Annotated in this window: 57 protein-coding genes (2 of these 57 running past the window's edge); 29 read left to right on the top strand and 28 right to left on the bottom strand. The window is 43.8% G+C overall.

From position 1 onward, the window contains the following. The 3 genes in view from prmC to PBT90_RS17315 are tightly spaced (at most 7 nt apart) and all read left to right on the top strand, a layout consistent with a single transcriptional unit that may run on beyond the window. On the top strand, positions 1-262 hold the 3' portion of the coding sequence (prmC, locus tag PBT90_RS17325; RefSeq protein ID WP_264807760.1) for a peptide chain release factor N(5)-glutamine methyltransferase. The gene continues 578 nt to the left of window position 1, outside the view; 262 of the gene's 840 nt are visible here — the last part of the coding sequence; its start codon lies beyond the left edge, outside the window; its stop codon occupies positions 260-262. A 7-nt stretch (positions 263-269) separates the two neighbouring features. Continuing rightward, positions 270-554, top strand: coding sequence for a hypothetical protein (locus PBT90_RS17320; protein WP_264807759.1), 285 nt, complete (start codon positions 270-272; stop codon positions 552-554). After that, positions 551-937: a magnesium citrate secondary transporter gene (locus PBT90_RS17315; RefSeq protein WP_270130357.1), complete on the top strand. Its 387-nt coding sequence runs from the start codon at positions 551-553 to the stop codon at positions 935-937. The genes PBT90_RS17320 and PBT90_RS17315 overlap by 4 nt, the downstream gene beginning before the upstream one ends. On the opposite strand, the gene PBT90_RS17310 is transcribed toward PBT90_RS17315, so the two are convergent. Both PBT90_RS17310 and PBT90_RS17305 read right to left on the bottom strand, forming a co-directional pair. Beyond that, complete coding sequence (locus PBT90_RS17310; protein ID WP_264807757.1) at positions 891-1505, bottom strand: thiamine pyrophosphokinase; 615 nt, start codon at positions 1503-1505, stop codon at positions 891-893. The genes PBT90_RS17315 and PBT90_RS17310 overlap by 47 nt on opposite strands. Further along, entirely contained in the window at positions 1505-2494 is a 990-nt protein-coding gene (locus PBT90_RS17305) for a dipeptidase (RefSeq protein WP_270130355.1), read from the bottom strand. Before PBT90_RS17305 ends, PBT90_RS17310 begins: the two co-directional genes overlap by 1 nt. A gap of 122 nt (positions 2495-2616) precedes the next feature. On the opposite strand from PBT90_RS17305, the gene PBT90_RS17300 reads away from it, so the two are divergent. From PBT90_RS17300 to PBT90_RS17290, 3 genes are all read left to right on the top strand, one after another. Further along, positions 2617-3129 (top strand): 3-hydroxyanthranilate 3,4-dioxygenase, encoded by a 513-nt coding sequence (locus PBT90_RS17300; RefSeq protein WP_270130353.1) that lies wholly within the window; start codon positions 2617-2619, stop codon positions 3127-3129. Positions 3130-3202: 73 nt separating this feature from the next. Further along, positions 3203-4480: a kynureninase gene (gene kynU / locus PBT90_RS17295; RefSeq protein WP_270130350.1), complete on the top strand. Its 1278-nt coding sequence runs from the start codon at positions 3203-3205 to the stop codon at positions 4478-4480. 25 nt (positions 4481-4505) lie between these two features. After that, the gene (locus tag PBT90_RS17290; RefSeq protein ID WP_270130348.1) at positions 4506-5858 is read left to right on the top strand and encodes an FAD-dependent oxidoreductase; all 1353 of its coding nucleotides are present in this window, start codon (positions 4506-4508) and stop codon (positions 5856-5858) included. A gap of 340 nt (positions 5859-6198) precedes the next feature. Here PBT90_RS17290 and PBT90_RS17285 read toward each other — a convergent pair whose 3' ends face one another. Then, positions 6199-7230 (bottom strand): phenylalanine--tRNA ligase subunit alpha, encoded by a 1032-nt coding sequence (locus PBT90_RS17285; RefSeq protein ID WP_270133192.1) that lies wholly within the window; start codon positions 7228-7230, stop codon positions 6199-6201. A 208-nt stretch (positions 7231-7438) separates the two neighbouring features. Here PBT90_RS17285 and PBT90_RS17280 point away from each other — a divergent pair, with 208 nt between their 5' ends. Then, on the top strand, positions 7439-8005 hold the full coding sequence (locus tag PBT90_RS17280; RefSeq protein ID WP_270130345.1) for a fasciclin domain-containing protein: 567 nt from the start codon (positions 7439-7441) through the stop codon (positions 8003-8005). A 51-nt stretch (positions 8006-8056) separates the two neighbouring features. On the opposite strand, the gene PBT90_RS17275 is transcribed toward PBT90_RS17280, so the two are convergent. The 3 genes from PBT90_RS17275 to ytxJ all read right to left on the bottom strand — a co-directional run bounded on the left by PBT90_RS17275 (position 8057) and on the right by ytxJ (position 12551). Continuing rightward, entirely contained in the window at positions 8057-9130 is a 1074-nt protein-coding gene (locus tag PBT90_RS17275; RefSeq protein WP_270130343.1) for a BF3164 family lipoprotein, read from the bottom strand. 117 nt (positions 9131-9247) lie between these two features. Continuing rightward, on the bottom strand, positions 9248-12091 hold the full coding sequence (locus PBT90_RS17270; RefSeq protein WP_270130341.1) for a TonB-dependent receptor: 2844 nt from the start codon (positions 12089-12091) through the stop codon (positions 9248-9250). 124 nt (positions 12092-12215) lie between these two features. After that, positions 12216-12551: a bacillithiol system redox-active protein YtxJ gene (gene ytxJ / locus PBT90_RS17265; RefSeq protein ID WP_264807749.1), complete on the bottom strand. Its 336-nt coding sequence runs from the start codon at positions 12549-12551 to the stop codon at positions 12216-12218. A 72-nt stretch (positions 12552-12623) separates the two neighbouring features. On the opposite strand from ytxJ, the gene PBT90_RS17260 reads away from it, so the two are divergent. Next, complete coding sequence (locus PBT90_RS17260) at positions 12624-14027, top strand: DUF4403 family protein (protein WP_270130338.1); 1404 nt, start codon at positions 12624-12626, stop codon at positions 14025-14027. Positions 14028-14260: 233 nt separating this feature from the next. Here the strand turns inward: PBT90_RS17260 and PBT90_RS17255 are convergent, their stop codons facing one another. Continuing rightward, positions 14261-14932: a 3'-5' exonuclease gene (locus PBT90_RS17255; RefSeq protein ID WP_270130336.1), complete on the bottom strand. Its 672-nt coding sequence runs from the start codon at positions 14930-14932 to the stop codon at positions 14261-14263. After that, a complete protein-coding gene (locus PBT90_RS17250; RefSeq protein WP_270130334.1) occupies positions 14929-16875 on the bottom strand; it encodes a DUF294 nucleotidyltransferase-like domain-containing protein in 1947 nt (648 codons plus the stop codon). Before PBT90_RS17250 ends, PBT90_RS17255 begins: the two co-directional genes overlap by 4 nt. Before the next feature lie 123 nt (positions 16876-16998). Between PBT90_RS17250 and PBT90_RS17245 the strand changes: the two genes are divergently transcribed. After that, positions 16999-17172 carry a hypothetical protein gene (locus PBT90_RS17245; RefSeq protein ID WP_270130332.1) on the top strand — a complete coding sequence of 58 codons (174 nt, stop codon included), beginning with the start codon at positions 16999-17001 and terminating at the stop codon, positions 17170-17172. Between the two features lie 45 nt (positions 17173-17217). On the opposite strand, the gene acs is transcribed toward PBT90_RS17245, so the two are convergent. The 5 genes from acs to PBT90_RS17220 all read right to left on the bottom strand — a co-directional run bounded on the left by acs (position 17218) and on the right by PBT90_RS17220 (position 23218). Continuing rightward, positions 17218-19110 carry an acetate--CoA ligase gene (gene acs, locus PBT90_RS17240; RefSeq protein WP_270130330.1) on the bottom strand — a complete coding sequence of 631 codons (1893 nt, stop codon included), beginning with the start codon at positions 19108-19110 and terminating at the stop codon, positions 17218-17220. A 48-nt stretch (positions 19111-19158) separates the two neighbouring features. Further along, positions 19159-20844 carry a sodium:solute symporter family protein gene (locus PBT90_RS17235; protein WP_270130327.1) on the bottom strand — a complete coding sequence of 562 codons (1686 nt, stop codon included), beginning with the start codon at positions 20842-20844 and terminating at the stop codon, positions 19159-19161. Positions 20845-20863: 19 nt separating this feature from the next. Then, entirely contained in the window at positions 20864-21127 is a 264-nt protein-coding gene (locus tag PBT90_RS17230; RefSeq protein WP_264807742.1) for a DUF4212 domain-containing protein, read from the bottom strand. 176 nt (positions 21128-21303) lie between these two features. After that, a complete protein-coding gene (locus tag PBT90_RS17225) occupies positions 21304-22059 on the bottom strand; it encodes a ZIP family metal transporter (RefSeq protein WP_264807741.1) in 756 nt (251 codons plus the stop codon). 91 nt (positions 22060-22150) lie between these two features. Beyond that, the gene (locus PBT90_RS17220; protein WP_270130324.1) at positions 22151-23218 is read right to left on the bottom strand and encodes an FAD:protein FMN transferase; all 1068 of its coding nucleotides are present in this window, start codon (positions 23216-23218) and stop codon (positions 22151-22153) included. Between the two features lie 122 nt (positions 23219-23340). Here PBT90_RS17220 and ruvB point away from each other — a divergent pair, with 122 nt between their 5' ends. Further along, on the top strand, positions 23341-24375 hold the full coding sequence (gene ruvB, locus PBT90_RS17215) for a Holliday junction branch migration DNA helicase RuvB (protein ID WP_270130322.1): 1035 nt from the start codon (positions 23341-23343) through the stop codon (positions 24373-24375). Positions 24376-24441: 66 nt separating this feature from the next. Here ruvB and pgl read toward each other — a convergent pair whose 3' ends face one another. Further along, positions 24442-25155 (bottom strand): 6-phosphogluconolactonase, encoded by a 714-nt coding sequence (gene pgl, locus PBT90_RS17210; RefSeq protein ID WP_270130320.1) that lies wholly within the window; start codon positions 25153-25155, stop codon positions 24442-24444. Between the two features lie 24 nt (positions 25156-25179). Continuing rightward, a complete protein-coding gene (zwf, locus tag PBT90_RS17205) occupies positions 25180-26706 on the bottom strand; it encodes a glucose-6-phosphate dehydrogenase (RefSeq protein ID WP_270130318.1) in 1527 nt (508 codons plus the stop codon). Positions 26707-26900: 194 nt separating this feature from the next. Between zwf and gndA the strand changes: the two genes are divergently transcribed. Further along, entirely contained in the window at positions 26901-28319 is a 1419-nt protein-coding gene (gene gndA, locus PBT90_RS17200; RefSeq protein ID WP_264807736.1) for an NADP-dependent phosphogluconate dehydrogenase, read from the top strand. Between the two features lie 97 nt (positions 28320-28416). On the opposite strand, the gene PBT90_RS17195 is transcribed toward gndA, so the two are convergent. Beyond that, on the bottom strand, positions 28417-28920 hold the full coding sequence (locus PBT90_RS17195) for a hypothetical protein (protein ID WP_264807735.1): 504 nt from the start codon (positions 28918-28920) through the stop codon (positions 28417-28419). Between the two features lie 135 nt (positions 28921-29055). Beyond that, the gene (locus PBT90_RS17190; RefSeq protein WP_270130315.1) at positions 29056-29619 is read right to left on the bottom strand and encodes an LOG family protein; all 564 of its coding nucleotides are present in this window, start codon (positions 29617-29619) and stop codon (positions 29056-29058) included. A gap of 345 nt (positions 29620-29964) precedes the next feature. Between PBT90_RS17190 and PBT90_RS17185 the strand changes: the two genes are divergently transcribed. From PBT90_RS17185 to secDF, 4 genes are all read left to right on the top strand, one after another. Beyond that, the gene (locus tag PBT90_RS17185) at positions 29965-30540 is read left to right on the top strand and encodes a non-canonical purine NTP diphosphatase (protein ID WP_264807733.1); all 576 of its coding nucleotides are present in this window, start codon (positions 29965-29967) and stop codon (positions 30538-30540) included. A 37-nt stretch (positions 30541-30577) separates the two neighbouring features. After that, positions 30578-31198 carry a uridine kinase gene (gene udk / locus PBT90_RS17180; RefSeq protein ID WP_264807732.1) on the top strand — a complete coding sequence of 207 codons (621 nt, stop codon included), beginning with the start codon at positions 30578-30580 and terminating at the stop codon, positions 31196-31198. Positions 31199-31319: 121 nt separating this feature from the next. Further along, positions 31320-31682, top strand: a complete 363-nt coding sequence (locus tag PBT90_RS17175; protein WP_264807731.1) for a hypothetical protein — start codon at positions 31320-31322, stop codon at positions 31680-31682. Between the two features lie 94 nt (positions 31683-31776). After that, positions 31777-34755 carry a protein translocase subunit SecDF gene (gene secDF, locus PBT90_RS17170; RefSeq protein WP_264807730.1) on the top strand — a complete coding sequence of 993 codons (2979 nt, stop codon included), beginning with the start codon at positions 31777-31779 and terminating at the stop codon, positions 34753-34755. A gap of 127 nt (positions 34756-34882) precedes the next feature. On the opposite strand, the gene PBT90_RS17165 is transcribed toward secDF, so the two are convergent. After that, the gene (locus tag PBT90_RS17165) at positions 34883-35014 is read right to left on the bottom strand and encodes a hypothetical protein (RefSeq protein WP_264807729.1); all 132 of its coding nucleotides are present in this window, start codon (positions 35012-35014) and stop codon (positions 34883-34885) included. 96 nt (positions 35015-35110) lie between these two features. Here PBT90_RS17165 and PBT90_RS17160 point away from each other — a divergent pair, with 96 nt between their 5' ends. The 6 genes from PBT90_RS17160 (at position 35111) to PBT90_RS17135 (ending at position 39250) form a co-directional block, all read left to right on the top strand. Then, complete coding sequence (locus tag PBT90_RS17160) at positions 35111-35515, top strand: molecular chaperone DnaK (protein ID WP_264807728.1); 405 nt, start codon at positions 35111-35113, stop codon at positions 35513-35515. Between the two features lie 2 nt (positions 35516-35517). Further along, positions 35518-36276, top strand: a complete 759-nt coding sequence (locus PBT90_RS17155; protein WP_264807727.1) for a histidine kinase — start codon at positions 35518-35520, stop codon at positions 36274-36276. Further along, a complete protein-coding gene (locus PBT90_RS17150) occupies positions 36263-37018 on the top strand; it encodes a sensor histidine kinase (protein WP_264807726.1) in 756 nt (251 codons plus the stop codon). Before PBT90_RS17155 ends, PBT90_RS17150 begins: the two co-directional genes overlap by 14 nt. A gap of 65 nt (positions 37019-37083) precedes the next feature. Further along, complete coding sequence (locus PBT90_RS17145; protein ID WP_264807725.1) at positions 37084-37710, top strand: response regulator transcription factor; 627 nt, start codon at positions 37084-37086, stop codon at positions 37708-37710. 3 nt (positions 37711-37713) lie between these two features. Further along, positions 37714-38757 (top strand): Gfo/Idh/MocA family oxidoreductase, encoded by a 1044-nt coding sequence (locus PBT90_RS17140; protein ID WP_264807724.1) that lies wholly within the window; start codon positions 37714-37716, stop codon positions 38755-38757. Positions 38758-38815: 58 nt separating this feature from the next. Next, a complete protein-coding gene (locus PBT90_RS17135; RefSeq protein WP_270130309.1) occupies positions 38816-39250 on the top strand; it encodes an outer membrane insertion C- signal in 435 nt (144 codons plus the stop codon). Positions 39251-39325: 75 nt separating this feature from the next. Here PBT90_RS17135 and PBT90_RS17130 read toward each other — a convergent pair whose 3' ends face one another. After that, positions 39326-40027 (bottom strand): outer membrane beta-barrel protein, encoded by a 702-nt coding sequence (locus PBT90_RS17130; RefSeq protein WP_264807722.1) that lies wholly within the window; start codon positions 40025-40027, stop codon positions 39326-39328. Between the two features lie 130 nt (positions 40028-40157). Between PBT90_RS17130 and PBT90_RS17125 the strand changes: the two genes are divergently transcribed. Then, positions 40158-41624 (top strand): glycine--tRNA ligase, encoded by a 1467-nt coding sequence (locus PBT90_RS17125; RefSeq protein ID WP_264807721.1) that lies wholly within the window; start codon positions 40158-40160, stop codon positions 41622-41624. A 49-nt stretch (positions 41625-41673) separates the two neighbouring features. On the opposite strand, the gene PBT90_RS17120 is transcribed toward PBT90_RS17125, so the two are convergent. Beyond that, positions 41674-42024, bottom strand: coding sequence for a hypothetical protein (locus PBT90_RS17120; protein ID WP_264807720.1), 351 nt, complete (start codon positions 42022-42024; stop codon positions 41674-41676). 104 nt (positions 42025-42128) lie between these two features. Here PBT90_RS17120 and crtD point away from each other — a divergent pair, with 104 nt between their 5' ends. Next, positions 42129-43589, top strand: coding sequence for a 1-hydroxycarotenoid 3,4-desaturase CrtD (gene crtD, locus PBT90_RS17115; protein ID WP_264807719.1), 1461 nt, complete (start codon positions 42129-42131; stop codon positions 43587-43589). Positions 43590-43673: 84 nt separating this feature from the next. Here the strand turns inward: crtD and PBT90_RS17110 are convergent, their stop codons facing one another. Then, a complete protein-coding gene (locus tag PBT90_RS17110) occupies positions 43674-44189 on the bottom strand; it encodes a regulatory protein RecX (protein ID WP_264807718.1) in 516 nt (171 codons plus the stop codon). A 72-nt stretch (positions 44190-44261) separates the two neighbouring features. Here PBT90_RS17110 and tpiA point away from each other — a divergent pair, with 72 nt between their 5' ends. The 6 genes from tpiA to PBT90_RS17080 all read left to right on the top strand — a co-directional run bounded on the left by tpiA (position 44262) and on the right by PBT90_RS17080 (position 50197). Beyond that, the gene (gene tpiA, locus PBT90_RS17105; protein WP_264807717.1) at positions 44262-45023 is read left to right on the top strand and encodes a triose-phosphate isomerase; all 762 of its coding nucleotides are present in this window, start codon (positions 44262-44264) and stop codon (positions 45021-45023) included. Between the two features lie 8 nt (positions 45024-45031). Continuing rightward, positions 45032-45862 carry a 50S ribosomal protein L11 methyltransferase gene (gene prmA / locus PBT90_RS17100; protein ID WP_270130304.1) on the top strand — a complete coding sequence of 277 codons (831 nt, stop codon included), beginning with the start codon at positions 45032-45034 and terminating at the stop codon, positions 45860-45862. Positions 45863-45908: 46 nt separating this feature from the next. Then, the gene (locus tag PBT90_RS17095; protein WP_270130302.1) at positions 45909-46097 is read left to right on the top strand and encodes a hypothetical protein; all 189 of its coding nucleotides are present in this window, start codon (positions 45909-45911) and stop codon (positions 46095-46097) included. Between the two features lie 104 nt (positions 46098-46201). Next, on the top strand, positions 46202-47926 hold the full coding sequence (gene recJ, locus PBT90_RS17090) for a single-stranded-DNA-specific exonuclease RecJ (RefSeq protein WP_270130299.1): 1725 nt from the start codon (positions 46202-46204) through the stop codon (positions 47924-47926). Position 47927: 1 nt separating this feature from the next. After that, positions 47928-48665: an LPS export ABC transporter ATP-binding protein gene (gene lptB, locus PBT90_RS17085; RefSeq protein WP_264807713.1), complete on the top strand. Its 738-nt coding sequence runs from the start codon at positions 47928-47930 to the stop codon at positions 48663-48665. After that, complete coding sequence (locus tag PBT90_RS17080) at positions 48665-50197, top strand: GH3 auxin-responsive promoter family protein (protein WP_270130296.1); 1533 nt, start codon at positions 48665-48667, stop codon at positions 50195-50197. Before lptB ends, PBT90_RS17080 begins: the two co-directional genes overlap by 1 nt. Positions 50198-50255: 58 nt before the next feature. Here PBT90_RS17080 and ccsA read toward each other — a convergent pair whose 3' ends face one another. The 7 genes from ccsA to PBT90_RS17045 form a co-directional block, all read right to left on the bottom strand. Beyond that, complete coding sequence (gene ccsA, locus PBT90_RS17075) at positions 50256-52778, bottom strand: cytochrome c biogenesis protein CcsA (RefSeq protein ID WP_270130294.1); 2523 nt, start codon at positions 52776-52778, stop codon at positions 50256-50258. Between the two features lie 26 nt (positions 52779-52804). Continuing rightward, a complete protein-coding gene (locus PBT90_RS17070; protein ID WP_264807710.1) occupies positions 52805-53221 on the bottom strand; it encodes a cytochrome c maturation protein CcmE in 417 nt (138 codons plus the stop codon). A gap of 12 nt (positions 53222-53233) precedes the next feature. Further along, entirely contained in the window at positions 53234-53476 is a 243-nt protein-coding gene (locus PBT90_RS17065) for a CcmD family protein (RefSeq protein ID WP_264807709.1), read from the bottom strand. A gap of 3 nt (positions 53477-53479) precedes the next feature. Beyond that, positions 53480-54154 carry a cytochrome c biogenesis protein gene (locus tag PBT90_RS17060; protein ID WP_264807708.1) on the bottom strand — a complete coding sequence of 225 codons (675 nt, stop codon included), beginning with the start codon at positions 54152-54154 and terminating at the stop codon, positions 53480-53482. Between the two features lie 207 nt (positions 54155-54361). Further along, positions 54362-56293, bottom strand: coding sequence for an OmpA family protein (locus PBT90_RS17055; RefSeq protein ID WP_264807707.1), 1932 nt, complete (start codon positions 56291-56293; stop codon positions 54362-54364). 45 nt (positions 56294-56338) lie between these two features. Beyond that, positions 56339-56827, bottom strand: a complete 489-nt coding sequence (locus PBT90_RS17050) for a hypothetical protein (RefSeq protein ID WP_264807706.1) — start codon at positions 56825-56827, stop codon at positions 56339-56341. Positions 56828-56904: 77 nt separating this feature from the next. After that, a protein-coding gene (locus tag PBT90_RS17045; protein ID WP_264807705.1) for a (Fe-S)-binding protein crosses the window boundary here: on the bottom strand, positions 56905-57671 show its 3' portion. Its footprint extends 25 nt past the window's final position; 767 of the gene's 792 nt are visible here — the last part of the coding sequence; its start codon lies beyond the right edge, outside the window; the stop codon is at positions 56905-56907.

Below are 57671 nucleotides of genomic sequence, written 5' to 3'. Positions count from 1 at the left end.
GGAGATGCATAAAAATGTGCTTGATTATGAACCGGAGCTAGCGCTTTTTGTAAGCGATGAAGATCCATTGGTTTTCTACCGGGAGATTGCTGTCAAAGGCAGGCGATTGCTAAAAAGTGGTGGGTGTTTGTATTTTGAAATCAATGAAAAATATGGAGCCGAGGTAGCGGAATTAATGAGGAAATTGGGATATTCCGAAGTGAGCGTGCTTAAGGATCTGAACGGAAAAGATCGAATAGCTCTAGGGAAGACTTTGAACTAAACGAATTATGAGCCAAAAAAAATGCCCTCAATGTGGGGAATGGTCAGTTTGGACTAATGACTACAGAGATCGCTGTGAGCACTGCGGGGAGTTTTTGTCTCCTGATGAAATGAAAAGAGAGGAGCGAAAGGCGCAGGATCAAGAGCGATACGAAAAGGAGTGGATGTTTTATGTCAATCCTGAGGACAGCGCAATCGTACGTTTTTTTAAGAAATCAGGGAATCTATTTTACACCGTTTTTATGGCCATCATGACCTTTATCATGTGGCTGATAGCTGCTCTGCCGGGATGATGGAATTATTCAAAAATCCCATATTTATTGTTGCTTCCATAGCTTTCTGGGTAAATCAATACCTGGAAAAATCAATGGGGATCTTTATCCCTATCTATCATGCCTATGGAGACGATTTAATGGCGATGCCTGTGGTTTTTGGCATTTGCCTTCAAGTGATGCGATGGTATCATCCATTGGGTAGTCAATTGATTTTTACCCCCAAACAGGTTGTCATCGCATTGGTTTATTTTTCAGTAGTTTTTGAAATCCTCTTGCCTCTGCGCTCAAACACTTATACTGCGGATCCAATTGATGTGCTTTGCTATGCTTTTGGAACTTGGGTCTTTCTGAAATTTATGAATAAACCTGCTCTCCAATCCAAAAGATCCCGGGCGCTTTGATCCTGGTATTTCCCTCAGGGACTTCCAATATCGTTGCATAAGTGATTGGTAGGATCAACTCTCCGTTTTCATTTTGAATTTGAATGGGCATGCCTTCTTTACCATGAATATGGATATTGCATTCTGCAAACCACTTTTTGAATACCCCTGATTTGACAGGGTAATACTTCCAGTCTCCATCCAAAATGGTAAGATTCATCAGATCAAGTTTATCTTGTAGCTCTAGTGCTTTCAGGTGTGAAATTCCCACCAAATGCGCAGCTTTGTGATCAGTAGATCTTAGGTAATCAAGCCCATTTGTCAAGAAATTATTCTCCTCAGTATTTATAAATTTCACGGGATATTGCTCTTCCAGTAAATGTTGATTTTCAGCTTGAAATTCCTCTGTTGCTAATATCACATCGATTTTTATCCCCCAACTCATTACCTGATCTAGGGCAGCTTCAGAAACCAAAACCGTGGGCACCCACTCCAGCAGGGGAGAGATAGTATGGAATGATAGGTTATCCGCGTCCAGAATAAAAACCGCGGGTTCTTGTTGGTCCTTTACAAAGTGATGAGATGACATTAGCTCCAGAGTTTTTTATAGAAGTTAAGCGCGTTTCCATGGGCAAGCTTTTTAAGTTGGGAATCGCCGAGCTCAGACTCTAAATGATCCAGGATGGACGGGTACTTGCTGGCATTTTCTACCAGAGGAAAGTAAAAGGGGATTCGGCTAGGATCGCCAAAATCCTTGGTATAGAAATAATCTGCACCAAAGCAGATGTTGTTTTCTGCTCCTACATGAAACCCATGTAAAATATGATCAAAAATCCGCTCTGGAACTTCTGTGTCCAGAAAAGCGCGGAGGAAATTAACCCCGATAATACCTTCTCTATGGATGATTTCCTTGGCAAATTCATCGGTAAGATTTCTTCTGTGATTCCAAACCGCCCGGAAATTGGAATGGCTGGCGATCACGGGTACATCCAGCCCGGCCTGAGAAATATGGGATAAAATACCTTCGGCCAATAGGTCTGAAGTATGGGAGAGGTCTATTGGGATTTTCTTGCCGGACATGTAGTCAAGTAGCCTTTTCCCGTCGTCTTTTAGCCCTATGCCATCGGTGTAATTGCCCCCGCCAAATCTATTTTCTGTATGATGAGTTAGGCCGATGTAGGCGATTCGTTTTACTTTGGCAAGCAAACTGTCGAACTGATCTGTGACTTCTTTCCAGGTGGCAGATTCAGAGCCTATTCCGGCTGCATTTTCCACAGCAGCTAGGATCCCGATTCGATTTTGCTTATCCCAATCTGTAAAAAATGCTGTGTTTGCTGCTGCAAGTTCACGCTCTTTGTGGGCCAGTAAGGACTCGAAAATATCCGCTTGCCTACTCGCCAGCGCCATACTTTCGGGTTTCACATCGGTGTAAATAGCCAGGACCTGGGTTCGAACTCCGCCTGCTATCAGCCAGGGGATAGCGCAGGCAATATCATCTTTGGAAAAAGCGTCAGCATCTGGGACTTTGGCTAAATAAGAAAGTAAGTCGCAGTGCATATCGAAAATGGGGATACGCATGGTATTTGGGTTTGAAGCAAAGTAAATCAAAAAAGCGTATGATTTTTAATACTTTTAGGATGGAATCCGGTATTCCTACAAGGATGGACTAAATTTGCATTTTCAACAGAAAAAAACTCGCCATGGCTATAGCATCACCTTTCAATTTTCAAAAATGGATAGACGAAAACAGACATTTACTCAAACCTCCTGTAGGTAATAAACAGGTCTATCTGGAGAATGAAGACTTTATCATCATGGTAGTAGGCGGTCCCAATTCCCGAAAGGATTACCATTACAACGAAGGAGAGGAGTTTTTCTACCAGATAGAAGGAGATATCGTGCTGAAAATCATCGAAGAAGGCAAACCAAAAGATGTGCATATCCGTGAAGGAGAGATTTTTCTATTGCCCCCAAAGGTTCCGCATTCTCCACGAAGACCCGCCAATACCATCGGGCTGGTAATCGAGCGCTACAGACAGGAAGGTGAGCAGGACGGTTTTATTTGGCACTGTGAGCAGTGTGGGGAAAAGCTCTACGAGGAGTATGCGGTAGTGACTGATATTGTAAATCAACTACCTCCGATCATGGAGAGATTCTGGAGCAATCCAGCCAACACTACCTGCAAAAACTGCGGAACTGTGATGACAAAATAATGGCTAGAGCAGTTAGCCTAGCTAAGTCGTACGACAGCTTGCAATAATTAGTTAAACCCAGATATTTTACTCCATGAACTATCAATATTCCGCCCAGTTCGCAGCAGAAATGGACGCAAAGGATCCATTAGCCAGATTTCGAGATCAATTTCTTTTTCCCAAAGTCCAGGGCAAGCAGGCTATTTACTTTTGCGGAAATTCCCTGGGCCTACAGCCGAAATCAGTGAAAAACTACCTGACTCAGGAGTTGGACAATTGGGCGAATCTGGGAGTGGACGGGCATTTTCATGGGGAAGATGCCTGGTATTATGCCCGGAAAAAATCCAAGCCTGCCTTGGCTGAAATAGTTGGCGCCCAGGAGCACGAAGTGGTAGCCATGAACAATCTTTCAGTAAACTTACATTTGCTGATGGTTTCCTTCTACCAGCCTACTGCCGAGCGTTATAAGATTATAGTCGAAGCGGGTGCCTTCCCTTCGGATCAGTATATGCTGGAAACCCAAGTGAAATTTCACGGCTTTGATCCAGAAAAAGCCATCATAGAATTAACGCCACGGGAGGGTGAACATACCCTGCGCACGGAGGATATTTTGGCAGAAATCAAAGAACAGGGTGATGCACTGGCGCTGGTCAATATGGCTGGTCTGCAGTATTATTCCGGGCAGGTTTTTGACATGAAAGCCATTACATCGGCAGCCCATGCAGTAGGCGCTTATGCTGGTTTTGATCTGGCTCATGCAGTGGGAAATGCTGTTTTGGATCTTCACGATTGGGGAGTGGACTTTGCCACCTGGTGTAGCTACAAGTACCTAAATTCCGGACCGGGAAACGTTTCGGGGATATTTGTGCACGAGCGATTTGCGGAGCGTCCGGACCTGCCCAGGTTTGCTGGATGGTGGGGACATGACGAGGGGCAGCGTTTTTTGATGGAAAAGGGTTTTGCGCCTATGTATGGTGCGGACGGTTGGCAATTGTCAAACTCAGATGTGCTGGGATTGGCGGCGCACCAGGCATCTTTGGATATTTTCCAAGAGGCCGGGATGAAAAATTTGCGGCAAAAGAGTGAAGTACTTACCGGGTATCTTGAGTTTCTGATTGAGGAAATCAGCGGAGAATCAGGAGTTTTGGAAATTATTACCCCAAAAGACCCTGCGCAAAGAGGCTGTCAGTTATCTTTGCACATTCATCGTGGAGGCAAGGACGTCTTTGATGAATGGTATAATCATGGAGTAGTAGGGGACTGGCGCAACCCAAATGTGATTCGTCTGGCACCCACTCCACTTTACAATAGCTTCATGGATGTGTTCCGCTTTGCAGAGATTTTGGAACATTCCCTAAAGAAATTCGCTTAATGGAAGCGTGGATAAAACAATCCAAATGAAAAAGAATGAAATCACCATCCTAGGGGCCGGGTTGATCGGTACTTTGATGGCTATATATCTCAAGCGCCAGGGGCTGGATGTCAATGTGTATGATAAGCGTCCGGATAAGCGTAAAACTCCTTATGATGAAGGAGGGCGTTCGATTAACATGGCTCTGAGCTATAGAGGCTGGAAAAGTCTGGAGGAAGTGGGCTTGAAAGATAAAGTGATGCCACTGGCGATTCCCATGTACGGGCGCAAGATCCATGACGAACATGGGGGTACTACCTTTATATCCTATGGTAAAGAGGAGCAGGCGATTTATTCTCTTTCCCGCGGCAAATTCAATCAGTTGCTAGCTGAGGAGGGAGAAAGTCTAGGAGCCAATTATTTCTTTGAACATAAGTGTGAGGAAGTAGATTTCAGAAATCAGGAGATCACCTTTCAGACTCCTTCAGGGGTTAAAAAGATGGAGGCTCCTGTGATCCTAGGTGCAGATGGGGCTTATTCCTCTCTGAGGATGGCGATGCAAAAACAAATCCGATTTAACTACAAGCAGGAATACATCACCCATGAGTATAAGGAACTGACGATTCCAGCGACTCCAGAAGGGGAGTTTGCCATGGATCCTAATGCATTGCATATTTGGCCCAGAGGCAAGTTCATGCTGATTGCCTTGCCTAATCCGGACAAATCTTTCACCTGTACACTGTTTTTGCCCAATACCGGAACTAAGGTTTGTTTTGATAAAATCAATGATGAGCATGACTTAGAGATTGTGTTCAAAAGCTATTTTGACGACGCTTATCAGATGATGCCGAACCTAAAGAAGGAGTTTTTCAGTAACCCTACTTCGGCTCTGATCAATGTGGAATGCTTTCCATGGGTACAAGGCAATAGCTTGCTGATCGGAGATGCCAGCCATGCCATGGTGCCCTTCTATGGGCAGGGTATGAACTGTGGGTTTGAAGATTGCTCTATTTTAAATGCACTGATCGATAAGTATGGTCATAATTCATGGGATTTGGTATTTGCCAAGTTCCAGAAAAAGCGCAAAATAGATACGGATGCCATTTGTCAGCTGGCGATGGAAAACTTCGTGGAAATGCGGGACTCGGTATCCGATCCCAAGTTTAATATCCGAAAAAAGATCGAAGCCAAATTATACGAGCTGTATCCTAATGACTGGATTCCTTTATACTCCATGGTGACATTTACTGATATGAGATACTCAGAAGCCTATGCTCAGGGCAAACTTCAGGAAGGGATAATGGATAGAGTGATGGCGGATCCACTGATCACTGAAAACTGGGATAAGCTCGATTATGAGGATATTATTTACAAAATGGAAACAGCAAAAGCGGTCTAATCAGATCGCTTTTTTTGTATTTAACCACGGAGCGCACAGAGGTTTCGCAGAGGTCACTGTTTTCCTATTTTAAATTCTGGGAGGAATTGCGCTAGGAAGGCACTGAAATAATTTAGTAGATGAACCTAGATTGCTGCGGTATCCTGACTGCTTATTACTCAGCATGGTCTTGCTATGAGAGGGGTTACTATACTGTTTAACCTCGTCGATTGAATAAAAACAACCTGATTCTGGAGAAGCAGTACAACAAAAAACTCTACTTGCGTCCTCCGCGGAACCTCCGTGCTCTCAGTGGTTTAACAAATGACATAAGAAGGCGCTGATTACTCAAGGTCTTTGATTATTGTAAAAGAGGCTTAAACTGCCTCAGGAACCTCACATCATTCTCTGTGAACAATCGAAGATCTTTGATCTGGTATTTCAACATGGCGATTCGCTCAATGCCCATTCCAAAGGCAAAGCCAGTATATTTCTTGGAATCAATCCCACAGTTGTCCAGCACATTCGGGTCTACCATACCGGATCCTCCGATCTCTACCCAGCCGCTGCCTTTGCAGACATTACATCCCTTGCCACCACAGATCAAGCAAGTGATATCAATCTCTGCGCTTGGCTCTGTAAAAGGGAAATAGGAAGGTCTGAATCGGACCTTGGTTTCCTTGCCAAACATCTCTTTTGCAAAGTGATAGAGTGTGTTTTTCAAATCAGCGAAACCTACATTCTCATCCACATAAAGCCCCTCCACTTGGTGGAAAATACAATGTGCACGGGTCGAGATGGCCTCATTTCTATACACTCTTCCTGGTGAAAGCGTTCGGATCGGCGGTTTCTGGTTTTCCATCACACGTACCTGTACCGAAGAAGTGTGTGTTCTCAGTGCGATATCCGGATTTTTCTCAATGAAAAATGTGTCCTGCATCTCGCGGGCAGGGTGATTTTCAGGGAAATTCAGGGCGGTGAAGTTATGCCAGTCATCTTCTATCTCAGGCCCTTCCGAAAGGTTGAACCCTATGCGTTCGAAAATATCAATAATTCGCTGACGGGTGGCTGTCAGGGGATGGATGCCTCCCAGGCTATGATTGGAAGGTGGCAAAGTCAAGTCCATATCCGCAGATTTGGATTTCTTATTGGCCTGGCTTACTTTTTCTATCAGCTCCTGAAATTTCTCTTCAGCCAGTTGCTTGACTGCATTTACAAGCTGCCCAAAAGATTTTTTCTCCTCGTTTGGAATATTACGCATATCTGCGAAAAGTGCTCCGACCACAGATTTTTTGGAAATGTATTCCATTCTGTAGGCTTCGAGTTCTTCCTGAGTATTGGCGTCTGCTGCGGCAATGGCAGCTTTGATAGCTTCGATTTTCTCCTGATACATCACTTCGGGGTTATTCAAGCCACAAAGCTAATGGTTTTGAAGTTTTTTGGGTAGAAAAGACATATGGAATACACTAATCAGGATTTATCGGGTAGCATGTTCGGCTTGGGATTGAACCTTTTTTCTCAGGGAGTCAATCCATCTGAGCTAGGCTGCTCGTAATTCACATCAAATAAGCAACCTAAAAAATCATCAAACTAACAAGATTATGAAAATTGAAAACTTCTTCAAATTAGCTCTTGCAGCCTTTATTTTTCTTTCTGCAAACACGGTGAATGCACAAATGGAAAAAACAAAACTGGTAGGTGGAGCAGAAATGTATCCTTCTAAAAATATCGTGGCAAATGCAGTGAATTCTGCTGATCACACCACGTTGGTAGCAGCAGTAAAAGCAGCCGGTTTGGTAGAGACTCTTCAAGGAGCTGGCCCATTCACCGTATTTGCTCCTGATAATATGGCTTTCGAAAAACTTCCAAAAGGTACTGTAGAGACGCTTTTGAAGCCAGGAAACAAAGGGCAATTGCAAGCGGTGCTTACTTACCACGTGGTAGCCGGTAAAATGGGTTCCAAAGAAATCGCTGCTGCGATCAAAAAAGGAGATGGTAAAGCTGTGCTCACTACAGTTCAAGGCGGAAAATTAACTGCCTGGATGAAAGGTAAAGACCTTTATATCACTGACGAAAACGGTGGAGAATCCAAAGTAACGATTGCGGATGTATGGCAATCCAATGGGGTGATTCACTCTGTAGATACCGTGGTTCTACCTAAAATGTAATCGTTGCTTGTCACCCAATCGTGAAGTCGGCTCCTTAGGGAGTCGGCTTTTTTAGTTTAATGCCTCATCTGGAATCTGGAAAACAGCTATTCCAGGATCTTTATCGGTAGTGAGTCCGTAGATTTCGTTTGATTTTTCGTTGACACCTAGGCCTGATATTGATCTATCCAATATCAATCTCCATTTAGGATTGCCTTTTAGATCAAATACCCGAATTTCTTTTGCCACAGATCCGGTATTGGAATAGTCTAGTTGAGAAAACCCTGAGTACAGAACAAAAATATAATTATTGGTTACTGTCACTGCCTGATATTTAAAATGAACATCAGGTTCAAAGCTAAGCATTCCACCAAATTCAGATTGATGGTATTCAAATTCAGGCAAGTTCAAATCAGGGCCTGCAACAGAAATAAATTTTTTCGTTTTATAGTCGAAAATCTCCAATAGATCCCTGTAAATGCTAGCTCTGACATAAATTCCATTTTTAGGGTTGCCGTGGAATCGGCCATTGCTTAGAAGACTGATCTGAAGCTTTGTTAGTTCTGGCCGTTCTTCTAATTTTTCAAATTCACCATATTCAGCGATGAGGCTTCCCTCAAGATCGAACTCTAAAAGTTTGTTTTCATTCTCCCTGGCAACACCTAAATAATTTCTGTTGGGAGTTAATGCTAGTCTCATGGGGCCGAAATTTGGGTTCGTGATTTTCCGGTCACTAGTTGCCAAAAGTGAAGTGTCATTAATTGAAAAAGTTGAAATTTTTCGGTTATTGTAATCATAGACCAAAAATCTTTCAGTGTCCCGAGAAACTATGAATTCGGGTATAAAAGTCTCTAACGGGCCTTTCCCATACCTTCCTTTGGGTTTGTCATAAGTCCAATCACTGGTATTTATGATATGAATTCGAGGTGACTTATCGGGGATGTTATGATATTCACTTATAAGGATCTTGTCACCTTGAAGCGCAAAACTTGAGGCATTGATAACTTCTTGGAAATAGTGTTTTTCTGAGTTAAGTGAAATCTCTTTAAAATCTTCCAGCGAAATGATTCGATGATTTTCTTCTTCATTTTTCGTTGCGCAAGAAAAAAGAAAAATAAATAGCAAAAATGGGTTTAGGATCTTCATTTAGAAACAATATAGTTTTTTTACTAAAATTTAGTAGGTGAAAATAAGAAAAAAACCGACTGAAAATATCCAGTCGGTTATCACGTAAAACTTAGACCAAGTTCCGTAAATCATTATTTACCAGGTTCTTCCTCCGCCTCTCCATGGCCTTGAGTCATTAGTGTTGCTGGTGTTTTCCTTAAAGTTTCCTATGATGTAAGTAAAGGTCAATAAGCCATAACGGGTCAGTACATTGGTGTACACATCTGTCACTGCCACATCAGATATGGTTCGCTGTATGCTGTTATTTTGATTGAGTAGATCAAAGACTACCACTTTTAACTCAGCCTTGTTGTTTTTTGCAAAGCGGTAACCTGCTTCAATATTCCATAGCCATACAGACTGATCAAATCCTTCAGAAAGTCCACTGTACAGTGAGTTATTGATGTTATTGCCCACAAAGAGTTTTCCATCATTTGGGGAATAATAAAGCCGAATATTAGACTCCTGGATGTAGTAGTTTTGATCCAGATTTGCCTGAAGGCTGGAGTTGACTATGGTATAGGTACCTGTAGTACTTAAGGTGAAATCAAAATCCTTGCTGATATTACTGGTCAGAGTGATGCCCTGGCTCAGATCGATATTGTCATTTAGATTTCGCTCCCCATTGATCATACCTGGATTTCTAGTGAATCCTAGTCGGGTGTTGAAGTTGACTTTGGATTTGATTTTCTGAATAGGAGCTCCATAAGACATGAACAAGCGGGAGTTGAAGTTGCCATCCAGGTTTACCGGCATTCTGATTTGCCCACCTTTTCTCAAAAGTACTTCCCCATTGATCAAGGTGTCCTGTGCCGCTACAAAGGTGCTGCTGCCTATGTAATTATTGGTACTGGAGAAATTAAGGAACATAAAGAAAGAGCGATTCTTCTCCATGTCGAATTTTCCGATATTGGCGAAGATGCTATGTCCATAGCTTTGCTTCAGGGTAGGATTACCTACACTCAGGCTAAGTGGGTTTTGATTGTTTACCACGTTTTGGAGCTGGCTTACTGAGGGCTCGTCTGTATTGGTGCGGTATCTTACTCGGAAATTCAGGCCGGTTTCTCGGTTTCGGAAGCTTACGTGCGCGCTAGGGAGGAGATTGTTAAAGTCTCTGTTGAATACGCCTTCATTAGGGAATAAAGCTTCATTATCCAGTTTGGCGTTTTGATAATCCAAGTTGAAGTTATAGTTCCAGCCTTCATTGTTATAGGCAAATCCGGTTCGTACCCGCTGGGTGATAAACTTGTTGACAAAGACATTGCTCAATGCCGTGTCAAGCACGGGCTGCATTTCATCGTCTAAGACTCGGGTACGCTGGTCAGAATCGGTTTTGTTGTTGCCGACTTGATAGCCTAATGTGGCTCTGGATTTTTCGCCTAGAGGCTCTGTCCAGGTCATGTTTACCCGGTAGTTGAATCCTTTGGATAGAACATCAGTCTCTTGCAAAGTGGTGTCCAGCTCATTTCTGTCGTAGTCTACGCTGGCAGCCAAAAGCTCCGAATACCGATCATTATTATTCCAATTGGTAAAGATGTCTGTGGAAAGAGTTCTCCCTGGCTTATCAAACTTATATCTATAGGTAAGATTATTGGAAATGTTATAAGACTGGTTTTCAGCATCTGTAATGGATCTCAAAGCTGATAGTGAGTCTCCCAGACTATTCATAGTTAGAGCATCTCGATCGCTGTATGTTTTGCTCGTTTGAAAAGAAATGTTTGGTGTGATAATCAGGGAATTTTTCTCATTCAGGTCCGCTTCGATTCTGGCATTTGCCCTATGGTTGAAATTCTCCACGGTGTTGATCAGGTTTTCCTGATAATACTGCGAAAGGTCCTCATTGATCACCGTTTCCCGGTTGGTGATCTGTCTCAAGGTATTGTTGGTGTTATTAAAGAAATAGCTACCTGTCAAATTCACTTTTGAACCAAGCTTATCACTATAGTTCAGCCCCAAAGCATTGGTAGTAATGGTACCGATGTCATTTCCTCCATAGAAGCTGCCGCCACCGCCGCCCCAGCCGCCGCGTCCACGTCCACCGGATGAGTTGGCATTGACACCTGCCAAATCCTGACTGGAGAAATTTTGCTGATTGATATTATTGAAAAGCCCAAGAATGGAAACTCTCCGATCTCCTGAAAAGAGATTGACACTACCTCCAGCTGTGTATCTATCGTCTGTACCATAGCCTCCATATACTCGTCCAAACTGGCCGGCTTTCCGATCTTCTCTGAGTATGATATTGATGGTCTTGGTGTACGTACCGTCATCAAATCCAGTCAACCTGGTCTGATCCGACTTTTGATCCAGTACTTCCACGCGATCGATGGCATCTGCAGGCAGGTTTCTTAAAGCAATATTTGGATCGGAACCAAAGAACTCTCTACCATCCACCAGGATTTTTTGTACCGCTTCACCTTGCGCCTGTACTTCTCCATTGGCGATGGTCACACCCGGTAATTTTCTGACCAGATCCTCAGCCATTCCATTTTCTTTGGTTTTGAAAGCTGCGGCATTGAAGGAGGTTGTGTCTCCACGCATTTCGCCTACTGCTGTCTGCCCCTCAATGATCACTTCACCCAGTGTTTGGGCATCTTCTTTCAAAATCAACTGGCCCAGTTCTACGGACTCTCTTCTCTCATGAACCTTAGTGATCGTTTCATAACCTATGAAGGTGACCATGAATTTTACCGTAGGAATATTAGGTCTGGCGATTTCAAATTTACCTTGGCCGTCGGTCACTGCCCCCACCAAAAGGGAGTCAGTTACAGTTTTCACTAGTACGTTTGCTCCAGCCATTGGAGTCTGGGTGCTTCCGTCTATGACGGTGCCGGTAAATTTCCGCGTAGGTCGTTCCTGGCTAGTAGGACGCTGAGCGAATACTGATGTTCCGATTAACAGACTAAAAATCAGTAAGATAAAAGTGTAATTGTTTTTCATATAGATGCGAATTTCTACTTCTTTGACCTAGTTAAAGGGCAATGGTTTATTTCGCATCTGCACAAAAACAAGAATGGATGTGAGACAGGATAAATGGCGAAAATTTAGTTTGAAAATCAGCTAGCTAAACTTTCTCCATCAATTCGCCATAAGATATGCCGAAATGGCTATTGGAATAGATGGCTTCAGCGTTCTGAATCAAGATTACCTGTGGAGATTCATGCGGGATTTTAAATTCCGTAGCTACCTGGTCAGATAACTGCCTATAGGCAATCAGATCTAAAAAATAAGGAGTGACTTTCTCCAGATCCTGATCTTTCCACTTGCGAAGCAGGCGATCCAGTGACATACTGCTGATGGAGCATCTGGTACTATGTTTGAAAATCAACACAGGTTTTTCCTTGCTCAAAGCCTTTATCTCATCGATTTGCGCTGCTTCTGTCAGTTTATTCCAATTCATTTTTTCGAATCCTAATTTTTGGGGCAATAGTTGTAGGTAGTTTTTAGCCACACAGCAAATTAAACTTCATTTATGAAAATTCAGTTCCGCTGGCAATTTATCCTCTGCCAACTGTCAATAGTACTCGCAATCTTCATTTTATTTTCCTGCAAAAGTCTGGACCCTACTGCCAATCCTGGCCCAGGTACTCCTCCTCCGCCATCTAGCTCCTCGGTCAATGTACCTTTGAAACTTCCTAAGGAAACCCTGAGTAAGCTTCTAAACGGACAGATTCCCACTACTCTTCTGCAAGAACAAGGAATGGATCTAGGCGGTGGGGTCACTGGAGATTTGCAATTGAGTAGAAACGGACAGATCACTTGGACGGCTTTGGATAGTCAGAGAATCCAACTGACTGTGCCCATTAATGTATCAGGTAGAGTGGGGCTGAAACCCAAAGGGCTGGGGAGTCTCTTCCAGTCCAAGTTGCCGCTGGATGAGGATTTTGCTCCGGTGTTTATAGTAGATCCTGTGATTCATCCGGATTGGAGTATTGGTGCTGAGCAGTTTGAGTTGATGGAGCTGGGGGGAAGCCTAGGAGTAGATGTGCTGGGAATGCAGGTTGACCTGAGTGGACTTTTGGCGAAGGAGATCAGCAAGTGGGGCAATGAATACCTGGGTGAAGGGAAACAGATTGCCAGCTTAAAAACCATGGTTGATTTGGCTTGGGCTCAGGTAGGGAGACCTTTTTCTGTGAATTGGGTTGGTGGTGAGCGAGCATTTTCAATCCAGCCGCAGGCGGTGAAGTTAAAAGAGTTTTTTGACGAGGAGCAGAATTACAATTTATGGCTGGGAATGAATGGGAAGATAAACAGTCACCCCGCGGGTGCAGCTCCATCCCGGGCATTTCCATTACCTGATCTGAGTGGGAATGAGAATGAGAAGAATGAATTTGAAATGCTGATTCCATTCTCCTTAGATTATGCGTTTTTGGATGGGTTTCTTCAAGAGAATGTAGCAGGAAAAACCTTTAGAATTGATAAGAAAACAAGCATGACTCCTTCTAATATCCGAACCCAAGCTTTTGGAGATTTGCTGGCGATTAATATGGATTTCTTTGCGGAGCAAACCAATGGAAAAAGGCTGGAAGGGACGCTTTTTGTAGTAGGGCAGCCGGAATACGATTCGGAAAATGAGCGGTTGGTTTTTGATCAGGTGAATTTTAAAATGGAGAGCGGCAGTTTTGGCGCGCAAACAGGAGTAGGCTTGAAAAAGCGCAAAATCATCCGTCGGATTGAAAATAGGGCTGTTTTTCCGATAGGAAGCTTGTTAGAAGAAAGTTTGTCCAATATCAGCGAACGATTGCAATTGAGCACTCCGATTACCGATTTGAAGATTCAGGAGCTGCATGTGGAGCCAGCCGGATTTTATCCTATGCATAAAGAATTGGTGATCCAGATGAAAGCTGAAGGCAGAATAAATGTGGATTGGAAATAAGAAAGGCCATCTCTGCGATGACCTTTCTCTTTGCTGGTTTAGCTTGATGCATCAGACCGCTCATTCAGCTAGCTATGCTCACATGAAAAAATGTGTAGAAACCATTAATAAAAAGTCTGAATGGAGATCAAAGCAATGCTTAAAGGTAATGTTAAGTGGCTGGTAAATAAGTTTTTATATCAGGAATAATTGGCGCAAAATACTAAATCAGAAACCTAGTCTTGCAAGAAATACTAGCGGAGGAGTTGAGCGTAGGACACAATGCCTTTGGCTGCTGCTATTTTCAGTAATTTTAATAGTAATAAGGCGGTAAGGTGAGCATCTCCCGCAGCAGTATGCCGATCATCCAAGGGGATTTGGTGACGTTCACACAGGGCGTCTAAACTGTAATTTTTGACCTGTACATGATTGAGATTTACTGTGGGGCCATGGTCCAGCCTCACCGCAAGACTCATGGTGTCGAGCGTGGGGTTTTTGAATTGATCCAGCCCAAACGGTGCGCTGAGCTTTTGTAGCATAGCCAGATCAAAACCAAGATGATGTCCCACCAGAATGTCGCCGGAGAAGTATTCGAGTAGCCTTTTGACAAATGTGGACGTGGAGATCTGATTACTACGCTCCACCATTCCGTGGATCAAGGGAGATTGATTTAGTGCCTGAAACATTTCCGGATACCATTCTACGGCCGAATTAATCAGGATGCGCTTCTGTGCAATTTTCACTGCCCCAAAGGAAAGCACGGAGTCTTTTTTGGTGTCCAGTCCCGTAGTTTCAGTATCTAAAACGATAAAGCTTAGCTGATCTAAGGTCCGAATACCCGGTATTTGAGCCTTATTTCGCTCTAGGTATTTTTTGACAAAATCCTGAGGATCGGGTTTGGGTTTTGAAAATGGCCACCAAGTCATTTCCCAAAGTGGTCTAGCTGAAAACGTACTTTCACGATGTCTTGGAGTTCAGCGATCGGCACAAAGGTGTTTTTTAGAAGCTGGCGCTGAAGTTTGCCTAGGCTTTCCGGGTGGATAAACCTCCCGTCATTTCCATTTTTCATGCCTTCGATTGCCCGCATACGGATCAGAATTTCAAATGCCTTCGCTGCCTGTCCAAAAAGCTCTTTGTAGCTGGGCTCCAGCTCTGCCAGCCGCTCAAATCTCTTGAATGTATTATTGACACCTATCACTCCGTGGCTTAAGGTGAGCAATCGACCCAAATCCACCAAAGGGCGGATTGCACGCGCTTTGATGTCAAATTGATCTCTGTGCTCTCCGGATTTTTCCACCACAAAATTCTTGAAAAAGCCCAAAGGGGGAGGGGTCGCCAAGGTGTTTTGCGCCAAGAAATTCAGGAAAATTGGTTTTTTCTTAACCGACTCATAAATAAACAGACTCAGTTCTTCTGCCAGTCCGCTGCTGCCGCCGATGTGCCGGAAATCAAAAAAAATGGAGGCAGAAAGCAGTGCGTTTTGGGTAGGAGTCAAAATCCAATTGGAAAAGTAATTTTCCCAGTTGGAAACCGGCTGGACCCATTTGGGATTGCTTGCCATGATTTCTCCAGGGCAAGATTCAAACCCACAGGCGAGCAGGGTTTCTACCACTGAGGTGCCTAGTTTGAGGAAGTATTCTGCAGCTACTGGTTTTAGACTTTCGTCCACATCCTCATATACCAGCGCATTGTCCTGATCTGTCCGCAGTAATTGTTCCTCTCGGCCTTCACTCCCCAACGCCAAAAAACAATACCTAACGCTAGACACTTCAGGGTAATGCGCTGCCCAGGTATTTTCAGCGATTTTTAGGGCTTGTTGGATGATCAGGTCATTAATCTCGGTCATGACCGATGCCACAAAATCCATGGATACTTCATTCTCCAAGTAGTAAGCCAGCATCTGACCGGCGCGGTCACGAATGGATCGCATTTCCTTTACATCCAGGGTATTGAGCAGTCCATGAATCAAAACTGCCGGACTATTTCCCATAGACAGCAGTACATCGTGATCTGAAATGATCCCACAAATCGCAGATTGGTCTGATCCATCCTCAGTAAGCACTAAGTGATGAAGTCGGTTTTTGATCATGGTGAGATAAAGGTCTGAGAAACCACTATCCTTTTTGCTAGTGATTACGGGAGAAGTCATCACTTTGGCCACTGGTGTATTTCCGGGCAATGCACATGCGATCACTTTGGTACGTAGGTCCTTGTCTGTGATGATTCCTTTAGGTTTGTAGGCTTGGTCCACTATGATTATACTACTCACATCTGCATCTACCATGAGTTGAGCGGCTTCTTGGACTGTTTTTGATTCATTGCAGGTGAGTACCTTTTCCGAATATCTGATTTCCGACTGATCAGAAAAAATAAGCAAGGAGTTATCCCGGGATTTGCTTTTCAATATGCCGCGGGCTTTTTGTCCTTGGGACAAATCCTGCCTTACCACTACCTGTCCCGATGCAAACCCTGCTGCAAAATATAGCGCAACTCGTGTATTGCTTTGTAATATTTCTTCGAAAACCTGGACAGGAATCGCATAGATCAGACTGTTTTGTGAAATCTTAGCATTGAGCACATATGGTCTTTTTCCCAGTAGTGCCAGGACCCCAAACACGTCGCCTTCATCTAAATATTCCTTTATTTCTTCCCCTGTAGTTTGATTTTCGCTGAGGTGAATTTCGCCCTCTTTCAAGATAAAAAAATGAGGGCTGGGAGGGTCACCTTGTTCAAAGAGAGTCTCGCCCTTTTCCAGGTAATTGATCTCAACAGAGGAGGCGATTTTCTCTAATTCTTCATTTGACAAAAACGAGAATGGAGGATAACGCTTTAGAAACTCTGCTACTCTATTGACAATTACATTGGGCATATCTGGGAAGTAGTGTCAGGTGAATAGTGAGTCCATGTGGTCCATAGTGTAAGTTACTGACAATCTGTCTAAATATCGGAGTAGGTATGGGAATTGATAGCTATGGTGTAACTTAATATCATAATGAAAATAGCTTCTCAATTATATCGGTATTGCAGGCGGATACTATGGGCGTTGATTGTAGCTTTTATGGTGGGCGTTCATAATTTTTATAAGCAGGAAATGGATTCGGCGGACACCATAGTTTCTTCTATACAGATGGATGAAGAAGAGGAGGACTCTACTCCAAAGGATTAGAAAAGAGCCAAGATCCCGATTCAATCCTGGATCTTGGCTGATTAGTTATTTTTTGCCTTCGATGATCTTGGTCACCACATCTGGGTCAAGCAGGGTGCTGGTATCACCCATGTTGTCCAGAGATCCTTCTGCTACTTTTCTGAGTATTCTACGCATGATTTTTCCTGATCTGGTTTTTGGCAGTCCCGGCACAAACTGGATTTTGTCTGGTTTGGCGATTGGACCAATGATTTTGGAAATCATTTCTTTGATCTCATTCATCAAGTTATCCTCAGTTCTATTGGTAAGATCGGCGATTACATAGGCGTAAATTCCCTGACCTTTGACCTCGTGAGGATATCCGACTACTGCGGATTCTATTACTTTCGGGTGTTCATTGATCGCATTTTCGACTTCGGCAGTTCCCATTCTGTGGCCAGAGACGTTGATGACATCATCCACACGACCCAGAATTCTGTAATATCCATCATGATCACGCTTCACTCCATCGCCTGTAAAGTACATCCCCTTATAGGTAGAGAAGTAGGTTTGTTTGCAGCGCTCATGGTCTCCGTAGGTGGTACGGATCATACCTGGCCAAGGGAACTTGATGCAGAGGTTTCCTTCTACCGAATTTCCGGTGAGTTCATTTCCTTCTGGGTCTACGATGCACAGCTGCACTCCGGGGAGGGGTAAAGTCGCAAATGCAGGCTTGGTGGGAGTGATACCGGCAATAGGCGAAACCATAATTCCACCCGTCTCGGTCTGCCACCAGGTATCCACGATGGGGCACTTACCCTTGCCAATATGAGTATGGTACCAGTGCCATGCTTCTTCGTTGATGGGTTCTCCTACAGAGCCCAATACTTTCAAAGAACTTAGATCATATTTCTGTATAGGCTCAGTGCCATAAGCTTGCAGTGCCCGGATTGCCGTAGGTGCGGTGTAGAAGACGTTCACCTGGTGCTTTTCTACCACTTGCCAGAAGCGTCCTGCGTCAGGGAAAGTAGGCACACCTTCGAACATCAGGGTAGTAGCTCCAGCCAACAGTGGTCCGTAAACGATATAAGAGTGACCGGTGATCCAGCCCACGTCCGCAGTACACCAGTACACATCACCTTCAGAATATTGGAACACATTGTCAAAGGAGTACTGGGAATAGACCATGTATCCTCCGGTGGTATGGACCACACCTTTTGGTTTGCCGGTGGAGCCTGAGGTGTAAAGAATGAAAAGCATATCCTCGCTGTCCATTTCTTCGGGAGCACATTCCTGTGATTCTTCAGCTATTACCTCATGCCACCAGAAATCCCGGCCTTCTTTCATGCTCACTTCCTGCTGGGTGCGTTCATAGACGATGACAGTTTCCACTTCGCTTTTTTCCAAAGCCTCATCTACCACTGCTTTCACTGCTATTTTTTTGCTTCCACGGAAATTTCCGTCAGCTGTCAAAATCGCTTTGGCCCCGCAGTCATTGACCCTATCGGCAAGGGCAGAGCTGGAAAAACCTGCGAAAACTACAGAGTGGATCGCACCGATTCTAGCGCAGGCAAGCATGGCAATCGCCGCTTCAGGCACCATGGGCATGTAGATAATAACTTTATCTCCTTTGCCTATTCCTTTGCTTTTGAGCGCATTTGCGAAGCGGTTTACTTCATGAAAAAGCTCTTTGTATGTCAAGGTTCTTCCTGCTTCATTGGGATCATTGGCTTCCCAGATAATAGCTGGCCTGTCACCTATGGTGAATAGATGACGCTCAAAAATATTTTCGGTAATGTTCAGTTTAGCATCTACAAACCATTTTACATCCGGCTCCTCGAAATTCCATTTCAAAACCTTGGACCAGCGCTTTCTCCAGTGAAATGAATCTGCAATTCTAGCCCAAAACTCTTCTGGCTGAGTTACACTTTTTTGGTATTCGTAAAGGTACCCGCTGAGGGTATGTATTCTATCACTCATGGTAATCTTGGTTTATTGTATTCAATTTTGGGTAAATGAAGCTCTAATTTAATGATCCTGAGCTTTACCAGCACCACGCGGTATTCTTATTTCCTGTACCATGTCCTGCACATCCTGTGGAGGTGCTGGGGTGAATCTGGAAACTAGCACACAAACGATGAAATTTAATATCATTCCTATGGAGCCGATTCCCTCTGGTGATACTCCAAACCACCAATTATCCGCTGTGTTTGTTTCAGGACTGATAAATTTGAAAAAGATGATGTAGCCAATCGTAAATACCAAGCCGGTAATCATCCCCGAAATGGCGCCTTCTTTATTGATTCTAGATGAGAAAATCCCCATGATAATGACCGGGAAAAAGGAAGCCGCTGCCAGACCAAAAGCAAATGCAACCACCTGCGCCACAAAGCCGGGAGGATTTACTCCGAAATATCCTGCCAGCAAAACTGCTCCGGCTGCTGCCAGGCGAGCTATTCTCAGTTCCTTTTTCTCCGAAATTTCCGGTTTAAATGTTTTGAAAAGATCTCGGGATACTGAAGTGGAAATTACTAATAGCAAACCTGCTGCGGTAGAAAGTGCGGCTGCCATCGCTCCAGCTGCCACTAGTCCTACCACCCAATTGGGCAACTCTGCAATTTCCGGGCTTGCCAAAACCATAATGTCCCGATCTATGCTCAATTCATTGGCTGTCTGATCGGCCACATATTGGATCTTACCATCCCCATTTTTATCATCCACTTTGATCAGATCGGTTTTTTGCCAGGTACTGATCCATTCGGGCAGCTGGGAAATGCTTTTCTCAGAAGTGCTGTCAATGGTGTTATAGATCCCGAATGCGGCGATTGCCGGAGCTGTAGTATATAAAATAGCAATAAATACCAGCGCATAGCCAGCGGAGATTCTTGCGTCTTTTACCCTTGGAACTGTAAAAAAACGAACAATCACATGTGGAAGTCCTGCCGTGCCGACCATCAAGGCCAGGGTGATCATAAACATGTCGGTGATGCTTTTTCTTCCCGAGGTATATGCTGCAAAACCAAGTTCCGTCAGAACTCCATCCAGCTTATCCAACAGAGGGGTGCCATCTGCTACTGATCCTCCCAGACCCAATTGAGGTATTGGGTTTCCGGTTAACTGCATGGAAATGAAAATAGCCGGAACCATGTATGCAAAAATCAACACGCAATATTGGGCTACCTGGGTGTAAGTGATGCCTTTCATTCCACCTAAAACGGCGTAGAAAAACACGATACACATTCCGATCACCACGCCCCACTCTATGGGTACTTCCAGGTATCTTGAAAAGACTATTCCTACACCCCGCATTTGCCCGGCTACATAAGTAAAGGAGATAAACAAGGCGCAGATCACCGCCACGACTTTGGCAGTTTTGGAATAGTACCGATCGCCTACGAAGTCAGGAACCGTGAATTTTCCGAATTTTCTCAAGTATGGAGCCAAAAGCAGTGCGAGCAATACATATCCTCCGGTCCAGCCCATGAGATACACAGACCCGTCATAGCCTGCAAATGAAATAATACCGGCCATGGAGATAAAAGAGGCAGCAGACATCCAGTCAGCGGCTGTAGCCATGCCATTGGCTAGAGGAGAAACTCCGCCTCCGGCTACGTAAAATTCCTTGGTAGATCCGGCGCGTGACCAGATGGCAATTCCGATATAGATGGCGAAAGTAATCCCTACCAGCAGGTAGGTCCAGGTTAAGATTTCCATAGTTTTTTAGCTTAAAAAGTTATTCTTCGTCCACATCAAATTCCCTGTCCAAGCTGTTCATCCTTGCCACATAGACAAAAATCAAGACTACAAATGCGTAAATCGAGCCTTGCTGCGCAAACCAAAATCCCAGTTTGAATCCGCCTAATCGGATCTCATTCAGCTGATCCACCAGAAGTATCCCAAAACCGAAGGAGACCACAAACCATACTAGCAGTAGGACGAAGAGTGTTTGGAGATTTTTGCGCCAATAGGCTTTCATTTTTTCATTTTGAGCAGGCATATTTTGGGGTTTAGGCTGAGAAATTAAATTCAGCCCATAAGCTAGCGAATGCTTCCATAGGAATGCAAGCTGATTGCTGTGAAAAAACTGAAAATTTAACGTAAGGTCAATGAATTGCCTGAGATTCTATGGAAAATGGGCCTAATCGCCTAAGTTTCCGTATTGGCTGGCTTCGCTTAATGAATGAAAAACTCAGAGAGGATTGCCAGACCCGCGGCAAGGAAACTCACCAGAAGTTTGTTCAGCTGGAATTTGTGATGTGGACTGCTTTCAAAAAAGATGGTAGTAGAAATATGTAAGAATCCGCCTGCCACTAAACCATACAGCATGCCTATTCCTTGCTTGCTCAGAATCTGGCTTTCATATAAAAATGAGCTGGACATCATACCCAGAGGTGATGCCAGTGCAAAAAGAGTCAAGAGTATAAGCGTGGATTTCTTACTCAAAGTACTGGACAGTACTGCGGCAAGCGCAAAAGCCGCCGGCCCCTTGTGTAAGATGATTCCCAGCAAAACGGTCTTACTGTTATGGACATGACCGAGCACATGCTCGCCTTCATCCATGAGGTCTCCGTGCGAAAGCAGGGTTCCTTCCAGAAAGGCATGAATAAACAGGCCTACCATGACCGTTAACATGGCCTTGCTACCATGGTGCTCGTGCGTATGAATATGCCCATGCTCTATTCCGCTGGACCAGAATTCGAGCAATTGCTGCAGGAGAAAGCCGATAAGAATGTACAAGCCCATTCTTTTGCTGTCAAACCCGCTGTCAAACAATTCCGGGAGTATGTGAAGTATAGTAATGGAGAAAAGGTATGACCCCGCAAAGACCAGAACCAATCGAAAATATTTTTCCCTGAAATTAGGTGCAAAATAAACCATGGATCCCGCGATCATGGCTGTGAGAAAAAGAAGCAAAAATTTTATTTCCATCGGTCTGCGTTACATTTCTTTCCTCCGAATGATGAGGAGAAAGCTATAACTCCGGCAAAGGTAATAAAATTCAATAATGTTGCATTTGAATTTAATTTTCCTGAGGAAAAGAAAGGAATGGCTTAAGGCCTTCACTTGCAAAGGTTTTAAAACCACCATTGCCGTCATCAAAAATTAAAAACACATCGATCTCACTAACTGCAGAATCAAGAGCCAAGGCTTTTTCCTTTCCCATGACCATCATAGCAGTGGCATAAGCATCAGCACTCATGCAGTTTTCCGCCAGTACGGTGGCTGATAGCAGTGTGTGATTGACCGGGTAGCCGGTGGCAGGATTGATGGTATGGGAGATTTTTACCGAATCGCGTACATAGAAGTTTCGGTAGTTTCCAGAAGTAGCCATCCCGCGATCTTGTAGGGCAATGATACTGATCAGGTCTGCGGCATTTGCAGATTCCTCTGGCCGATTGACGCCAACTTTCCACAGTTCCCCTTTTTCGTTTACCCCATGGGCTACCAGTTCTCCTCCTATTTCCACCAGGTAATTGGAGATACCCTTACTTTTCAGAAACTCAGCCACTACATCTGATCCATAGCCTTTGGCGATGGCAGAAAAATCGAGGTAGATGCCTGGTACTTTTTTGCGAAGCTGATTTTGATCAAACTCCACCTTGTCAAAACCCACGGTGTTCAGCAGAAGTTTGATGTCCACACTGTCTTTGAGCTCTGGTCCTGTGGGACCAAAACCCCAAATATTCACCAAGGGCCCTACAGTAGGATCAAATGCCCCGTCTGTTTTTTCATAGACTGTTTTGGAGGTCTCCAAGACTGGTAACAAATAAGGAAGATTAAAGTCTAGCGTATCTCCTTGGTTGAATTTGCTCAGCTCAGAATCCGGGATGTAGGTAGAAAGACTTTGGTTGAAAACCACCAAAAGAGAATCAATAGATGGCTGCAAGTCCCGACTGTCTGCGTCCAGGTAGGTAATGTGATAGGTGGTGCCCATAGTGGGACCGGAAAGTGAGATTTTACCCGCTACTACATCAGTTTCCGTGAGGGTAATCTCTGTTTGATCTCTATTTCTCCAAAGATAAACTACCATGATGGCAGTGAGCAGGACTATGGAGTATATGATGTTTTTCCGGGCATTTCGGCGCATGATCTGTAGAATTTGGGGGCGAATTTAAGGCTTATTTTTCAGTTTCGAAGGGATGTCAGGGATTCAAAAATGCGGAAGAAGGCATTCGTATTTTTCTATATTTGTGAGCGTACGGATTAATTATGAGAGAAGATTATTTAAACGGAGAGGATGAAAGCCTAAGTCCTCAGGATAGAGATTTCGAAAGGGCTTTGCGCCCTTTGAGTTTTGAAGACTTTACCGGGCAGTATAAAATCGTAGAGAATCTACGGGTTTTTGTGCTGGCCGCAAAGCGTAGAAATGAGCCTTTGGACCATGTACTGCTACATGGGCCTCCGGGACTGGGCAAGACCACACTCAGTCATATCATTGCCAATGAACTGCAAGCTGGGATCAAAATTACCTCTGGTCCTGTGCTGGATAAGCCCTCTGATTTGGCGGGTTTGCTTACCAATCTGGAGGAGGGAGACGTATTGTTTATTGATGAGATTCATCGCCTCAATCCCATCGTGGAGGAATACCTTTACTCTGCCATGGAGGATTTTCGGATTGACATCATGCTGGATTCGGGGCCCAATGCCCGGTCGGTACAAATCTCCCTGAGCCCTTTTACACTCATCGGTGCCACCACCAGATCTGGGTTGCTGACATCTCCGCTACGGGCTAGATTTGGCATCAATTCTCGATTAGAATATTACGATGCGAAGTTGCTCACAGATATCGTGAGTAGATCTGCGGGGATTTTGCAGACTCCGATCGATGAATTCGCAGCCTATGAAATCGCCAGAAGGAGCAGAGGTACTCCACGAATTGCGAATATGCTACTTCGTAGAACCCGGGATTTTGCAGAGGTCAAAGGAAATGGGAAGATCACGCTTGAGATTTCCAAGATTGCTTTGGATGCGCTGGATGTAGATGTAAATGGGCTGGATGAAATGGATAATAGGATCCTGTTGACCATTATTGAAAAGTTCAAAGGTGGCCCCGTAGGATTGAGTACTATTGCTACTGCTTGCGGAGAAGAGGCAGAGACAATTGAGGAAGTGTATGAACCATTCTTGATCCAAGAAGGCTATCTGAAAAGAACTGCTCGCGGAAGAATGGCTACTGAGCTGGCCTACAATCACCTAAAGATCAAGCCTAATCTTGGGATGGGGGGATTGTTTGAAGGGATTTAACTCAACTGAAATTAAAAAGCGACTGAAATCAGATCTCAGTCGCTTTTTTACATTAAACTTGACTTTTCAGCTGATGCCTTTAGCCGCGTCCTTATCCATAAACCAGGTCAGTTCCCCATCTGTGGGATGAACCAGACTAGCTGGATACAGCTCAAAGTTCTTTTGCTTCTTGAGAATTTCCTGTACTTTTTCTGCCTTGCCAGCGCCTGTCACCAAGAAGGCAACTGACTTGGCATTGTTCACGATTTTTCCAGTTAGCGTCACTCGTTTTTGACCTGAGTCCGGATGGGTGGCTACTACGCAGTTTTCGCTTGCGTCCCAAAGCGCAATGGAATCAGGAAAAATCGATACGGTATGTCCGTCATCGCCCATTCCCAGCATCACCAGATCAAACTGAGGCATGCTGTTTTCCTTTGGAAGTTCTGTGTCCAAAACCTGACTGTAGCGTTCTGCTTCTCCTTCAGGCTCGTTTTCGCCCAAAACCCTGAATACATTAAAAGATGGAATGTCAATTTTTGACAACAGATGGTCAACTGTCATTTTGTAGTTGCTATCCGGGTCTGTAGGAGGGACACATCGCTCATCTCCCCAGTAAAACTTGATTTTCGACCAGTCGATTTCATTCCCAAATGTACTGGCCAGGTAGTCGAACACGATTTTTGGCGTACTTCCTCCGGAAAGCGCCACATGGGTAGTGTCATCTCCAGAGACTAGGTCTTTGAAGTATTCCGAAAACTCTTTGGCTACTTGCTCTTTGCTATCTGCTATTTTTAGTTTCATAGGTTGTTTGTCAAAAGGGAGGAATTAAAGAATACAGAATCCAGTTTCGTCAGTCAGGCGATTTCCGGGATTTCTCCAGCCAAAGTGTCCTTCAAACATATCGTCTGAATTTCTAGGCCCCCAGGTGCCCGCAGCATAGCCGTAGGTAGGGACATCTTCATTTTCCCAGTATTTCAAAATCGGATCCACAAATTTCCATGCGGCTTCCACCTCATCTGCTCTGGCATACAGGGTGGCATCACCCTGCATAGCATCCAAAAGTAACCTTTCGTAGGCATCCATGATCTCTGCCGAATCTAGGTCTGAGTAGTAAAAATCCAAATTGGCCTGCTCTACATGGAACCCTAGCCCAGGAACTTTCACACCGAATTTCATCAAAATTCCTTCGTCCGGCTGGATTCTGATGATCAGTTTGTTGTCTTTGCGGTAGACGTCCTGACTTTTAAATACCTCATGTGCAGGAGACTTAAAGTGGATTACCACTTCGGTCACTTTGGTAGGCATGTATTTGGCTGTTCTGACATAGAATGGAACATCTTTCCATCTCCAGTTGTCTACAAAAAACTTCACAGCCGCATAGGTTTCTGTCTTTGAGTCAGGATCAACTCCATCTTCTTCTCTATATCCTTTCACCTTCTTTCCGTTGATGGTGGAGGCTACATATTGACCTTTCATAGTGTGTGTGGCCAGCTCCTCATCGCTGCTCATGATTCTGAGAGACTTCAGTGCTTTCACCTTTTCGTCGCGGATTTCCTCCGCGCTGCTATTGATCGGTGGCTCCATCACGATCAGGGAAACTACCTGGAGCAAGTGACTTTGGAACATGTCACGAAGTGCGCCCGACTTGTCATAGTAGCCGCCTCGTTTCTCCACGCCTACAGTTTCCGCATTGGTGATTTCCACATGATGGATGTATCGGCGATTCCAGGTAGGTTCAAATATTGAATTGGAAAAACGTGTCACGAGTAGGTTCTGGACCGTTTCTTTGCCGAGGTAATGATCAATTCTGTAAACCTGTGGCTCGTTAAAATATTTGTGCAAACCTTCGTTCAGTTCTTTGGCGGTAGCCAAGCTGTAGCCGAAAGGCTTCTCCACAATGATACGTTTCCATCCGTTATCCTCCTTGGTCAGTCCTGCTTCAAAAAGGTTTTTGGCAATGACTTCGTAAAGACTGGGCGGAGTGGAGAGGTAGAATATGAAATTTTCATCACATCCCCTTTCTTGATTCAACGCCTGGATTCTTTTGGCGAGGCCAGTATAGTTACTGTCGTAATTGTCACCTAGGTCTTCGTAAAATAGCTTATCAGCAAATGTTTCAATGAAGGACTTCTCTTCTTTACTGATTTTTTCAGCTAAAAATTTACTTTCCTGAACCACTCTTTGGCGGAATTCGGCATCGGTCAAGTTGCTTCGGCTGGCACCCAAAACCACAAAATTTTCCGGTAGATGCTTTCCTTTGTACAGATTATATAGGGCAGGGACTAGTTTCCTTGCTGTCAAATCACCTGATGCACCAAAAATTATCAGCATCTGGTTTTGTGTTTTTTTCATCAGTTAGGGCGTATTTTTATATTTTTTATAGCAAAACCCTAGATCGGGCAGGCACAAATTTATCAATCTTACTAGAAAGCCAACATTCAATCCATTAATTTCGGGCTTCATGCTGGTAAAAATAACGCATATTTATTTCTAACCCTTTGTAGAAATGGGCTAGATGCAAATCAGATAAACAACAATATTTAAAGATGGACAACAGGAATTATGATTTTGGATTAGTCGGCCTCGGTGTAATGGGGCGAAATTTTATTTTGAATGTTGCGGATAACAATTTCAAGGCTTTTGGCTATGATCTGGATCCTGAAAAGGTGGAAGCGCTGAAAACTGAAGGAGGGGATTTGGATAAAGTGAGTGCATCCACAGAGATCCGGACTTTTGTGGATTCCCTTACTTTGCCCCGCAAAATCATGCTGCTGGTACCGGCAGGCAAAATTGTAGATCAGGCCATAGAAAGCCTTTTGCCATACCTGGACAAAGAGGATATTATCATAGATGGTGGAAATTCATTCTTTACCGATACCGACCGACGAGAAGCATATCTTAAGGAGAAAGGGATACACTTTTTCGGATCCGGAGTTTCCGGAGGAGCAGAAGGAGCCAGAAAAGGACCGAGTATCATGCCAGGTGGAGACAAAGCTGCCTATGAGCACGTAAGACCGATTTTTGAGGCGGTTTCTGCCAAATATAAAGGGGAGCCTTGTGTGGCATATTTAGGCCCTAAATCAGCCGGAAACTACGTGAAGATGGTGCACAATGGCATTGAGTACGCCATGATGCAATTGACTTCGGAGATTTATGACCTGCTGAAAAAATCTTGCGACCTATCCAATGAAGCCCTTCATCAGGTCTATTCCAAGTGGAATGAAGGGAGGCTTCAGTCATTTTTAGTAGAAATTACTGCAGAAATTTTCACGCAGAAAGATGAGTTGACGGCTGCTGATTTGGTAGATATGATTTTGGATAAAGCCAAGCAAAAAGGAACGGGTAAATGGACTTCTCAAAATGCCATGGATTTGGGGATTCCTGTGCCTACGATTGACATGGCAGTGAGTATGCGGGAGATTTCTGCACTCAAAGATGAGCGGGTCCAGGCTGACAAGCTTTATTCCAGACCTGAGGTGACTGATAAACCGAAAGAGGAACTGATCGCTCAGGCAGAACAAGCATTATATTTCTCCTTTATCATAGCTTATGCCCAAGGATTGCACCAGCTCATGTATGCGTCCAAGGATTACGGATATGACTTGGATATGGCTACCATTGCCAAAATCTGGAGAGCAGGGTGTATTATCCGTGCAGGACTTTTAGCGGACATCGCCGAGGCTTATACTGCAGATAACTCCATCCCTAATCTGTTGCTTTCTCCATCATTTGTACCAAAAGTACAGGGGACCTTGCCCGCAGTGCGTGAGGTAGTAGCTTATGCTGCACAAAACGGGATTCCTGTTCCGGGGCTTTCCAGTGCTTTAAGCTATTTCGACGCCTATACATCTACTAAGCTTCCGCTTAATCTGATCCAGGCTCAGCGGGACCACTTCGGGTCACATACTTATGAGCGAACAGATAGAGAGGGGATTTTCCATACCGAATGGGGCGGAAAACAGTAGGCAACAATCAGTCTCAGAGATCTGAGCGTAGGAATACAAAAGCTCGTTGAGAAATCAACGAGCTTTTGTATTCCTAGGTAAAGGTGGTATTTCCGGTTTATCCGACTTTTAGTCTGAGTTCCCCATGTCTTTTTACCACTTTGCATTCGAAATGTTGATTGATAAATGCTTTGCAGTGATTTTCGGCCCATTCGGCTCTGGATTCTGTATCGTGAAGCAAGGTCATTCGTAGCATGCTTTTTACATATTGCTCATAAATGCCCAATTCCTGAACATAGGAAATAAAGGCAGCAGACCAGTCTTCTTTAAACTTGTCCAAATGCGTTCTGCCATCAAAAAGCATCTCCAGCTGATTGTCGCCGTGCTTGTACCGGTAAATCCCACAAAGTTGACGGTAGATTAAGCGAACTCGCTCACGGGGAAATTCATACGTGTCCAAAATCTGCGCAAAAGTCTGATCCATCAGGCGCAGGGGATTGTAAAGTAAGGTATACGATCTCTTCAACTCGAATATCATTCGATCAATCATTTTCTCTTCCAGCTCAGATTGAGCTTGACGGAGAATATAATTTTTATCAAGTGGAAATAACTTTTGGATCATTTTGGACTCGTTCTGCCGCAAAAATAAGGAATTATCTTTTTAGGATAATTTTAAATAGTGATAATTCTTGGGTGTACGAAGTCGATGCTAGTTGCACAGGACTAAAGACCTGCCTCATCCAGGATAGTTTTGATCTTACCAGTCTGCTGGCCTCTTGGCTTGATATTTTGCCATTTGGTCCAGCAGATCAGAAGGATCGTCAGAGACGATGAGTAGCTCCTCCTGCTCAGGATACATAAATCCCTGCTCCATGGCATGGTTCAAAAACGCTATCAGTTTATCGTAATAGCCATCAATATTATAAAGTCCCAAGGGCTTTTGGATGTAATGGAGCTGGTTCAAAGTCATGATTTCAAAAAGCTCCTCTAGGGTCCCAATGCCACCGGGCATGGCTATAAACCCATCGCCCCGCTCTGCCATCAGCCACTTGCGGTCACGCATGGTCTCCACTACGATCAGTTCTGTACAGCCGGTGTGAGCCACTTCCCGATCGACTAGTTTCTGAGGGATGATCCCCAATACTTCCTGGCCTGCTTGCAGCATTTCATCAGCGATTACCCCCATGAGCCCGACTCTTCCAGCACCATATACCAAAGAGTGATCTCGCTTCACCATTTCCTGGGCCAATGCCCGAGCTCCTGATTCATAGACCGTACTATCTCCTTTTCTGGAACCGCAATAAATGGTGATTTTCTTCATGACTTGGAATCAAACGTGGAATTCGAAATTACAGGTTTCTATTTTTAATGCACAGGCATAAGGAAGGTTTTACAAAAGCTTAATGGTTCTGGAAGAAATGGGGTTTGGGATAGGAATGGAAGTTATAAGTTCTCCAAAGTAGCGTTTATCAACTCTGCTTCGGTCAAGGGAATAAAATTTAACGGCATGATGGAAGGTATTCAGTAATCGCTATATTTTTGAACTATGAAATCGAGCATGTCGAAGATCGTCTCACACTGGGATGATTATAATGTATGCGAGATTCAATCCCGTTTCCTTCGTCACGGGACAGGTTATGGCCATTGAAATACAAATTACAAACACATGAAAATCTGCTTTGCTACCAATAATCCCAAGAAAATCGAAGAAGTGAAAGCTGCACTCGGTTCGAATTTTGAAATTGTTTCGCTTCAGGATATAGGCTGTCACGAAGAGTTACCCGAAACTGGCGATACGCTGGAGTATAATGCCTTCCAGAAGGCCCGGTATGTTAAAGAGAATTTTGGAGTGGATTGTTTTGCGGATGATACTGGACTGGAGGTGGATGCATTGGCAGGTGAACCGGGGGTGTATTCTGGTCGCTATGCAGGTGAGCCTAGGAGCGATGAGCGAAACATTGATTTGCTATTGAAAAAAATGGAGGGGACGGAGTTGCGATCGGCCAGATTCAAAACGGTTATAGCCTTGTTACTGGATGGGCAGGAGTATAAGTTTGAAGGTATTGCAGAAGGAGAGATTTTGCCGGAGAGAACTGGTCAGGGAGGTTTTGGCTATGATCCGGTCTTTCAGCCTAAGGGATATTCCCAGTCCTTTGCAGAGATTTCTATGGCAGCCAAGAACAGTATTTCCCACAGGGGAAAAGCCGTACAGCAACTTATTACATTTTTGAACCATAGGTAATTCTGTGAAAAGGCAGTAAATAATTTATCTTTGCCCCATGCAAAAACCATTCATTGTTGGCATCACAGGCGGTTCTGCTTCGGGCAAGACCTTGTTTTTGGAGCGATTGCTCAATTCTTTCGAAGCAGGACAGGTTTGCTTGATTTCGCAGGATAATTACTACAAACCTCGTGAAATGCAGCCTATAGATGAGCATGGAGTGCATAATTTTGACCGACCGGAAAGTATAGATTTTGAAGGGTATGCGACCGATATCCGTAAGATCAGAAATGGCGAAACAGTGCAGCGGGAAGAGTATACCTTTAATAATGCTGCCAAAAAACCAAAAATGCTGACTTTCAAATCTGCTCCTGTGATCGTGGTGGAGGGGATTTTTGTGTTGTACTATCCTGAGTTGGCGGAACTTTTGGATCTGAAAATTTTTATAGATGCCAAAGATCACATTAAGCTTAAGCGGAGGATTATCCGTGACAAGGTGGAACGCGGCTATGACCTGGACGATGTGCTCTATCGCTACGAGCAGCATGTGATGCCAACCTACGAAAAGTATATCAAGCCTTTTATGAATGATGCCGATATCATCGTCCCGAATAATCAGCATTTCGATAAAGCACTTGATGTGATTCGTACATTTCTTCGGGCTAGAATCTCAGTTTGATCAAAATTATATTTTCCGTAATCTGCTGATGACGAGTTAATTGATTGGTTTTCAGCAGTGAGTTGCAGAAAATTGAGTGTCAAAATATTTCTATCTAAACATTTTACTATATTTGCGGCGAATGAAAAGAAATCACACAAATAGCAATCTATTCCAGCAGCGCCTCACGGTGATGCTTGCGATGCTGTTGTGTTTGTTTATTTCCAGCATAGAATATATCCCTGATACCACGGATGCGGAAGTCGTGAAGGTCGAGCACCAGGACCAGAACCCTCCTGCAGATCAAGATCAGACTTTTGTGGGAGTAGCGGTAGATGCGGTAGTTCCATTTGTAGTCAACGTTTCCCATCACACCTTATATTTAATCTATGAAATTGTAAGGTATGAAGGATCTACCTTCGTCACCGAGACAGCTTCAGTTTTTCAGCCTAATCAGCTCGTAGAAATACTTTTTGAGCGGATAATATCCACTAAAGGGCCCTGATTCCTTTTTCTCTTACTATGTATCCCCTTAGCTTCCTGATCTTCAGGTAAGCCTCATTTCTGTATTTACAATCAATTAATAATTATAATTTCTCATGCAAAACAAAGGTGTCATTGTGTTTTTGACAGTGATTATTACGGCGCTATGTCTGTATTATCTGTCATTCACATTTGTATCAAATAACATCCAGGAAAAAGCCCAGGTGTACGCGACTGACGCGTCTGGAAATGTGGATTTCTCCCAAAGACAGAGCTATCTGGACTCCATTTGGAGAGAGCCTGTTTACAATTTCCTTGGAGCAGATTTCACTTACCAGGAAGTAAAAGAGACTGAGCTTGGCCTTGGTCTAGACTTACAGGGTGGTATGCATGTGACTTTGGAGGTTTCCCCGGTGGAAATTGTAAAAGGTCTGGCAGGAAACCCTAAAGATGCGGCTTTCAATACCTCAGTAGACGAAGCGCGCGAAGAGGCTAAAACTTCAACTGAAAAGTATGTCGACCTTTTCTATGCGGCCTGGCAAAGAAACAACCCGGACAAAAACCTGAGCAGCATATTTGCGACAGCAGCAAATAGAGGCAGGATTTCTCTTGAATCTTCTGATTCTGAGATTTTGGAAATCATAGACAATGAAGTAGAAAATGCAATCGAGCGTTCTTTCAATATCCTAAGAACACGTATCGATAGATTCGGAACTTCTCAGCCAAACATCCAGAGAATTCAAGGTTCTGGTCGTATCCAGATCGAATTGCCAGGTGTTGATAACCAGGAAAGAGTCCGTAACCTACTTCAGGGTGTGGCCAAGCTTCAGTTTTGGGAAGTGGTAGAAGTAAATGAAATCGGTGGATCTCTAGAAACTATCAATTCCGCTTGGGTAGCTGCAAATAAAGCTACCACATCCACAGAAACTGCTACTGACTCAGTAGCTACTGAACCGCTTTCTGAAGAAGATTCATTGAAAAGTGCGCTTGAGGAGCAGTTGGCTGAGATAGACCCAGCTAATCCAAACAGTAATTCCACTTCTCCGCTTTTCAGCCTGTTGAAACCAAACTATGGTTTGGCGTATGATCTACGTGATACCATGGAGATCAATAAGATCATCAAGAATGAAGACTATGTATCTATGCTTCCTCGTGACATTAAGTTACTATGGGGAGTCAAGCCGTTTGTGGCTGAAGATGGATCTGAGACTTTGGAGCTTTATGCGATCAAAGCTGAAAGAGGTACAGACGAAGCTCCTCTGGAGGGAGATGTGGTGACTGATGCCCGTCAGACGCTAGACCAGACTTCCAGACCAGCGGTATCCATGCAGATGAATGCAGAAGGTGCCAGAAAATGGAGAAAATTAACTTCTGAAAATATCGGAAGAAGAATCGCTGTAGTATTGGATGACTATGTGTACACTGCTCCGGTAGTAAACGGAGAAATCCCGACCGGTCAGTCTGAGATTTCCGGCAACTTTACTTTGCAGGAAGCGCAGGATTTGGCAAATATCCTTAAGTCTGGTTCTCTCCCTGCTCCTACGCAAATCGTAGAAGAAAGCATCATCGGACCGACTTTGGGTAAAGAGGCCTTGAATCAAGGTTTACTTTCTATGGTGGCAGGCCTTACTATCGTAGTATTGTTCATGGTGGCATACTATGCTAAAGGTGGATTCATCGCGATTGCCGCTTTGGTGTTCAACGTGTTCTTTATCTTGGGCATCCTGGCTCAGCTAGGGGCAGCATTGACCTTGCCAGGTATTGCCGGTATCGTGTTGACCATTGGTATGTCCATTGATGCGAACGTATTGATCTTTGAAAGGATCAAGGAAGAACTTAGAAACGGTTCCGGTCTCATGGTAGCGATCAATGCAGGTTACAATAAAGCATTCTCGGCAATTCTCGATTCCAATGTAACCACATTCCTTACCGGTGCGATTCTTTACGCATTGGGACAAGGCCCGGTAAAAGGATTTGCTATTGTATTGATGATCGGTATTGCCTCCTCATTCTTCTCTGCGGTATTTATTACCCGAGTAATAGTGTCCTGGATGAGTAAGAAAGGGGATAACAGTTCTATCAGCTTTGCCACTCCATTTGCTAAAAATGCTTTGAGTGCCCTGAACTTTGACTTCCTGAGCAAGCGTAAAGTTGCCTACTTGATTTCCACAGGAATTATTGTGCTAGGTCTTGGTATAGCCGCTGTGAACGGGCTGAAATTCGGTGTAGACTTCACCGGAGGACGTTCTTATATTGTGGAGTTTACAGAAGCTATTCCAGCTGCTGAATTGAAGACTGGCCTGGACTCTGAGTTTGGAGGATCCGTAGAAGTGAAAACCTATGGTTCTAATAATGTATTGAAAGTAACTACTTCCTACTTGGTGAATGAAGACGATGCTGAATCCAATGCTGAGGTAGAATCCAAAGTGAAAGAGGGTATCGCTTCGGTGACAGGCTTGTCATTTACAGAAGATGCGACTACGCTTGCAGATGGTCAATTTGCCATCACCGGATCATCCAAAGTGGGCGCTACGGTAGCAGATGATATCAAAGCTTCCTCCGCTGAGGCTATGATTGTAGCCTTGGTAGTAATCTTCCTTTACATCCTATTGAGATTCCGCAAGTGGCAGTTCTCTTTGGCTTCCATCATTGCCTTGGTTCACGATACCTTGTTTGTGATTGCCGCATTTGCGATTGCGAGTGCATTTGGAGCTACATTCGAGATCGATCAGGTATTTATCGCGGCGGTATTGACAGTGATTGGTTACTCTATCAATGATACAGTGATCGTATTTGACCGTATCCGTGAGAACATCGAGACCCGTGGTACCAATAAGCTGGTGAAAGTATTCAATGATGCGATCAACCTGACTTTGGGTCGTACCTTGATCACTTCCTTTACCACCTTGATCGTAGTGATCGTGCTGCTGGTATTTGGTGGTGAGGTATTGCGAGGATTCTCATTCGCTTTGTTTATCGGTGTTTTGGTGGGTACTTATTCATCGATTTACATCGCTACACCTATTGTAGTGGATTTGATGAAGAGAGAGCTAGACCATGAAAAAGCAGAGAAAGACACCAAAAAAGTGGCTTAATCACCTCAGATAATTATTATCCAAAGTAAAAGGAGCGAATCACCATTCGCTCCTTTTTTTGTTTGGTAAATCCGCTTTTCTGTCGGTAAGGAGGGCCAAGTAATAGAGGAAAGGTTCAATTTTAGAATTAAGGCCGCTTCGGCCTGACTGACGGCAAAGGCAGGTCTCCGGTCACTTGTGCTGAGCGAAGTCGTAGTACCGGTCTGCTGACCAGGTGAGCAAAGAGATATTGGGTACTGGCTTCATTCCGTATATCCATGTTTTTATTGCTAAGACGCTGATAAATTCCTTATCTTTTGGGAAAATATTTCCACATCATTTAATCATTTACAAATTTTTACAAAATCATTTTTCTATGAAAATCGACAAGAAGGACTTCGAAAGCATGAAAGACAAGTATGACAAAGAAGTCAAGAAGGGCAAGCCTGCGAAGGGAGTGAAGGGCAAAGACAAAGACAACCAGACTGACTGGATTTTTGTAACCAGAAAGACGCTAGAGGGACTTCTCGCTAAAGCTGACGAAGATCCTTCAGTAGGAGGGATCCAATTTTACATGACAGAATATACTGAAGAAACCGCTGAAAAGTCTCATCCGGGGCAAGGTGTAGCCTATACCGGCCAATTGGCATTAGTGATGCGTGCGGCTAATTTACAGGAAGGACAGTTGGTATCTGTTGGTCTGGGTGATCCAGAAGATGAATATGAGGAAGGTGATGTGGTCTGCCCTTACCATTGCGAGCCTCCACCCACAAATTCCTAAGAATGAATAGTAGATTTGTACAGATTTTCTTCAGCGAGTACATGATTTTTATCGATGTGCTGACGTTATTGGGTGTATATTTCTTTATTAGATTGTCGCAGGATCAAAGAGGGCAGCTTTATTTTTGGCTTCCCTTTTTGATTTTGATTTTCACTTTTTTGTATGAAAATGCGAGCGCTTACACCTTATACGATTTTGAGTTCAATAAAGCAGTCAATGCCTATTTCGGAAATACAGAATTTCCCATGTTCAATCTATGGTTAAATAATGTCGCACACCTTCAAATAATCACTATTCTATATTTTTTTTTAATAAAATCCTGGCTAGCGCCTTCTAAAAAGAAATACATGAATTGGATGCTTATTGGATTCGTGGTCAGCAGCCAATTCATACAGTTTTCCGGCATTGAGCCTATTCAGTGGTTTCAGCCGATTATATTCAGCATAGGTGCCAATATGATTCTGGTGGGCAGCGGGCTTTATTTTATTGGATTTATGGCTAATGACCTTTACCTGAATTCAAATCCACTGAAACTGGTTTCCTTTTGGCAGATGACATTTATCTTATTTACTTATTCTTTGACGTATATCCATTATGTTGCCATGCCATTCTTGGTAACTTACAATTATGAGCTTGGCAGGTCGATTTCTGAGATTAACCATGTCATGAATGTTTTGAATCTAGCAATACTGGTGTTGACTATCGCTGCACCTATGCTTCCAAGATTATTTGAACGAGAGCCTGCTTATGGATACTGTTGAGAGTTCAGTTTACATCATTATCTTTTCTACTTTATTTCTTGGGGGGATTATGTCCACTTTCGTCATTTCTATGGTTTTTATCCATAGACAACGCCAGGTTCAAAACCGTCAAAAACTAGATCAGATAAAGCTAGAGCACGAAAAAACTTTGCTGAATATAGAGAATGAGATCCAGCAGGAAACCTTGGGACATGTGGGACGGGAGCTGCATGACAATATTGGACAGTTACTCTCCCTGGCCAAGCTGAACTTTGGCTCCATTAAACCTGAAAAACATGCGGCAGGAAGAGAGATTCTCACACAGGCCATTCAGGAGGTTCGCGGCTTATCTAAGGAGCTGAATCTGGACTGGGTAGAGGAAATAAGCATCAATGAATTTATAGCGCAGCAGCTTCAGAAAATCCAGGATACTGGCCACTGTCAGACTTCGCTCGCCGCAGATTATGAACTTCTGGATCTTCCAAAAGACCACAAACTGGTGTTGATCAGAGTTATCCAGGAATCCCTGAACAATGCCCTCAAACATGCCTCTCCGGATAAGATTGAAATCAGTATCACGGCAAATGGGAATAGCAGACAGTTAAGGATCAAGGATGACGGACGAGGATTTGATAGTAGCATGGCCTCTACCGGCAGTGGAATGTTCAATCTGAAAAAGCGAATGGAAACCATCGGGGGGAGCTTTGAACTGACATCTATGGTCGGAAAAGGAACTGAAATCATATTGACCTTGCCAAATTAGAAATTACGCCATAATTTGGGGTTTAATCCCCTGAATAAGTATTTCTTCTTAATTACCCCAAGCTCATGATCAGGATTGCCCTGGCTGACGACCATAAATTATTTGCCAAAGGAATCGAAAGTATCCTCGAAGAAGAGGATGATCTCCAGATAGTCGGAATCTTCCCAAACGGCAGTGAACTCTGCGAATACCTACTAGAAAATGAAGTTGATGTAGTATTGACAGATTTGAATATGCCGATCATGGATGGTTTTGGCGTATTGGAGTTTTGCAGGGAGAATAAGATTCCGGTGAAGATTGTGATTCTTTCCATGTATGATGATGAGAAGATCTACAAGAAGTGCATAGACAAAAAGGCGGATGCTTTTGTGCTCAAGGATGCAGATCCTGATGAGCTCGTTTTCACCGTACATGAGGTGTTTGAGGGCAGGCACGTGCTCAACTTTGAGCGGGTAAAAAAGCAAGCCATCCAAGGGGCATTTTTTGATGCGTTCAGAATGCGATACAGGCTTTCCCGAAGGGAAACCGAAATCATCCAGCTGATCAAAGAAGGTAATCAGAACAAGGAAATTGCGGAAATACTGAACCTCAGCCAGCAAACCGTAGAAACCCACCGAAAAAATATCCACGCCAAACTACAGGTCAGTTCCAGAATAGAACTGGTAAACAAGGCTCACGAAATGAATCTTTAAAATATGAGTAATCCTATCAAAACAGCCATAGTAGGCTTTGGCTCTGTGGCCGAAAAAATGCACGCTCCCTTGATCACGGTATGTCCTGATCTGGATTTGGTGGCTTCGGTAGAGCGTCGCACCAATCGCTGTGAAGAGCTTTATGGAACCCAAACCTTTAGAAGCTTAGAGGACTTGCTCCAGGCCGATGCTGCCGACTTGATAGTGATTACTACACCCAATGAATACCACTTCCCAATGGCCAAGCAGTGTCTGGAAGCAGGGAAGCATGTGGTGGTGGATAAACCTGTGACCATATATGCCCATGAAGCTGAGGAGCTCCATAGACTGGCAGAGGAAAGGGGACTTGTTTTGTCTGTATTTCACAACCGTCGCTTTGACGGAGATTTCATGACCTTGCAGAAATTGGTTCGGGAGGGAGATCTGGGCGATTTGGTTTACCTAGAGTCACATTTTGATAGGTTTCGGCCGGAGGTGACGGAAAACTGGCGGGAGAAGGAAGTGCCTGGAAATGGGATCACATTCGATTTGGGCTCTCATCTGATCGATCAGGTCGTATTGCTTTTTGGTCTGCCCAAGTGGATACAAGCAGATATCAGAAAGCAAAGAACTGGCGCAGTAGCAGATGATTATTTTGATATAATTCTCGATTATGGTTCGCTGAAAGCTAGAGTTACTGCTGGCGCCCTAGTGAATGTGCCTACACCGAAGTTTTTGCTTTTAGGTAAAAAGGGCTCCTATCAAAAGTTTGGGCTGGATGTGCAGGAAGCTGCATTCAAAGCAGGAGAAAAGCCGGAAGGACCATCTTGGGGTGTGGAAAGTGAGGAAAAGTGGGGGAAAGTTTTCCTCAGTGATGAGAGCAGACCTTACGAGACCCTTCCTGGAGATTATAGAATTCTTTATCAAAATGTGGCTGATGTCATTATCAAAAATGCAGATTTGAAGATCAGCATTCCTCAGACCATCAGTGTATTGAAGCTAATAGAGGCGGCTTTTCGCAGCGCAAAGGAAGGAAAGAGAATCAGCCAAGAAGTAGGAGCCTGGTAAGAAAACAGGTTTTTTGGCTGGGGTTTTGGAAAGATTGATTCAGTAAACAAACTGAATCATGAAAAAACTAGTACTATTATCTTTTGCCTTGTTCGCATTCATTTCTCTAGCGAAAGCCCAAGTCAGTGCAGGTGTAAACCTGCAGAGCTCAGAGACCTTTGTCACTATAGGGACAGATCCTTCCAAGCAGATTTTTGGAGAAGCTAGAATCGGAACCGGGGGAGATGTGGGCGTAGAGCTGATGGGGGCTTACAATATCATCAGAAAAGAGGATGTTAATTTCTATGCAGGACTGGGATTAGGTCTAGATGACGATAGAAATCACAATCACGATGATGAGGATGATATTTACATAGCCATATCCATAGGGCTGCTGGTAACACCTTTCAACAGTAAGAATTTAGGTTTGGTGCTCGAAGCCGCTCCAATCCTAGCCGATGATCACGGAGATTACTTCCGAGCCGGATTTGGATTTAAATACACCTTCAGATAAAACCATAAAACCACCAACAACCCAAAAGGTCAGCTCAGCGATGAGCTGACCTTTTTTGGTTTCTGGTTAAAATGCCTACTTATTATTTAGAAAAAAAGATACACCAACGTTGATGGCTGATGCATTCAGACCGATGTTAAATCCATTGGCATTGACTTCAGATTTTTGGTTTTCTGTTTCTTTGTTTTCTCCTTGATGAGAAAAATATAAAAGGTTGGAAGATAGCTCGATTGCCATCCATTTTTTCGGGAAAAAGGAAAGCCCGATGTTAAAGTTACTTTCGAATTTATTGAAATTTTGTTCTATCTCCTCCTGAGTTCCATTAGTGTCTTCTGAAGACTGTAGCTCGTTGATTTTTCCAGTACCAGCATTTATTTCGGCAAATGCTGAAAAACTTTCACTAAATGCAATATATTTCCGGGCAAAAACCCCTATGATTAAGGAATTATTTTTATTCAAATATTCAAAACCTGTAGTGGATCCGTCTGAAAGTTGGATTCTATCTGAAGTTGCTTTATATGAATTAATTCCCAGGTAGGTACCAATGACTAAATTATTGTTCAAAGTGTATCCTAGCTGAGGATTGAAAGTAAATTGGTTACTTTGGACGTTATTGGCAGTGACTACCGAAGGATTGATAATCCTGGATTCTGAATCGTTATTATTATGAGCGTAATTTACTCTGCCTCCAACAAAAATACTACCCTTCTCGATTTGGGCGTTGGTGGAGAAATTAAATAGTTGAAATACCAGTAATCCAAGTAATAATTTTTTCATTTTCGGAGTTGTTTAGCTTAGCTTTCAAGCTTAGACGATTCTAGTGACAAATTAGTTGTATGATGTTTTCTAATTTTGAAGACTTTCATTTTTCTACGTGTATTCATTCATTTTCCCTATTTTTGCGCCTATGGCAAAAACAGCAACTCCTGCGGAAAACGCGCAATTGAAAGATATTATTTCCCATGCCAAAGAGTATGGATTTGTTTACCCTAGTTCTGAGATCTACGATGGCCTGCAGGCTGTGTATGATTATGGGGCTTATGGAGTAGAACTGAAAAACAACCTGAAGCGGCTTTGGTGGGAAACCATGACGAAGGTTCAGGATAATATAGTTGGGATAGATGCAGCTATTTTTATGCACCCTACCACTTGGAAGGCTTCTGGCCACGTGGACTCCTTCAATGATCCTATGATCGATAACAAGGACTCTAAGAAGCGATACCGCGCAGATGTGCTCGTGGAAGAGCATGCGGCGGTATTCGAAAGAGCCGGAGATGTAGAAAAAGCAAATGAACTTACCGGAACTTTAGCGAGATTGCTCGAAGCGGAGGATTTGACAGGGGTGAGGGATTTGATCGTCAATGAAGGCATTAAATGTCCGATCAGCGGCACCAGTAATTGGACGGAAGTCCGTCAGTTCAACCTGATGTTTTCTACTCAGGTAGGCTCAGTAGCAGAGGATGCTTCTACCATTTACCTGCGTCCGGAGACAGCACAGGGGATTTTTGTGAACTTTCTGAATGTGCAGAAAACGGCGAGGATGAAGGTTCCTTTCGGTATAGCGCAGATCGGAAAAGCCTTCAGAAATGAAATCGTAGCCCGTCAGTTTATCTTCAGAATGCGTGAGTTTGAGCAAATGGAGATGCAATTTTTCGTGCGTCCTGGCACGGAGCTGGAATGGTATCAGAAATGGGCGGATATGCGTATGAAATGGCATTTGGCACTGGGAACTCCTGCGGAAAAGCTAAGAAAGCATGATCATGAGAAGCTGGCTCACTACGCCAATGCGGCCATGGATATTGAGTTTGATTTCCCATTTGGATTCAAAGAAGTGGAAGGAATTCACTCTAGAACTGATTTTGATCTGAAGTCCCACCAGGAATACTCCAAGAAGAAGCAGCAATACTTCGACCCTGAGGTAAACCAGAATTACATCCCGTATGTGATCGAGACTTCTATCGGGGCAGATCGTTTGTTTTTGTTGACACTTTGCAATGCCTATACGGAAGAGAAAACGGAAGAGAAAAGCAGAACTTACTTAAAACTTCATCCAGCAATCGCACCTGTAAAAGCAGCAATTCTTCCCATCACGAAGAAAGACGGCTTGCCGGAAAAAGGAAAGGAAATCGTAGAGTTGCTCAAATATGATTTCAATATCACTTATGAAGATGCAGCATCAATCGGTAAGCGCTATGCCCGCCAGGATCTGATCGGAACGCCATTCTGTATCGCAGTAGATCATCAGACTTTGGAAGATAATACGGTCACGATCCGTCATCGTGATACTACCGAACAAGAGCGAGTTTCTATCTCTGAGCTTCATGGAAGAATCGCTGAGGCTACAAGTTTTAGAAGAGTATTTGAGAAGTTGTAAGAAAAGAAAAGCCGTAAAAAATCTCCTGAGATCACACTCAGGAGTTTTTTTAATCAAATTCTATAGGGAACCATATAGATTTATCACTTTCCTCTCTTAGCGTACCATCATCCAATTTTTTGAATGTTAATTCAACCCCAAATTGGTCATTATTTTCAATTTTTATTTTATCTCCCTTGAGTTTGTAGGTGGTGCGGGAGATGATATCTCCGCCATATAATACGTCAGCCACTCCTCCAGCAGAAAGCGTAATAAAACGTCCACAACTAAATTCAGGATTATCCCCAGGGATACAATCTTCAGGTGTATGAGCGTAGCTGCCTAAAATATCCGGCTCCTCAAGTTTATCGCAGGAGATAAAAAGAATGGAGCAGCTAAGTAGAAATAGTAAGTTTTTCATAAAAAGGAAGTTAGGTTCGCTGTCCTTACGTCCTCCTAGCCAAAGTCGCTACATTGAATCTAACTATTTCAAAAATTGCTAGTTTAGAATTTGGAATTCGACGCATGACTAAAAAAGCCATAATCATAGGTTCGGGAATTGCCGGCATAGCTTCCTCCATTCGCTTAGCTTTAAAAGGCTTTCAAGTGGAACTTTTCGAGGCAAATTCCTATCCAGGGGGAAAGCTGTCTGAAATAGAAATTGAAGGGTATAGATTTGATGCCGGGCCATCGCTTTTCACGCTGCCCGAGCAGGTGGATGAGTTATTCCGGTTGGCCGGGAAAAACCCCAAAGACTACTTTGAATATGAAAAACTCGATGTGGCTTGCCAGTATTTCTGGGAAGATGGCACTAGGTTGAAAGCTTACTCCGATCTGAATCTTTTTGCAGAAGAAGTGCAAACCAAGCTGGGCGAACCTGCACAAAACATCCGGGAAGCACTCAGGAAATCAGCATTTATCTACGATAGCCTTGCGCCACTTTTTATGAATCGCTCGCTCCATCAATTGGACACCTGGACGAATCCCCAGGCATTAAAATCTTACTTGAGAATAGGGAAGTTGGGAATCTTCTCCACTATGAATGAGGCGAATCGACAGCAGTTTTCCCACCCAAAGTTGGTACAGCTATTCAATCGCTATGCAACTTATAACGGTTCAAACCCTTATGAGACTCCCGCTACGCTGAATATCATTCCCCATCTGGAATTTAATATAGGTGCGTTTTTCCCGAAAAAAGGAATGCATGACATCACGATGAGTTTATATAAACTCTCTACAGAACTTGGCGTGAATTATCATTTTGGACAGAAAGTAGAAAAGGTTCTAGTGGAAAATGGAGAGGCAAAAGGTATTAGAGTAAAGGGGAAAGATCAGTTCGCTGATCTGCTGGTGAACAATATGGATATGGTCAACGCGTACAAGACCATCCTGAAAGAGGAGAAGCAACCTAAACTTTTGCTCAAGCAACCCAAGTCTAGTTCTGCACTGATTTTTTACTGGGGAATCAAGCGTGATTTTCCTGAGCTTGATCTTCATAATATTTTCTTCTCCGATAACTATGCGCTGGAATTCGAGCATATTTTCAAAAAGGGGACGATCTACGATGACCCTACGATCTATGTAAATATCACTTCCACGCACAAATCAGACGACGCTCCAGAAGGATGCATGAATTGGTTTACCATGATCAACGTCCCGAATAATCAAGAACAGGATTGGGATAAAATGATCGCTGAAGCAAAAAGAAATATACTGCACAAGCTTAACCGAATCCTGAAAACTGATATAGAATCACTGATCGAAGTGGAGGAAATTCTTGATCCCCGTACTATAGAGTCTAAGACTTCCTCGGCCCAAGGCGCCCTTTACGGAAATAGCTCCAATAATAAGTTTGCAGCCTTTCTCCGCCACGCGAATTATTCATCGGCTATAAAAAATCTCTATTTCTGTGGAGGTTCTGTGCATCCTGGTGGTGGCATTCCGCTTTGCTTGCTTTCTGCGAAGATTATGAGTGAGATGATATAGTGTCAACAGACCACCGTCGACGGTCAACAGCTGTCCTGAAACATTAATGATAGATTTTTGAAATTTGGTGGCGGTGGACTGTGGTCAGTCGTCAGTCGACGTATTCAAACTCTCAATCGCTTCCTTCACCAGATCCATTTCAAATCCCCTGTTCATTAAATACTGGATGACCTTGTATTTTTTCTTATAGGCATCTGGTTCTTTTGTGGTATCCCATTTCTTTTCGGTCAGGGTCAAAAGCGTTTCGTAATATTCTTCTGGATCGATTTCTGCTAGTCCTTTTCGTATCAGATCTTCTGGGATTTCCCGCATTTTGAGTTCCATGCGGATGCGGTTTTTACCCCATTTTTTCAGCCTGAATTTGCCTCTGGCAAAAGACCGGGCGAAACGGCTCTCGTTTACAAATTCCTCTTGGACCAATTCTGCGATCAATCGCTCAGCGGGTTCGTCTTTGATTCCTTTTTCGTAGAGTTTGCGCCTGATTTCCCAGGGGCAGCGATCCTGATAGGCACAAAAAGTAGTGAGTTTCTCGAATGCTTCTTCCTGTGACCAGGACTTTTTTCCTGACTCATTTGCCTTATATTTTCCCCAACTGGACATTTTCCGTAATTTTAAATCAAATTATTCATTGAATCTTTTTTTTCAAACCTTAATAAAATTTTCAAACCCATTATGCGCAAGAAAATCGTAGCCGGCAACTGGAAAATGAACATGACTTTCGAAGAAGGTCAGACCCTTACTTCCGAGATCATCAATATGTTGAAAGACGAGCATTCCGGTGATGCTATCGCAATTTTAAATCCTCCTTTTCCTCATATTTTCCCGGTTAAAAAGCTGATTGGTGACGCCAAGGGTGTATTTATGGGTTCTCAAAATTGCTCGGACAAGGAATCCGGAGCATATACCGGTGAGACTTCCGCTAAAATTCTGGCTTCTTTCGGCGTGCAATATGTGATTATAGGACATAGTGAACGTAGGGAATATTTTCAGGAAAGTAATGAGATGCTGGCCGCTAAGGTGAAGTTAGCTTTGGCCAACGGCCTAACCCCGATCTTCTGCTGTGGAGAATCTCTGGAAATCCGTACTGCCGGTACTCATGAGCCAAATGTGAAATATCAGTTGACTGAAAGTCTTTTTGACCTGAGTCCTGAAGATTTCTCCAAAATCGTGATTGCCTATGAGCCGATCTGGGCGATCGGAACTGGGAAAACAGCCAGTTCAGACGAAGCGCAGGAAATGCATGCAGCTTTGAGAAGACACATCGCTTCCAAATACGGCAAAGATATCGCTGACAATACTTCTATCCTGTATGGAGGAAGCTGTAATCCGAAAAATGCCCAAGAGTTGTTTTCCAAGCCAGATGTGGATGGCGGGTTGATTGGCGGAGCTTCATTGAAGTCCCGTGATTTTGTAGACATCATCAAATCATTCTAACTACCCCGATGGATTACCTGGAGTTTAAAATCAAATGCCTGGATGAATTCCGGGAAATCCTGATCGCCGAACTATCCATGATAGGCTTTGATTCCTTCCTCGAAACTGAGGAGGGAATCGATGCTTATGCGCTAAGGTCAGATTTTGATCAAGCGGAATTCGACGAGGTGATCGCAAAGTATAAAGATGAAGCCCAGGTGACTTTGGAGGAGGGGATTCTCCCCAAGGTCAATTGGAATGCAGAGTGGGAGAAAAATTACGATCCCATAGCGGTGGATGATCTGGTCTATGTCAGGGCTTCTTTTCACACTCCACAGCCGCAATACAAGCACGAGATCATCATCAACCCCAAAATGTCCTTTGGTACTGGCCACCACGCCACGACCTTTCAGATGCTCAGGCATCAGGGACAGATTGACCATCAGGGAAAGAGAGTCCTAGACGTAGGGTCCGGCACGGGGATTTTGGCTGTCATGGCGCACCTGCTTGGAGCCAGTTCGGTGGAGGCTTTTGATATCGACGACTGGTGTGTAGAAAACGGCAATGAGAATTTTGACCTCAATGTGCTAGAGACCCGGATGAAGCTTGGAACCATACGAGAAGTCAATCCATCCGGCGAATTTGATATCATTTTGGCCAATATCAACAAGAATGTCTTGCTAGACGAGATGGAGATATACGTCCAGCTGCTGAAAGAGAACGGAGATCTGCTGCTCAGTGGATTTTATACCGAAGATATTGAAGACCTGCAGGCATGTGCCAAGCAGCTGGGGCTGGACTTGGTGTCTAGTCAGAGTAAGGATAATTGGGCAGCTTTGATACTGAAGAAGACTTCCTGAGAAACTCAATAATAATTTCAATATTAGCTTAGTGCTAAACGCAATCATGACCGAACTGATTACATACGCAATAGTATTTGCACTACTGATAGGGCACTGTCTTTTGGCTGGTAAAATGTACCGGACTGTTCATGAGGACCAAGGCTTAAGTCTACAGGAGAAGAATGACTGGAAGTTGAAAGCATTGATTTTCCCAGCCTATTTTTTTGGGAAATACAAGCGCCAAAAAGGATAGCTTTTTTAGGTTTTTGCTAAACCTTTGACCCGAAAAAGGCGAATATAGAGACAAGCCTTTTTAGAAATTATATCTTAAAATCCCACCATTACTAATATAGCTGAATGGAGTACGTCTGGAAACAAAAGCCTAAAGGCGATCAACTTATTATAGACCAGTTGAGTAAGGCAATCAACGTCAACCCCATCTTGTCCAATATGCTGATCAATCGAGGTGTGGAGAGTTTTAGTGAAGCCAAGAATTACTTCCGCCCGTCTTTGACTCAGCTTCACGATCCTTTTCTGATGAAGGATATGGCTGAAGCGGTGAACCGAATCCAACAAGCCATCGCAAATGAGCAGAAGATCCTAGTCTATGGGGATTATGATGTGGATGGGACTACGGCAGTGGCCTTAATGTTTGGATTTTTAAGGACCTTTTATCCCTTGGTGGATTTTTATATTCCAGACCGCTATAAGGAAGGGTATGGGATTTCTGAAAATGGAGTTCGATTCGCTGCAGACCAAGATTTCAAATTGGTAATAGCGCTGGATTGTGGGATCAAGGCCATAGAAAAGGTGGATTTGGCCAAGCGCCTTGGAGTTGATTTTATTATTTGTGATCATCATACGCCCGGAGAGCAATTGCCAGATGCTGTGGCGGTTTTGGATGCCAAGCGAAAAGATTGTGACTATCCATACAAGGAGCTCAGTGGTGCTGGAGTGGGGTTTAAATTGATCCAGGCTTTGGCCAGTAAAAGGGGAATGGATAACGCTATTCTGGATGCGTATCTGGATTTGGTAGCAGTGAGTATTGCTGCTGATATAGTTCCGATTACAGGCGAAAATAGGATTTTGGCCTATTATGGCCTGGATAGAATCAATAATACACCGTGTCCGGGACTGAAGGCTCTCATGCTCAGTAGCAAGCTGGAAAAAGACATAGGCATATCAGATGTAGTTTTCAAAATCGGCCCGAGAATCAATGCATCTGGGCGATTGGAACATGCCAAGGCTTCTGTGGAATTATTGATATCCACTGATCTGGAAGCTGCCATGGAGCGTGCGAAGGTAGTTGACGAAGTCAATGCCACCAGGAGAAATTTTGATGAGAATATCACTAAGGAAGCTTTTGAGATGATAGCAGCTCAGGAAGAAAGCCTAGACTGGAACTCCACAGTGCTTTTCAAGGATGATTGGCACAAAGGAGTAATCGGAATAGTGGCAAGTCGCTGTATTGAAAAATATTACCGACCTACCATTATTTTGACGGAGTCTAATGGCAAAGCTACCGGTAGTGCCCGATCAGTCGTGGATTTTAATATCTATGAAGCTATAGAGGAATGTGCGGAACTTTTGGACCAATTTGGAGGCCATATGTATGCCGCCGGGCTGACCTTATCGGTGGAAAATGTTCCTGCATTTCAAGAGAAATTTGAGGCCGTGGTGAAGCGAAGGATCAAGGCTATGCACCTGCGTCCGGTGATCGAAGTGGATGATGAATTGCTGCTAGATCAGATTAATTACAAATTTTACAATATATTGAGGCAGATGGCGCCATTCGGGCCTGGAAATCCTGAGCCGGTTTTCCGGATTTCAAATGTTTATGCTGAGGATGTAATTGTGTTAAAGGATAAGCATCTGCGATTTAAAATCGTCCAGGATGGGCAGGTAACTACCCCTGTTTGCTTGGGATTTGGTATGGCAGATCGAGCAAAAGATCCTGATCTGACTACCGTAAATATGCTTCAGGGCAAAATGAGGTTTGATATAGTGGCAGAAATGCGGGAAAACGTCTTTCGTGACAAAAGTAGTCTCCAGCTATATGTGAAGGATATAAAATTTGATTGATATGATGCTTCGTGCGGAACATTTAGTGAAAATATACAAGGGACGCCGTGTGGTAAACGATATCTCCGTAGAGGTGAGCCAAGGCGAAATTGTTGGGCTTTTGGGACCAAATGGTGCAGGGAAAACCACGTCCTTTTATATGATCGTAGGTTTAATTCAGCCCAATGAAGGCCAGATATTTTTGGAGGATGATAATATTACCAGTTTGCCCATGTATAAGAGAGCGCAGGCGGGGATAGGGTATCTGGCCCAAGAAGCATCTGTTTTTCGAAAGCTTTCCGTGGAAGAAAATATCATGGCAGTGCTGGAAATGACCAAAATGCCTAAGCAGCAAAGAAGAGAAAAGGTGGACAGCTTATTAGAAGAGTTTAGTCTTACACATGTCCGTAAAAATCTGGGGATGGTACTTTCCGGAGGAGAAAGAAGAAGAACAGAGATCGCCCGGGCACTAGCGGTAGACCCCAAATTTGTGTTGTTGGATGAGCCATTTGCAGGAGTAGATCCTATTGCGGTGGAGGAAATACAAACCATTGTAGCTAAATTAAAGACAAAGAATATCGGGATTCTGATTACAGATCACAATGTCAATGAAACGCTTTCGATTACTGATAGAGCTTACTTGATGTTTGAGGGGAAACTGCTAAAAGCTGGTACTGCTGAGGAGCTGGCGGCTGATGAGCAAGTCCGCAAAGTCTACCTGGGCAGTAATTTCGAGTTGAAACGCAAAGTTTTTAATTAATGGCAGTGCTTAACTCTTTTATGTCCTGGCTTTTCAAAACCAGAAAGGCGCAGATTGATCACTTTAAAAACAACCCCATAGAAGTTCAAAATTCGATTTTCAAGGATTTGATCGAAGCTGGACTGCGAACTGAGTTTGGCAGAGCGTTTAATTTCAAGAATATCAAATCCTATGCAGACTTTGCTTCTAATGTCCCCGTCCACGACTATGAGTCACTCAAACCATACATCGAGAAGACCATGCGGGGTCAGCAAAATGTGCTTTGGAATACGGATATAGAGTGGTTTTCCAAGTCATCCGGCACTACTTCAAGCCGAAGTAAGTACATACCAGTCACTGAGGAAAGCCTGGAAGAATGTCATTACAAGGGAGGTAAGGACCTGCTTTCCCTTTACCTGATCAATAATCCTGATTCGAATCTCTTTTCCGGCAAAAGTCTTACTATAGGAGGTACATTAGAAAAGAACCCCCTAAATCCAACTGGGAAAACCAGAGCAGGAGACATTTCAGCGGTAATCATGCATAACCTGCCTATCTGGGCACAGCTAGTCCGTACGCCATCTTTGGAGACGGCGCTGATGTCAGAGTGGGAGGAGAAGATCGAAAAAATGGCCCGGGAGACCATGAACGAAAATGTGACCTGTATTGCTGGTGTACCTACTTGGACTATTGTATTGATTCAGAAAATACTTGAAATCAAAAAAGCCAAGAACATTCTGGAAGTTTGGCCAAACTTGGAGGTTTTCTTTCACGGAGCAGTGGCATTTGGTCCTTACCGTAGTTTATTTCAGGAATTGATACCTTCGGATAAAATGCGCTACATGGAGACGTATAATGCCTCCGAAGGATTTTTTGGTATCCAAGATCAGGCAGATTCTGATGAGCTATTGTTGCTGCTGGACTATGGGATTTTTTATGAATTTATCCCCATGGAAGAGTGGGATAGAGCCAGTCCCAAAGTAGTCCCGCTTTCTGAGGTGGAAACGGGTAAGAATTACGCTATAGTGATTTCTACCAATGGAGGGCTCTGGCGATACAAAATAGGTGATACCATCAAATTCACTTCTACACGGCCTTTTCGCTTCCGGATTACTGGAAGGACCAAACATTTTATCAATGCCTTTGGCGAAGAGGTGATTGTAGAAAATGCCGAAAAAGCTATTCAATATGCCGCTGAGCAAACAGATGCGCGCATAGCAAACTTCACCGCTGCCCCGGTTTACTTTGAGTCATCTGGCGGAAAGGGAGCTCATGAATGGATTATTGAGTTTCAAAAGGAGCCATCCGATATGAAAAGGTTTGATCAGCTACTGGATGAAAAGCTCCGGGAAATCAATTCGGATTATGATGCAAAAAGATACAAGGGATTGGCTTTGATGGAGCCTATCATTCACCATGCGCCAGCGGGGCTATTTGAACAGTGGATGCGAAAAAAAGGAAAGCTAGGCGGGCAGCACAAAGTGCCAAGATTGTCCAATTCAAGGGAATATCTGGAGGAGATTTTATCGTTGAATCTACCTTCTGAAGTTTAAGGACTGCGCCTAAAAAAAGCCAGATAAATTAATATCTGGCTTTTTGAGTGAAGATTTATTAAGCCTCCAGGCCTTTGTCCCGCATCTTTTTGAACTCATCAAATCTCCGGTATATTGCGACGGTGAAGCCTAGCAGCATGATGATGGTACCCATCCACAGCACATTGATATATGGCTTTACAATAGCCTTCATCACCACGTAGTCTTTTTGGTACTGATTGACTTTGAATACAAATTTGTTTTCCTCCGGTAAGATATTTTCCAAGCTAACTTTTATCCCTAATTCGTTGTCAATAACAGGTAGTTTACCCACCTGGTTATTACGGATGATAAATGTAGGTTGTAGTGTTTTTTCCACATCATAGTCTAGAATTCTCAGGTTAGCTCTTACAGCCACATCGCCTTCCTGCAAGGTGTAGCCATCCAGTTCTTCCAGAACATCCGCCCCGTCAAAATAGGTCACGTAATCTGCCACATGGAATTGCTCTCCAGGAGCCACTTCGTAAAGTTCGTCTTCCTTCCAGTCAGGATCTTCAGGATCGTTCATAGCCGCTACATAAGTGTAGAGGTCTTTATCTATGAATATTTTGGAATCAGGAGAGGAAATCAACCCTCCCATACCCTCATTGAATTGGGACATGGGACTAAGTGAGAATTTCATCACTTCATTTTGATAGTATTCGATACGGAAGTAATCGTTTTCTTCCAGTACAATATCCACTTCATCGCCTTTTTGGAAGTAATCTTTATACCCTTCCAGTGCGATCATTTTGTTGACTGCATCGGTTTCTTCCAGAATTCTTGCAGGTACATACTCAGGAATACCCACCACCTTCTTTTGGCGGCCTCTGTAGATGACTGTGTAATCTTTCATCTGAATCGGCTTGTTGATCCAAAGCAGCACGTGTTCTTTGTTCAGTTCATCCTCCCAACTGTTGCTGTAGGTAAGACCGGACATGTTGATGGAAATCACATCTGAATAGCCAGAACTGAACATGACGCCGATCAGCACCATCCCCAGGCCAATATGTGCCAAAGAGCCTCCTGCTAGCTTGAAAGTGGACTTCTTTAGGATTCTGATCAGAATCACAGCGTTTGCAGTGATTGTAAATGTGCCGGCCAGTACTACTATGATATACTTCCAATCGTAGACTTTGGCCAGTACAATCACCGCAGCTGATAGCAATACAGAAATGATATAAGGGGTTAAAAGCGCTTCTTTCAAGGCTTTTTTATCCATTTTCTGCCACCAGAAAAATTGACCCACGGCGGTGAGTAAAGCGATCACCACTGCAAACCATAACTGGAATTTAGTGTAGAATTCGATCTGGTCAGCCGGAGGAGCCATATTGGATATGCCTCCGAAGCCTTCTACTAAAGCATTCCAGGCCGGGATGGAGGTAGGCAGTATGACCTGGAATGCCATTAGACCTAAGGTGGTAGCACCTATGAAAATCCAAAATTCTCGCGAGTAAACAGAGGCTTCCTTTTCAGAGCTTGGGATGTGCCTCCAGGCTCTTACTGCTAGAATTATAGCTACTACGAGGAAGAAAAGCATATAAATCAATAACTGCCCAGAAAGCCCCAGGTCAGTAAAAGAGTGTACTGAGGAATCGCCCAAAACTCCTGAGCGAACCAAGAAGGTAGCGTAAAGGACCAGGATAAATGTGGAGATCACCAGGACTATAGAAGTCTTGAGCGCGGTAGCACTTTTCTTAAAGGTGATCATGGTATGAATGGAGGCCACCAGTACTAGCCAGGGAACATAAACGGCATTCTCTACTGGGTCCCAGTTCCAGTATCCCCCAAAGTTCAAAGTGACATAAGCCCAATAGGCGCCCATAATAATACCCATCCCCAAGATCATGGCAGAGAAAATTGCCCATGGCAAAGCCGGACGAATCCACTCGCTGTATTTTCTGGTGACCAATCCTCCCATTAAAAATGCAAATGGGACTAGTGTGGATGCGTAGCCCAGGAATAGGGTAGGCGGGTGGATGACCATCCAGATATTCTGCAAGAGCGGATTTAATCCAGTGCCATCTTCAGGTATAAAATCCGGATTCATCTGGAAAATCGGCGCTTGTGTGGCATCTCTGAGTAAGATGAAAGGTGTACTACCTATTTTCAAATCACCGATGACTACTCCTAATATCATGGAAACCAGGAAAGCCTGCACCAAAGCAAAGACAATCATCACCGGTGCTTCCCAAAATTTATTCGTGGCGATCAGGATGGAACCCAGCACTACATTCCAGAAAATCCACAGGATAAAAGCGCCTTCTTGACCTTCCCAAAAACTGGAAATCATATAATGCACCGGCAGGGCCTTAGAGCTATGCGAGTAGGCATAGAAATACTCAAAACGGTGATTGTAGATGATTTCGAAAAGCGAAACAGCTATCAGCACACTGGATATAGCATGCAAGGAAAAACTGATTCTACTGAATCTTCTCCAATTCGCCTTCTCTAGTTCGGGTGCCTTGAAATATTGGTAATATGCGTAAGCGGTAATCAGCGCGGTGACAAAGGCCACTATGGTCATTAAATGGCCGAAATTACCGATAAAGGTATTGATCATGGATTGTTTATTCTAGCTTCACTTTCTCACATTCCTGCCGCCTGCACGTCAGTTTCCTGGTATTTGGAAGGGCATTTCATCAGGATTTTGTCAGCGATGAAGATTTCATCATTCTTATATGACCCTATGACTACCACTGACTCTGATCGTGTGAAGTCTGCCGGTACTGGCTCATTGTAAAATACCTCCTGCTCGGTACCTTCATTGTCCACCAAAACAAACGTAAAGGAAACCTTATCTTCCCTGACATTCAGTCCGGTCACTTCTCCATTGGCATCTTTTTTCAATTGCCCCACGACGTGAATAGCATTCTCATTCCCTTCTTGCTTTAGTTCTTTGGCGGTACTGAAGCTTTCGTAGCTACTGGCATCGCCTATGGATGTCATGATAATCACTATCGCAATAGCGATGATTCCCAGACCTAATAGATGTCCTTTTTTCATGAGAATTGCTGTTTAGGAATGAATGTTTTTTTCTAACCTACTGATTTTTCTATCTGTACTGATCAAATAGAAGGTCACGCCTGCAAATATGATCAGAATCACCCCGACCAGCACATAGATCTTTCCATCTGCACGCATCACATCTGCCATCTCCACAGCGTTATTGGAGTAATCTGATTCGGTTACCGCGATTTTTTCTTGTGCCAAAGCAGAAAGACTGAAAATCAACAAGGCTATTGTTACTAATTTTTTCATGGATCAGGGATTAATCATTCGGTCTTCTAGAGTTCTCTCCACCCTACGCATTCTCACACGTACGGTTGCGATCCAACTACCGAAAAGCGTCCAACCTATGATGGCTGGATAGAATACCATTCGAAGTTTGGAGTCCAGGTCATAGGCGTTAAAGCCAGGATTACCACCATTTCCAGGGTGCAGGCTGTCGGTAAGTCTAGGGAGAACAAAGATCAAAGGGATGAAAGCAGCGAAGGCAAATATGTTATAAATCGCGCCTATTCTGCCTCTTTGCTGAGCATCAGTAAGTGAATTTCGGAGGATTAAGTAGGCAAAATACATCAAGATGCCGATTGCAGCCGCATTTTGTTTGGGGTCTCCACTCCAATAATCCCCCCAGGTAAATTTGGCCCATAGCATACCGGTCACTATTCCCAGAACGCCAAATAGGATCGCAGAATTGGTGTATTCTAATGCTAGATCGTCGTATTGTAAATTGTTTGTTCTGAGGTATTTGATGCTGTAATATACCGCCACAACCAGCATGAGAATCATTCCAAACCACATGGTGACATGGAAATGTAATGCACGGATAGTTTCATTCAGAATTGGAAGCCGGGGCGCGTCCATCAGTAAGCCTGCTATTAATGTGTACAGCAGCAGGACTATAGCCAAGATTTTCCACCAAGATTGGCGCATAGGGGTATTTTTGCTAATTCAAGCGCAAAAATAACTCATAAGTTCCTGAAAACTGTGCTTTTTCTGATAAAAGGCTGGGATCATGGAAATATAAAACAGCTTAGTTTATGATCTGCTTGCACCGGTCAAAACACCTGATTTCAGGTACTTAGAATTGCCTTTGCCGAAAGCCTGCTTTTTGGTCATTTATGTGGAAACTAACTGGTTTTATTGTTGGATTTCTATCACTTTGAACTCAGTCCTTCGGTTGGTTTGATGTTCTTCTTCGGTCTGGGCATTTTCAATAATCAGCTGGCTTTCTCCATATCCTTTGGCTACCAGTCGGTCAGCATCTATGCCCTGCGAAACGATATAGTCCACTGCTGATTGCGCTCTCCTTTGCGAGAGATCCTGATTATAGTCATCCGAAGACCTGTCATCAGTATGTGAACTCAGCTCGATTCTAATGGCAGGATTGTCTTTGAGTATTTGAACTAATTTATCCAATTCCACTGCCGCATCAGGTCGGATATCAGCCTTATCTAGATCGTAATAGATGTTTTCCAAGACAATAGATCTATCCAGTACCAACTGATCCAAGACGATGGTGGTGTCTAATGTAATGTTAGTGACCTCTTGTATCAATGTGGCCGGGTCCGGAGTTTTTCCCACGGTGGAATAGGGGATAGACTTGGAGAAATATCCTGTTTTCGAAGCGATGATGGTAAAGTCTGCATTTGGAGTCAAAGTGAATCTAACTCTCCCGTTTGAATTGGAGAAATCTCCTCCGGCCTGCTTGCTCAAGCTATCATAAAGGACTACTCTGGCTTGCTCTAGCACCGCATCCGGTTCCCCTGCCACACGCTGTTTGGTGTAGACGTTCAAGAGTACATTGACGATTTTTGGCTTAGGGGTTTTGTCTTCAAAATAATAAATATCATCATCTCCTACGCCGCCCTCTCGGTTTGAGGAGATAAAGCCAGCTTTAGGATATTCGGTAAAGAAAATAGCAAAATCATCATTTTGGCTATTGAAGTTTTCACCTAAGTTTTTGATGACTTGTTCTCCGGACTCATTTGGCTCTGCCACAAAGAGGTCTAGCTTCCCAAATCCCGGGTGTCCATCAGAGGAGAAAAAGAACTTCCCGTCAACCGTAGGCCTAGGGAATAGCTCATTGCCTGGTGTGTTCACTGTAGGACCCAGGTTTACCGGATTTCCAAAATCCCCATTGGCCAAGCGGGTAGCTTTATACAAATCTATACCTCCAAATCCTCCGGGTCGGTTGGAGGCAAAATAAAGTTCTGATCCATCCGGGCTGAAAGCAGGTGTGGAGTTCCACCAGAATTCATCCTCATTTACTGGCATCCAGATCGGCTGTGTAAAACCAGCACCACGGAAATAGGAGACAAATAAGGCGGTCTCCGGAAGATCTTTTGGGGAGGTGGAGTTTCCTCTGGCATAAATGATGGTGTTCCCATCTGGGCTGATCGCGATAGCAGCCTGATTAAGGCCTTCTTCGTTTTGAAACTCTGGCAAAGCTTGTGCGGCAGTAGCATCTACGTTGACACCATCTGCTCTGGCCCTAAATAATTTGGTGTATGGGGAGCCGTCAGCGGGATAGAGTCCGCTGGCCTGACGACCAGAAGTAAAGTAAAGGAAACCTTCACTGGCAACTGGCGCATAATCCGGTCCTGCGGTATTCAGGTCTTTATAATTGATCAATTCGTGGTAAGGCCAGTAGTCCTCAATGCCTTGGGATAGCTTAATGGCTTCGATTTGACGCTGTGTTTCGGCTAAGTATTCTTCGTTTTGTGTGTATTCTTTGGCACTTTCAAAAGCCTCTTTCGCTTCTTCTGGCTTGTTTTGAGCTTTTAGGCTTAACCCAAGTCTGTAATAACTTTCAAAAGTCGGGGACTCCTCGATTAGTTTCTGGTAGTAAGGCGCTGCTTCTTCGATTCGGTTAGAAAGTCTATAGCTCTCGGCTATGATTTGGTTTGCCTCCTGATTATCAGGTTCATCAGCTAATATCTGGGAGAAGGTGTTGATCGCGTATTGGTACTGACCGGATAGATACTGGTCATTGCCTTTCTCCTGAAGGCTTTTACATGAGCTTACTCCTACTAGGAGCAAAAGGCAAATCCACAAAAAATGGTTTTTCATCTGAAAGGGCTATTCGATTGATGATCTATTCTGAATATTACTAAATTAATTTGGAAAGTATCTGCTTAGCCAGCTTTTCCCTGCTGAAATCCAGACAGATTCCAAGTCTTTTTTGGTTTGAACCTGCGGATTGATCACTAGTGTATCCTTGTCGATTTCTCCTGAAAGTACTTTTTCTTTGACTCTCAAAGCAGGAACTACGAGCAATTCCCCTGAGTTGGATTTGAAGGTGACTTTCCCTCGATCAGTCAAATTGGTGGAAAGTTGCTCTTCCAGCTGGCTTAGCGTACGCACCGAACTATCGATGGAGCATCCGCTGGCCCCTAGTCCGGTTTCATCCACTGCCAGTACGATCACTTGCTGGTCTATAATTTCAAAGGAGGTCGGCATACGGTTTCCATGCGTATTCCAACCTTCACAGAATTTGGTTAAAGTGGAAGAGATCAGTTCAATCTCCTGATTGGAGAATTTACGGGTGGCTTGATATACCCAGACCCTTGAATCTTCCGGTAAGTTTTTAAAATCAACGTACATATTATAATTTTCTTATAGGCAAAGAAAAACCCTTTCTACCTAACGGCAAAAAGGGTTGAATTGATTCAAAGAGAGGCTCAAATTCCCATGTCTTTAGCAATCATTTCTGCCAGGTCATAGACTTTAACCTGCTCTTCTTTCTCTTTGTTTTTGACCCCGTCTGTCATCATGGTGAGGCAAAACGGACAGCCTACCGCTATGGCATTGGCACCGGTGGCCAAAGCTTCCTCGGTTCGCTCTACGTTGATGTCTTTATGGCCAGGTTCTGGTTCCTTAAACATCTGAGCGCCTCCGGCACCGCAGCAAAGCCCCTTGGTGCGGCAGCGCTTCATCTCTACCAGCTCCACGTCCAGTGCTTTGATCACTTCTCTTGGCGCTTCATAGACGTCGTTTGCACGTCCCAAATAGCAAGAATCATGAAAAGTGATTTTTTTGCCTTTGAATTCACCTCCGCCTTGGAGCGCTACTTTTCCTTCATTGATCAGTTGCTGCAGAAACTGGGAGTGGTGAATCACCTCGTAACTTCCGCCTAGTGCCGGGTATTCATTTTTGATGGTATTGAAGCAATGTGGGCAAGCTGTGACTACTTTTTTTACCGCATAGCCATTCATCACCTGGATATTGGCGACTGCCTGCATTTGAAAGAGGAATTCATTTCCTGCTCTTCTTGCCGGGTCTCCTGTACAGGCTTCTTCAGGTCCCAAAACTGCAAAACTTACTCCTACCTTATTTAATATTTTGACAAATGCTTGTGTGACAGCTTTGTATCTATCGTCAAAAGATCCGGCGCAGCCTACCCAGAATAGTATTTCAGGGCTTTCTCCTTTGCCGGCCATATCGGCCA

Origin of the sequence: Algoriphagus sp. TR-M9, assembly GCF_027594545.1 — a bacterium.
Lineage (GTDB): Bacteria > Bacteroidota > Bacteroidia > Cytophagales > Cyclobacteriaceae > Algoriphagus > Algoriphagus halophytocola.
The sequence above is the reverse complement of the archived record's forward strand: the minus strand, read 5'-3'. Positions and strand labels throughout refer to the sequence as shown.

Coding starts and splice junctions, on each gene's coding strand:
- PBT90_RS17320 (WP_264807759.1), top strand. CDS start 270: ATGAGCCAAAAAAAATGCCCTCAATGTGGGGAATGGTCAGTTTGGACT.
- PBT90_RS17315 (WP_270130357.1), top strand. CDS start 551: ATGATGGAATTATTCAAAAATCCCATATTTATTGTTGCTTCCATAGCT.
- PBT90_RS17310 (WP_264807757.1), bottom strand. CDS start 1,505: ATGTCATCTCATCACTTTGTAAAGGACCAACAAGAACCCGCGGTTTTT.
- PBT90_RS17305 (WP_270130355.1), bottom strand. CDS start 2,494: ATGCGTATCCCCATTTTCGATATGCACTGCGACTTACTTTCTTATTTA.
- PBT90_RS17300 (WP_270130353.1), top strand. CDS start 2,617: ATGGCTATAGCATCACCTTTCAATTTTCAAAAATGGATAGACGAAAAC.
- kynU (WP_270130350.1), top strand. CDS start 3,203: ATGAACTATCAATATTCCGCCCAGTTCGCAGCAGAAATGGACGCAAAG.
- PBT90_RS17290 (WP_270130348.1), top strand. CDS start 4,506: ATGAAAAAGAATGAAATCACCATCCTAGGGGCCGGGTTGATCGGTACT.
- PBT90_RS17285 (WP_270133192.1), bottom strand. CDS start 7,230: ATGTATCAGGAGAAAATCGAAGCTATCAAAGCTGCCATTGCCGCAGCA.
- PBT90_RS17280 (WP_270130345.1), top strand. CDS start 7,439: ATGAAAATTGAAAACTTCTTCAAATTAGCTCTTGCAGCCTTTATTTTT.
- PBT90_RS17275 (WP_270130343.1), bottom strand. CDS start 9,130: ATGAAGATCCTAAACCCATTTTTGCTATTTATTTTTCTTTTTTCTTGC.
- PBT90_RS17270 (WP_270130341.1), bottom strand. CDS start 12,091: ATGAAAAACAATTACACTTTTATCTTACTGATTTTTAGTCTGTTAATC.
- ytxJ (WP_264807749.1), bottom strand. CDS start 12,551: ATGAATTGGAATAAACTGACAGAAGCAGCGCAAATCGATGAGATAAAG.
- PBT90_RS17260 (WP_270130338.1), top strand. CDS start 12,624: ATGAAAATTCAGTTCCGCTGGCAATTTATCCTCTGCCAACTGTCAATA.
- PBT90_RS17255 (WP_270130336.1), bottom strand. CDS start 14,932: ATGACTTGGTGGCCATTTTCAAAACCCAAACCCGATCCTCAGGATTTT.
- PBT90_RS17250 (WP_270130334.1), bottom strand. CDS start 16,875: ATGCCCAATGTAATTGTCAATAGAGTAGCAGAGTTTCTAAAGCGTTAT.
- PBT90_RS17245 (WP_270130332.1), top strand. CDS start 16,999: ATGAAAATAGCTTCTCAATTATATCGGTATTGCAGGCGGATACTATGG.
- acs (WP_270130330.1), bottom strand. CDS start 19,110: ATGAGTGATAGAATACATACCCTCAGCGGGTACCTTTACGAATACCAA.
- PBT90_RS17235 (WP_270130327.1), bottom strand. CDS start 20,844: ATGGAAATCTTAACCTGGACCTACCTGCTGGTAGGGATTACTTTCGCC.
- PBT90_RS17230 (WP_264807742.1), bottom strand. CDS start 21,127: ATGCCTGCTCAAAATGAAAAAATGAAAGCCTATTGGCGCAAAAATCTC.
- PBT90_RS17225 (WP_264807741.1), bottom strand. CDS start 22,059: ATGGAAATAAAATTTTTGCTTCTTTTTCTCACAGCCATGATCGCGGGA.
- PBT90_RS17220 (WP_270130324.1), bottom strand. CDS start 23,218: ATGCGCCGAAATGCCCGGAAAAACATCATATACTCCATAGTCCTGCTC.
- ruvB (WP_270130322.1), top strand. CDS start 23,341: ATGAGAGAAGATTATTTAAACGGAGAGGATGAAAGCCTAAGTCCTCAG.
- pgl (WP_270130320.1), bottom strand. CDS start 25,155: ATGAAACTAAAAATAGCAGATAGCAAAGAGCAAGTAGCCAAAGAGTTT.
- zwf (WP_270130318.1), bottom strand. CDS start 26,706: ATGAAAAAAACACAAAACCAGATGCTGATAATTTTTGGTGCATCAGGT.
- gndA (WP_264807736.1), top strand. CDS start 26,901: ATGGACAACAGGAATTATGATTTTGGATTAGTCGGCCTCGGTGTAATG.
- PBT90_RS17195 (WP_264807735.1), bottom strand. CDS start 28,920: ATGATCCAAAAGTTATTTCCACTTGATAAAAATTATATTCTCCGTCAA.
- PBT90_RS17190 (WP_270130315.1), bottom strand. CDS start 29,619: ATGAAGAAAATCACCATTTATTGCGGTTCCAGAAAAGGAGATAGTACG.
- PBT90_RS17185 (WP_264807733.1), top strand. CDS start 29,965: ATGAAAATCTGCTTTGCTACCAATAATCCCAAGAAAATCGAAGAAGTG.
- udk (WP_264807732.1), top strand. CDS start 30,578: ATGCAAAAACCATTCATTGTTGGCATCACAGGCGGTTCTGCTTCGGGC.
- PBT90_RS17175 (WP_264807731.1), top strand. CDS start 31,320: ATGAAAAGAAATCACACAAATAGCAATCTATTCCAGCAGCGCCTCACG.
- secDF (WP_264807730.1), top strand. CDS start 31,777: ATGCAAAACAAAGGTGTCATTGTGTTTTTGACAGTGATTATTACGGCG.
- PBT90_RS17165 (WP_264807729.1), bottom strand. CDS start 35,014: ATGGATATACGGAATGAAGCCAGTACCCAATATCTCTTTGCTCACCTG.
- PBT90_RS17160 (WP_264807728.1), top strand. CDS start 35,111: ATGAAAATCGACAAGAAGGACTTCGAAAGCATGAAAGACAAGTATGAC.
- PBT90_RS17155 (WP_264807727.1), top strand. CDS start 35,518: ATGAATAGTAGATTTGTACAGATTTTCTTCAGCGAGTACATGATTTTT.
- PBT90_RS17150 (WP_264807726.1), top strand. CDS start 36,263: ATGGATACTGTTGAGAGTTCAGTTTACATCATTATCTTTTCTACTTTA.
- PBT90_RS17145 (WP_264807725.1), top strand. CDS start 37,084: ATGATCAGGATTGCCCTGGCTGACGACCATAAATTATTTGCCAAAGGA.
- PBT90_RS17140 (WP_264807724.1), top strand. CDS start 37,714: ATGAGTAATCCTATCAAAACAGCCATAGTAGGCTTTGGCTCTGTGGCC.
- PBT90_RS17135 (WP_270130309.1), top strand. CDS start 38,816: ATGAAAAAACTAGTACTATTATCTTTTGCCTTGTTCGCATTCATTTCT.
- PBT90_RS17130 (WP_264807722.1), bottom strand. CDS start 40,027: ATGAAAAAATTATTACTTGGATTACTGGTATTTCAACTATTTAATTTC.
- PBT90_RS17125 (WP_264807721.1), top strand. CDS start 40,158: ATGGCAAAAACAGCAACTCCTGCGGAAAACGCGCAATTGAAAGATATT.
- PBT90_RS17120 (WP_264807720.1), bottom strand. CDS start 42,024: ATGAAAAACTTACTATTTCTACTTAGCTGCTCCATTCTTTTTATCTCC.
- crtD (WP_264807719.1), top strand. CDS start 42,129: ATGACTAAAAAAGCCATAATCATAGGTTCGGGAATTGCCGGCATAGCT.
- PBT90_RS17110 (WP_264807718.1), bottom strand. CDS start 44,189: ATGTCCAGTTGGGGAAAATATAAGGCAAATGAGTCAGGAAAAAAGTCC.
- tpiA (WP_264807717.1), top strand. CDS start 44,262: ATGCGCAAGAAAATCGTAGCCGGCAACTGGAAAATGAACATGACTTTC.
- prmA (WP_270130304.1), top strand. CDS start 45,032: ATGGATTACCTGGAGTTTAAAATCAAATGCCTGGATGAATTCCGGGAA.
- PBT90_RS17095 (WP_270130302.1), top strand. CDS start 45,909: ATGACCGAACTGATTACATACGCAATAGTATTTGCACTACTGATAGGG.
- recJ (WP_270130299.1), top strand. CDS start 46,202: ATGGAGTACGTCTGGAAACAAAAGCCTAAAGGCGATCAACTTATTATA.
- lptB (WP_264807713.1), top strand. CDS start 47,928: ATGATGCTTCGTGCGGAACATTTAGTGAAAATATACAAGGGACGCCGT.
- PBT90_RS17080 (WP_270130296.1), top strand. CDS start 48,665: ATGGCAGTGCTTAACTCTTTTATGTCCTGGCTTTTCAAAACCAGAAAG.
- ccsA (WP_270130294.1), bottom strand. CDS start 52,778: ATGATCAATACCTTTATCGGTAATTTCGGCCATTTAATGACCATAGTG.
- PBT90_RS17070 (WP_264807710.1), bottom strand. CDS start 53,221: ATGAAAAAAGGACATCTATTAGGTCTGGGAATCATCGCTATTGCGATA.
- PBT90_RS17065 (WP_264807709.1), bottom strand. CDS start 53,476: ATGAAAAAATTAGTAACAATAGCCTTGTTGATTTTCAGTCTTTCTGCT.
- PBT90_RS17060 (WP_264807708.1), bottom strand. CDS start 54,154: ATGCGCCAATCTTGGTGGAAAATCTTGGCTATAGTCCTGCTGCTGTAC.
- PBT90_RS17055 (WP_264807707.1), bottom strand. CDS start 56,293: ATGAAAAACCATTTTTTGTGGATTTGCCTTTTGCTCCTAGTAGGAGTA.
- PBT90_RS17050 (WP_264807706.1), bottom strand. CDS start 56,827: ATGTACGTTGATTTTAAAAACTTACCGGAAGATTCAAGGGTCTGGGTA.